Origin of the sequence: Shinella sp. M31 (genome assembly GCF_049199205.1) — a bacterium.
Taxonomy (GTDB): Bacteria; Pseudomonadota; Alphaproteobacteria; order Rhizobiales; family Rhizobiaceae; genus Shinella.
Window position 1 is genome coordinate 33,285 of record NZ_JBLZPH010000075.1, and the last position, 56,348, is coordinate 89,632.

Consider the following 56,348-nt stretch of genomic DNA (forward strand, 5'->3'; position numbering starts at 1 on the left):
GAAGACTTCGACTCCAACGGCATTCTCGATTGTTTCGCCATTGAAGGAGAGCCCGACGCTGTCGAAACGATTGCCAATGCCTATGTCAAGCTGCAGCGTCATCGGGAAGGCCCGGTCGGTGACGCACAATGCTATTTATTCGATGCGAACGATATCGTTTGGTTCGGTGTCGACTATCTTGAACGACACTTTGGCTCGGCCTGATCCGGCCATGTGTGTCCCCGACATTCTACAGAAGCCTATACCAATCAAAGGACGGAATCCATGTCTGCTACCGCAACCATGTTTGCCCAGTCGTTCTTCCATGGAACCAAAGCTGATCTCGCGCCCGGCGATCTGATCACCGTCGGCTACCAGTCGAATTTCACGGACGCGAAGTCCCTGTCGTGGGTGTATTTCACAGGCACACTCGATGCCGCGATCTGGGGCGCGGAGTTGGCGGGTGGCACCGAGAAGGAACGTATCTACGTCGTGGAACCGACCGGTCCCGTCGAAGACGACCCCAACCTGACAGACAAGAAATTTCCCGGCAATCCGACATTGTCCTACCGCTCACGCAATCCATTGCGCGTAATTGCCGAAGTGACGAAATGGCAAGCCCACACGCCCGAGCGGCTGCGGGAAATGAAGGAGGGCCTCGCTCGTCTGAACGCGGGAGGTGCCGAGATCATAGACTAACGTCGTGGATTCGAACGATCGTCGGCAGCGCATCTCCCGTATAGCACCGGCATACATGCGCGCTGTCAGCGGCGCGGGCTAAATTGTTCTCGGCAACAGATTTCTTATAGGCGAAGTCATAATGGAGCGGGCAAAAAGAACCGGGTGCATGTCTCTAGATTGCGGTAATTCCGTTTGACGACTGGGGTTCCGTGCAAGCGGGTTGAGTGTTTTGAAGCCCATTGACTCGATGGGCGCGCGGAACATGATGGGATTGATGAGCGCGACGGAATCTGAATGGCTCAGCTGAAGGCCTGCTCGGCGGCAATGCCGCAACGCTCGAACGTTGCTTGGCGACCTTCAGGTTGGTGTGTTTTGACGGACGTGTCCCCGGATCCTTGTTGTGAAGAGCTTGCCGCAAGCCCGGCGACCGGCAGAACATCAAGGCGCTGAAGGCGGAAGCGCCCTGCGCTCTCCGTGGGCCTGTTGTGGTTCATGTCCGACCGCGAAACTTGCGGCAATGAACTTCGCCGGATGAAAATAGTTCACCGCGCATGCCACGCTTTTTTCTTCACATTCGTGGCGTCGAGCGTTGCGAGATCGACGCGGAAGGACACGAGTTTGCCTCGCTTGGACACGCGATTCGTGATGCACGAAAAGCAGCATGTGAAATTGTCGCTGAAGACCTAGTTACAAACGAAGGAATTGAACCCTTCTGAAAGAACGGCAAGGCGATCGTGGTTTTGCCGGTGCCTGGCGATCCATCGAGCAGGAAAACATCCCCGCGAGACAATCCACCGGAAAGGATATCGACCAGCCCCTCGATGCCACCTTTGCCCGCTCGGAAACGCTGCTGTTCATTAGACCCTCCAGACCCTCAGTTTGTCCGCCTGGAACTAGCACTAGGCGATGCGATTGCAACGGTGACACCTAAAGCGGCGCAAAAATGCCTGCCGCGCAGCAGAGTTCCGATGCCGCCAGACCGGGTGCCGCCGCCGTCGGTGCGCAGAAGAACCTCCTGGACCAGTGCTGGCGCCGTCCCTTCAGACCGGTGCAATGCACGCGCGTTCGATGGCCGCACGTAGCTGCTCCTGCGTAAAAGGTTTTGACAAACGCGGCATGTTCGGGAACTCGCTGTCCCCCGAGAGTTCGGCGTAGCCCGACGCGAGAATGACAGGCAATGTCGGAAACTTCGCTTTGAGATGCTTCGCGAGTTCGGCGCCCGTCATACCCGGCATGGCGTGGTCTGTGATGACCAGATCGCATGTCAGCGATCCCGACAAGACGTCCAGCGCCTGTGTGGCGGAGGCCGCTTCGATGGTGCCGTGCCCCAAATCCTCAACCATCGCCGCCGTGCCCATCCTAACCAGCGTGTCGTCGTCGACGACTAAGATTGTGAGCGGGTCCAGCCGCGCTGGCACGCGAGACAATTCGATCTCCGCGCCGCCGCGTATCGTTGCGTTGATGCGCTCGGCGACCGGCAGCCAAAGTGATACCTGCGTTCCAGCACCGGGGCGGCTGGCGATCTCCAACGCGCCGCCAGACTGCGCGGCCAAGCCATGTACCATCGAGAGGCCGAGCCCGGTCCCCTTGCCGACCCCTTTGGTCGTGAAGAACGGTTCCGTGGCGCGGGCAAGTGTGACGTCGTCCATGCCGTGACCGGTGTCTGCCACGGTTATACGGACATAGCGATCGCTGCTCAACGAGGCTGGGCGGCGATCGAGCGTTTCCGACGCCTGCACCGTGACCGTCCCGCCCCTGTCCATAGCGTCCCGGGCGTTGACGAACAGGTTCAGCAAGGCAAGCTCCAGTTGATTGCCATCTACCAGGACAAGCGGCAGATCATCGGGAAGCGTCGGCTGGACCAACGTACGCGGGCCGACTGCCTTGCTGAGAAGATCCTTGATACTCTCGAAGAGTCGAGGGAAATCGACAGCTTGTGGCTTCAGGTCCTGTCGGCGCGCGAACGAAAGCAAGCGCTGCGTCAATGCTGTGCCGCGCTCCGTGGCTTGAAGAGCGTTCAGAAGGAGACGCTCGCTCCTTTCGTCGGGTGGAAGACGTTTCTTGAGCAGGTTGAGGCCGCCTTGAATGACCATCAACAGATTGTTGAAATCATGTGCGACACCCCCGGTCAGTTGTCCGATCGTGTCCAGTTTCTGCGCCTCGAAAAGCTGTGCGAGCGCCTCTTCCCGCTCACGCGTGCGCTGGTTGATGCGGTGTTCCAAGTCCTCGTTGAGCTGGACCAGTTGGGCCGATGAGGCCTCAAGCGCAGCAGTCCTTTCTCGCACCCGCGCCTCAAGATCGGCATTCAGACGTTCCAGCTCGCGCGTCTTGCGGAACAGATCGGCGAAGACCCGGACCTTAGCGCGCAAGACTTCCGGCACGATCGGGACCGACACGTAATCGACGGCGCCGGCCTCGTAGCCGCGAAGACGATCAGGCTCGGCCATCATGACGGCCGAGACGAAGATGATTGCCGTATTCTGATAGCGCGGATGTTCGCGTATCATGCTGACAAGCTCGAAGCCATCCTGCTCGGGCATGCAGACATCCACCAGGATGACGGCGATATCGGTGCGCAATAGATGTTCCAGCGCTTCCCGGCCGGACTGGGCTTTGATCAACGTCTCACCCAATCCTTGGAGGATGACCTCATAGCTGAGGAGTTTTGCGGGCTGATCGTCGACGAGGAGAATATTGACGGGGTCCATGGCCAGGTCCTCAGCGGTGCAGCCACATTCGCAGCGCCGACAGCAGTTGCTCGGTATTGACGGGCTTGGCGAGGTAATCAGAAGCCCCGGCCTCCAGGCATTTCTCACGGTCACCCTTCATCGCCTTAGCGGTCAGCGCCAGGATCGGCAGACGGCGGAAGTTTGGATCGGCGCGGATGACCTGCATGGTCTCGTAGCCGTCCATTCCTGGCATCATGATGTCCATCAACACGATCGCCACGGCTGGCTCGCGGTTGATCACCTCTATTGCCTCGCTCCCGGTGGTCGCTGTCAGCACCTTCATGCCGCGTCTTTCCAGCACGCTGCTCAGTGCGAAGATGTTGCGGGCATCGTCATCCACCAGCAAAACGGTCTCTCCGACGAGATCCTCGTCCGAACTGTGAAGCTCCTCCAGCATTGCCTGCTTGGCAGGTGGCATGTCGGCGACGACACGGTGCAGGAAGAGCGCCGTCTCATCCAGCAGTCGCTCGGGTGATTCGACGCCTTTCACGACTACACTTCGGGCCATGCTGTGGAGCTGCGCATCCTCCTCGGGTGAAAGCTCGCGGCCGGTGAAGACGACGACCGGCACTTCACCGATCTCGGGGTCGTCGCGGAGTTTCTCCAGAACCTCGAAGCCCGACATGTCAGGCAAGGACAGGTCGAGTACGACACAGTCGGTCGAATGCGCCTTGAGCGAAGCCAATGCTTCGGAGCCGGATCCAACGCTTTCAATATCGATATCGTCGTGGCCGAGCAGCGCTCGGACGCTCAGCCGCTCGGCCTCGTTGTCCTCCACCAGCAGCAACCGCTTGCGGCGCGGCTGGGCATAGGACTTGAGGCGCGTCAACGCCTTGCCGAGGCCTTCGGGCGTGGTGGGTTTGCTCATGAAGGCGAAGGCGCCGCGAGTCAGGCCGTGCTGGCGGTCCTCATCGAGGGTGATAATCTGCACGGGAATATGGCGGGTCAGCGGGTTCTGCTTGAGCTGGCTCAGAACCGTCCAGCCCAGCATGTCTGGCAGGAAGATATCGAGCGAGATCGCCGCCGGCCTGTATTCCTGCGCCAGTGCCAGCGCATCGGCGCCGCGCATCGCTACCAGAACCTTGAAACCGCTGTCGCGGGCAAGGTCCACCAGGACCCGCGCATAGTGGGCGTCGTCCTCCACCACCAGCAGCACGGTATCGCCGCCGGCAATCCGCTCTCGGTCGTCTTCGACCTGTTCGGTGGGTTTTTCCATGCGCCTGTTCGCGGCCGCCTGCGAAAGTTGCACGACGTTGCTCGGGGCCGACAACGCCTTGGGCGCGCCGGCACCGGCACCGATATAAGTGAGCGGCAGGTAGAGCACAAAGGTGCTCCCCGTTCCGGGCGTACTGCGAAGCTGGATTTCGCCGCCAAGCAGGTTTGCCAGTTCGCGGCTGATCGCAAGCCCGAGGCCCGTGCCGCCATACTTGCGACTGGTCGAGGCGTCGGCCTGCTGAAAGGCCTCGAAGATGAGACGCTGTTTTTCCGGAGGAATGCCGATGCCGGTATCGGTCACCTCGAAGGCGATAACGGACGGCGCGTGTTTCAGCGAGGGGTGATCTTGGGACCAGCCGCCTTCCGCCGCCGAAACCCGAAGGGTCACGCCACCCTCCGCGGTGAATTTAAAGGCGTTCGACAGCAGGTTCTTCAGGATTTGCTGCAGACGCTTGGAATCGGTGATGATGCTGCGGGCAACATCGGTGCCGATATCCACGTCGAAGACAAGGCCGCGATTGTCCGCCTCATGGCGAAACGGCCGCGCCATCATTTCCAGGAGATTGTGAATGAAGATCTCCTCCGCATCGACCGAAACCGTGCCTGACTCGATCTTGGAGAGATCGAGAATGTCGCTGATGAGGTTCAGCAGATCCGTGCCTGCGCCGTGGATGGTCTTGGCGAATTCAACCTGCTTGTCGGAGAGGTTCCGCTCCGGGTTTTCCCCCAACTGCTGGCCGAGGATGAGGATGGAGTTCAGCGGCGTGCGCAGCTCGTGCGACATGTTTGCAAGGAATTCCGACTTGTATTTCGATGTCAGCGCGAGTTCCGTGGCCTTTTCCTCCAGCGCCCGGCGCGCTTGTTCGATTTCCTGGTTCTTGGCTTCCACCTCGACATTGCGCTCTTCGAGCTGCTGCGCCTTCTGTTCGAGCTGCTCGTTGGTCTGTTGCAGTTCGCGTTGCTGGGTCTGAAGCTCTGCTGCAAGCTGCTGGGATTGCTTAAGCAGACCCTCGGTCTGCATGGTCGCCTCGATCGAATTGAGGACAATCCCGATAGAGGTTGTGAGCTGGTCAAGGAAGGACAATTGCAACTCGGTAAAGTGGCCAGCGGAGGCAAGCTCGATCACCGCCTTCACCTGCCCCTCGAAATGGACCGGCAGGACGATGGCGCTTCTCGGCAGCGTCGAAAACACGCCGGAGCTGATGGGTACGACGTTTTCGGGAAGGTTGGTGACGAGGATCCGCCGCGCATCGCTCGCGCATTGGCCGACAAGGCCCTGTCCAAACGCCAGTTGTTTGGGATGGCTCGCTTCCACCCCCTCGGCATAGGTCGACAACAGTGACAGCATTGGCTGCGGCCCTTCGGCATCGTCCACCTGGTAGATGACCCCCTGATGGGCGCCGACCAGCGGCGCAAGCTCCGAGAGCAGCATCTTGCCAACCAGCGTCAGGTCGCGCTGGCCCTGCAGCATGTTGGTGAAACGCGCCAGGTTGGTCTTCAGCCAGTCCTGCTCCGTGTTTCTCTCCGTGGTGAGACGGAGATTGTCGATCATGGTGTTGATATTGTCCTTGAGCTCCGCGACCTCGCCGCGGGCCTCGACTTGGATCGACCGCGTCAGGTCGCCCTTGGTGACGGCGGTCGCGACTTCGGCGATGGCGCGCACCTGCGTGGTCAGATTGGCAGCCAGCAGGTTCACGTTGCCGGTAAGATCCTTCCAGGTGCCGGCCGTGCCGGGAACATTGGCCTGCCCGCCAAGGCGCCCCTCGACGCCGACTTCACGCGCCACCGTAGTCACCTGATCGGCAAAGGTTGCCAGCGTGTTGGTCATGTTGTTGATGGTTTCGGCAAGTGCGGCCACCTCGCCCTTGGAGGCGACGGTGAGGTTCTGCTTCAGGTCGCCGTTGGCAACCGCCGTCACCACCTTGACGATACCGCGCACCTGCTCCGTCAGGTTGGCGGCCATGACGTTGACCGTATCGGTGAGGTCCTTCCAGGTGCCGGCGACACCCGGGACCTGTGCCTGTCCGCCGAGCTTGCCTTCGGTGCCAACCTCGCGCGCCACGCGCGTCACTTCGCCAGCGAAGGCGTTGAGCTGATCCACCATCGTGTTGATGGTGTTCTTGAGTTCGAGGATTTCGCCCTTCACGTCGACGGTGATCTTGCGCGACAGGTCGCCGCGCGCCACGGCGGTGGTGACCTCGGCGATGTTGCGCACCTGCGTCGTCAGGTTGGCGGCAAGCAGGTTGACGTTGTCGGTCAGGTCCTTCCACGTCCCGGCGACGCCGGGAACGACGGCTTGGCCGCCGAGGCGCCCGTCGGTGCCCACTTCGCGGGCGACGCGCGTCACCTCGCCGGCAAAGGAGCGCAGCTGGTCCACCATCGTGTTGAGCGTATCCTTGAGCAGCAGGATTTCGCCGCGCACGTCGACAGTGATCTTGCGCGACAGGTCGCCATTGGCGATGGCGGTGGCGACCTCGGCGATGTTGCGCACCTGCGCCGTCAGGTTGCCGGCCATGGAATTGACGCTGTCTGTCAGGTCCTTCCACGTTCCTGCAACACCGGAAACCTGCGCCTGGCCGCCGAGCTTGCCTTCCGTGCCGACCTCGCGCGCCACTCGTGTCACTTCGCCTGCAAAGGCATTGAGCTGATCCACCATGGTGTTGATGGTGTTTTTCAGCTCAAGGATTTCGCCCTTCACGTCGACGGTGATCTTGCGCGACAGGTCGCCCCGGGCCACCGCGGTCGTTACTTCGGCGATATTGCGGACCTGGCCGGTCAGGTTCGATGCCATGGAATTGACGTTTTCGGTGAGGTCCTTCCAGGTGCCGGCGACCCCAGGTACTTGCGCCTGCCCGCCGAGCTTGCCTTCCGTTCCCACTTCGCGCGCCACACGCGTCACCTCGGAGGCGAACCGGTTCAACTGGTCCACCATGGTGTTGAGCGTTTCCTTCAGCTCAAGGATTTCGCCCGAGACTGACACAGTAATTTTCTTCGATAGGTCGCCATTCGCGATGGCGGTCGAAACCTCCGCGATATTGCGGACCTGCGCCGTCAGGTTGCCCGCCATCGAATTGACGCTGTCGGTGAGGTCCTTCCAGGTGCCGGCGACGCCGAGCACGTTCGCCTGACCGCCGAGCCGCCCTTCCGTGCCGACCTCGCGGGCGACACGCGTTACTTCGCCGGCAAAGCCGTTTAACTGGTCGACCATCGTATTGATGGTCTCCTTGAGTTCGAGGATTTCGCCCGATACGGTCACGGTGATCTTCTTCGACAGGTCACCCTGCGCGACGGCCGTCGCCACCTCCGCGATATTGCGCACCTGCGCCGTCAGGTTCGAGGCCATCGAGTTGACGCTGTCGGTCAGGTCCTTCCAGGTGCCGGCAACGCCGCGGACATTGGCCTGGCCGCCGAGCTGGCCTTCGGTGCCCACTTCGCGCGCCACGCGCGTCACTTCCGAGGCAAAGGCATTGAGCTGGTCGACCATCGTGTTGATGGTTTCCTTCAGCTCCAGAATTTCACCGGAGACGGTCACCGTGATCTTCTTCGAAAGGTCGCCATTGGCGATGGCGGTCGAGACCTCGGCAATGTTGCGCATCTGTGCCGTGAGATTCCCCGCCATCGAGTTGACGTTCTCGGTCAGGTCCTTCCACGTGCCGGCAACACCGCGAACATCGGCCTGTCCGCCCAGCCGCCCCTCCGTGCCGACTTCGCGCGCCACGCGTGTCACCTCCGAGGCGAAGGCGTTGAGCTGGTCGACCATCGTATTGATGGTCTCCTTCAGTTCCAGGATTTCGCCGGAGACGGTCACCGTGATCTTCTTCGACAGGTCGCCGTTTGCGATGGCGGTCGAGACCTCCGCGATGTTGCGCACCTGCGCCGTCAGGTTGGAGGCCATGGAGTTCACGTTGTCGGTCAAATCCTTCCAGGTGCCGGCGACACCCGGAACCTGTGCCTGGCCGCCGAGCCGGCCTTCCGTGCCCACCTCGCGCGCCACGCGCGTCACCTCGCCGGCAAAGCCGTTCAACTGGTCGACCATCGTGTTGATGGTCTCTTTCAGCTCCAAGATTTCCCCCGAGACGTCCACCGTGATCTTGCGCGACAGGTCGCCGCGCGCCACGGCGGTCGTGACCTGGGCGATGTTGCGCACCTGTGCGGTCAGGTTGCCGCACATGGCATTGACGCTGTCGGTCAGGTCCTTCCACGTTCCCGCCACCCCCGGCACCAGAGCCTGGCCGCCAAGCTTGCCTTCCGTACCGACCTCGCGCGCGACACGCGTCACTTCCGATGCGAAGGAGCGCAGCTGGTCCACCATCGTATTGATGGCTTCCTTCAACTGCAGAATCTCGCCGCGCACATCGACGGTGATCTTCTTGGACAGGTCCCCGTTCGCGACCGCGATCGTCACGTCGGCGATGTTACGCACCTGTGCCGTCAGATTGGAGGCCATCGAGTTGACGCTCTCGGTCAGATCCTTCCAGACCCCCGTCACTTCCGGAACCTGCGCCTGGCCACCAAGCTTGCCATCCGTACCGACTTCGCGAGCAACGCGGGTGACTTCGGAGGTGAAGACGCCGAGTTGCTTGATCATCGTATTGACGATCCCGGCCGAGCGCAGGAATTCGCCTTTGAGCGGCCGGCCATCGACATCGAGCGGAACCGTGTGCAGCAGGTCACCCTTGGCGACGGCGGCAATCGTCCGCGTCACAGCCGTCGTCGGCCACAGAAGATCGTCGATCAGCTGATTGATCGATCCCTCCATTTCCGACCAACGTCCATCCGAGAGGCCAAACCGGACGCGCGTGCTCGTTCGTCCATCCCGACCCACGACCTGGCCGACGTGCTCAAGCTGCTGGGCCATACGCTCATTGGCGGCGATGATGTCGTTGAGCGCGTCGGCTACCTTGCCAGCAAGCCCGGTCAAATCCGGTCGCATTCGGCTCGAGAACTCGCCTCGTCTTACGGCCGTGAGTACTTCGAGGAGGGCGGTTGCGTCCTCCGCCGCAATGACTTTCATCTCGTCCCATGCCTTGGCCGAATTCCGCACATCGACTTGCTGGACATCTGTCGCCGTTTCACTCATGAAATCCCCCTGGTTCTCGAGAAATTTAGAGCGCGGAAGGCGATTTTCTATGGGGCGCGGAAACCATCGTACGGTTACGAACAGAGTTTAATGCCACCATAGACATGATGCCGCTCTAGGAAGCCTGCCGGCGTTGACTTTTACATGGTGAACTTGTTGAACCCAATAGAAGATTTCGATCTTGTCTTCGTCAAACGACGGGATGCCCATCTTCAGGCGCATGCGCTCGATGACGGATACACCCTCCAGGCGCCAGCCGTAGCCGATCCAGCCCTGCTAGGTGCCGGCGACCTTCGTCTTGCGGCTGGAATTGTCGTTGAGGCTGAGCTTCGGATCCAGGCCGCGGAAGGTCGGTAGATCGATCTGGTATTCGTAGCTCAGGCCGCCCGCGCTCGACAAACGCCGATTGCGACGCCTCCACACACAGGCGCGGCAACGGCGCACAGCGAGATCGAGTGGGTTTTCGCCTAGGTGGCGTGGACAAATTTAAGCTCAGCTGAGCGTTGCAATCGCGGCTTCCATCTCATCATGCGTTAGTGGCCTGCTATCGTCCGCAAGGAGCGCAATCGCATCGGCAACCGCTTCGTCGGCAAAATCAAAGTCGTCGCTCATCATGAGACAATCGGCGGTGTAGTTCGCCGCGAGAAAAGCCAGTTGGTCCGACAGCATCGCTTCAAGGAGCCTGCGGGCGTGATAGCGGGTAATCACTTGGGGCGGTCCGTCAGTCACTATGATGTAGGCCAAGCCCTCCGTCTTGACACAATGCTCGCAGGCATTCACCTCGTTCGCGATTTCGCGACCGAATGCGTCCGGCGACAAATCTCCATTCAAAAAAGCTACGAGGGATGAATGCTCCATACGTGAAGAATAGCCGCCTCGCACACGGCGGCAACCGTTCTGAAGGGTTTGTTGCCCATTGATCCGAAAACCGTGGTCGTGGGTTACGCTGGCCGAGATTATGGTAGACAGCGGTCACTACAGCATCGACAACACCACAGTCCGCGCCATGTCCGGCAGCGGGCGGAAATGGGGAGCCATCAACGCGCTCTTGGCCGCTCGCGGGGCAGGTTCCACCTGATTTACTCATTCCGACACCCACCATCGTCGGCAGACATTCCTCATATAAAACTGGTGGGTTGGAATAAAGATGGCCTTCCTGCGGTGATCTCGTCGATAAAACGACTTTTGAGCGAGTAGAGGCCATTGTGAGGAGGAGGCGGCTCCTCACAATGTAGGTTCAGAACTGTTTTCCTGCGCGGACGGATGCACCGACGGATTTCTGGCCGTCACCCTCGATGTTGAGTAGCAGGCTTGCCTCCAGCATCCAGAAGTCCGAGGTCTGCATGGCGATACCGGCGGTGACCGATCCATAGAAGCCGGAGCCGTCGAGGCCGGCGTAACCCGCCGTCACGCCCAGCTTAGGCGTTACCGTCGCGCCGCTCTCCAGCGTGAAGGACCGCGCGATCTCCGCTCCGAGGCTTACCCGGAACTGTTCGGCGTCGAAGCCTTCGATATCCAGTTCGTCGCCATCGCCGTTTTGCACCGTGTAGTCGTCGACCTTCTCGTTGAAGTAGATTGCCCGGAGCTTCGGCGTCAGCACCGTCGCCTCGCCGATCTGCCACTCGCCCTTGATGGCCGTGTCGATCATCCAGCGCTGCGTGTCGAATGCACCATCCCAGAAGGCGGTATCGATGTCGTTGGCCGAGCCGCCGTAGAGCAGGCTCGTATCCCAGAACACGCCCTTGCCGATCTCCAGCGAGGCATAGGGGCCGGCGAGCCAGCCGTTGCCGGTCAGTTCCGCATCCGCATCGCTCGGATCGGTCATGCGGTCAAGATGGAAGGACAGGCCGACCAGCGCCTTGTCCGAGATCAGGTAGTCAGCGCCGAGATTGAGCATGGCGAAGCTACCCCACTTGCCGCCGTTCTGGTCGCGCTTATGGGCCAGGAAGGCACCATCGATCCAGACATTGAAGGCGGAGGATGATGTCTCCTCGACACCATCGGCACGATCGCGAGCCGCGTCCATCTGCACTAGGCTGGTGGAGAAGCTTGTCGTCATGCCGTCTTCCGAAGGCGTCATGCGGGCGGTCACCGTATCCATCACCTGTTCCATTTGCCGCCGCTCCTGAAGACCCGGCACGTATATGCCGTTAGCGATCAGGCCCTGGCGCGTCTCCACGAAACCCCGCACGAGCGCGTCGATGTCCTCGGTGACCTCCTGGGCGTCGTGATGCAGATTGTAGGTGACCGTCCCGACATTGGAGGCGCCGAGCGCGCTTTCCAGGCGGTATCCGACCTTTGCCGCACCGGAGAAGGTGGGGTTCGGGCTGAACTGCAGATACCAACCGGCAGGTTCGCTCACCGGGCCGGCCTGCGCCACCTGCCCGCGGATAATCTTCGCCGTGCCGGAATTGGCGGGCTCCACGAAAGTCGTCTCGGCCCCGGTGAACGGTCCACCGGTCGCACCATCGTTGAGGTAGACATCGGCGGGCGATCCGCCCGCAGGCACGTCCACCACGTGGTTCGATGCCGTGACCTGGCGCGCGGCGACGCTGAGCGAGTAGGTTGCCGAACCGTTCGCGCCGTTGTTGTCGCGGACCGCAATCCTGAACGTATAGTCGCCTTTGCTTCCCGCATCGAGCGGACCGGTCAGTTCGCCCGTCGAGACATTCAGCACCATGCCCTTCGGCAACTTGCCGGAGGCAAGGCTGTAGAGCAACGGCGCCATGCCGCCGGTCGCCTTGATCTGCTGGCTATAGGCCTCACCCGCCATCGTTTTGCCAAGGCTGCCCGCGGGCGGCGTGAAAGCGAAGAGCACGACGGGTATCTTGACGACGATCTCGTACGTGGCAGATCCCGCCGCGCCATAGGCATCGGTTGCGGTGACGGTGAAGCCGGAGCTTCCCACCGCCGTCGGCGTCCCGCCGATCGTGCCGGCCGCACTGTCCAGCGTGAGGCCTGCCGGCAGGGTTCCCGCCGTGACCGCATAGCTGTAAGGCGCCGTGCCCTTCGAAGCGGTCAGCGCACGGCGATAGGCCTTGCCGACCGTACCGCGCGCCAGCGCACCGGCTGCCGGCGACAGGACGATCTTCGGCGGCGTCACGGTCACGGTTACGGTTGCCGGCGACGACGTGCCGGCCGCATTGGTGGCCGTGTAGGTGAAGGTGTCCATGCCGGAATAGCCGGCGACGGGCTTGTAGGTGATCGCCTTCCTGGAGGCCGTCGCCGTGCCATGCGAGGCGGCCGTCGCGACGGCAACGGATGTCGCCGCACCGCCGGTAATATCCAGCGTCACCGCCTTGGCCGATGCATTGGCCGCAACCGTCAGCGCAACCGCATTGGCGATCGGAACCTGCCCACCGATGACGAGGCTGTAGCGTGCCGTCCCTGTGGCGCCATAGGCATCCGTGGCCGTGATGGTAAAGTCGATGCTGCCCGCAGCAGCCGGCTTGCCGCTAATCATGCCCGTCGCACTATCCAATGCCAGACCACTCGGCAGCGCGCCCGTCGTCACCGCATAGCTATAGGGCGCCGTGCCCTTGCTGGCCGTGAAGGTCCGTTCATAGGCCGTACCGACCGTCCCGGACGGCAGCGTACCGGCCGCGGGAGAAAGGGCCAGCGGCGGCGCCGTCACCGTCACCGTCACGGTTGCTGGCGACGACGTGCCGGCGGCATTGGTCGCCGTATAGGTGAAGCTGTCCGTGCCGGAATAGCCGGCGGCCGGCTTATAGGTGATCTTCTTGCCGGAGGCCGTTGCCGTGCCGTGCGTGGCGGCAGAGGCCACCGCAACGGACGTCGCCTTACCACCGGTGATGTTCAGCGTCACCGCCTTGGCCGATGCATTGGCTGCTACTGTCAGCGTCACCGAATTAGCAATCGGCGCCTGTCCGCCGATGGCGAGGCTGTAGTTTGCCACCCCGATCGCGCCATAAGCGTCAGTCGCCTTCACATCGAAGCTATAGGCCCCATCGGCATCGGGTGTTCCCGAAACCACGCCGGCGGTGCTCAGCGTCAGTCCATCAGGCAGCGTACCGCTGGCAATGGCATAGCTGTAGGGCGCCGCACCGTTCGAGGCGGTGAAGGTCTGGCTGTAGGCCGTGCCGACCGTACCGGCCGGTAGCGCACCGGCCGCGGGCGAGAGCGCAAGCGTCGGCGCGGCCACGGTCACGGTCACGGTTGCCGGCGACGATGTCCCCATCGCGTTAGTGGCCGTGTAGGTAAAGCTGTCCGTGCCGGAATAGCCCGCAGCCGGTTTGTAGCGGATCGTCGTTCCGGACGCCGTCGCCGTACCGTGCGAAGCCGCCGTCGCCACCGCCACCGTACTGGCCGCACCGCCGGTTATGTTGAGCGTCACCACCTTGGCCGATGCATTGGCTGCCACCGTCAGCGTCACCGCGTTGGCGATGGGCGCCTGCACGCCGACGGCAAGGCTGTAGCTTGCCGTGACCGTGGCACCATGCGCATCGGTCGCCGTGATGTCGAAGCTATAGGCACCATCGGCATCAGGCGTTCCCGAAATCTCCCCGGCTGCGCTGAGTGCCAGACCATTCGGCAGCGCGCCGCCGGTGATGGCATAGTTGTAGGGCGCCGTGCCGTTCGAAGTGGTGAAGGCCTGGCTGTAGACCGTACCGGCCGTACCGGCATGCAGTGCCCCTGCAGCAGGCGAGAGCGCGAGCGTCGGCGTACCGATCGTCAGGGTATAGGCATTTGCGTTCGTATAAGGACCGGCTCCAACCGAACGGTCAGTCGCGGTGATCGTGAAGCTGAATGTGCCGCTGGCCGTTGGCGTGCCCGACAGGATGCCGTTCGAGGTGAGCGTGAGGCCGTCGGGAAGCGCGCCGGCAGTCACGGAATAGCTATAGGGTTCCGTGCCGTTGGCAGCTGTGATGATCTGGCTATAGGCGATGCCCGTCGTTCCGGCAGGCAGAGCGCCCGCGGCCGGCGAAAGTACGATCGTCGCTGCATTGACGGTCAATGCATAGGTTCTGGCCCCCGTATAGGGACCCGATGCCGTCGCGCTGTCGGTTGCGGTAACGGTGAAATTGTACGTTCCTCCCCCCGTTGGCGTGCCCGAGATCGAGCCGCCCGGATCCAGCACCAGGCCGGGCGGCAGCGAGCCGGCCGTCACAGCGAAGTTTACCGGAGCCAAGCCGCCGGTATTGGTCAATGTCGCGCTGTAAGCCGTGCCGATACCGGCATGCGACAGCGTCGAGGGGTTGATGGTGATCGTCGGCGCACCAACCGTTATGCTGACCGAGGCGGTGCCGGTAAAGGCGCCAAGCCCCGAGGAACTATCGATGGCAGTGATCGTCACCGTGGCATTGCCCGATGTCGTCGGCGTGCCGGAGATCACGCCCGCGCTGCTGATCGACAGGCCGGCAGGTAGGCCGCTGGCCGAGAAATTGGAATAGGGACCGGCGCCACCGATGACGCTGACACTTACCCCACCGCTATTATAGACATCGCCAACCGTACCGGTGGAGGCGGGCAGCGTAAACGAGAAGGCAGGGTCGTTCACCGGCACCGTGACCGTGACGGGGCTCGAGGTGCCGCCCTGGTTGGTCGCTGTGAACGTGAAGCTGTCATCGCCACGGAAGCCAACCGGTGGCGTGTAGGTCACCAGGCCCGCGCTGTCGATGCTCACCGAACCGCCATTCGCGGACGTCGCGGAACCGACCGCATAGTCCGTGGGATTGTTGGTGGCCTGTCCCGCAAGGCTGAATGTCGTGGGGGAGGCAGAGCCGGCATTGTAGGCCGACGGCATGGCGGTGAACGCGGTCACGACAGGTACCGGCGGCAGCGACACTGTCAGCGTTGCCGAGGCGTTCGTGGTATAGGGCCCCGCTCCCGATGAATTATCGGTGATGCTGAAGGTCACCGTGAATACGCCGTCGGCTGCCGGCGTGCCAGTCAGCACCCCACCGCTGTAGCCCATGCCTGAGGGGAGACCGCTTAAGCTGTTAACCGTATAGGAGGGTCTCCCACCCGAGATCGTCGCGGAGGCCGCACCTGTGTTGTAGGCCGTGCCGACGATTGCCGTGGTAGACGGCAACGAGACCGAAAACGTCGGATTGCCAATCGTCAAAGTAACGGTGGCCGCGCTTGACGTGCCGCCGAGATTGGTCGCCGTATAGGTGAAGCTATCATTTGCATTGCGATAGCCGACCGGCGGCGTGTAGGCGACATCACCACTGCTGTTGACGCTGACCGAGCCCCCCTGGGCCGTCGTTGCGGAGCCGACAGCATAGCTGGTCGGATTGTTGCTGGCCATGCTGGACAGGCTGAACGACGAACTCGTGTTGGCGCCGTCATTATAGGGGACGATCGCACCATAGGTGAAGCTCGTGGCCACCGGTGCGGCGACATAGGTGAACTGATCGGCCGCACTTGTCGCGCTCATGCCGCCCACCGTCGTAACGCGAACGTCTACCGTGCCTGCCGTGGCCGCTGGTGAGGTCGCCGTGATCTGCGTGGCGCTATTGACCGTATAGCCCGTCGCAGCCGTTCCCCCGAACGTCACCTCCGTCGCTCCCGAGAGGTTCGTTCCCGTAATCACGACCGCTCTTCCACCGGCCATCGCACCCGACGTCGGAGAAACGGACGTTACCGTTGGCGCAGCGATATACGTAAATTGGTCGGCCGCACTCGTCGCGCTCGTGCCCCCCGCCGTTGTGACGCGGATGTCCACCGTACCGGAGCCGGTGGGCGCTGTCGCCGTGATCGTCGTACCATTGACAACCGTAAAGCCCGTCGCAGCCGTTCCCCCGAACGTCACCGCCGCCACACCGCTGAAATTGGTGCCCGTGATCACAACTGTCGTGCCACCGCTCATCGGACCCGATGTCGGCGAAACCGACGTCACCGTCGGCGTGGGGATATAGGTAAACTGGTCGGCCGCACTCGTCGCGCTCGTGCCCCCCACAGCCGTGACGCGGATGTCCACCGTACCGGAGCCGGCCGGAGCCGTCGCCGTGATCGTTGTGCCACTGACAACCGTAAAGCTCGTCGCAGCCGTTCCTCCGAACGTGACCGCCATCGTACCGCTGAATTTGGTTCCTGTGATCACAACTGTCGTGCCACCGCTCGACGGGCCCGATGTCGGCGAAACCGACGTCACCGTAGGCGCGGAAATATAGGTGAACTGGTCGCCGGCACTCGTCGCGCTCGTGCCCCCCACCGTCGTCACGGTTATATCGTATGTGCCCGCCGAATTTGCCGGTGATGTCGCCGTGATCTGCGTGTTGCTGTTGATCGTATAGCTCGCGTTCGTCGCACCGAACTTCACCGCTCCGGTGGGATTGGCAGCCGAAAACCCGCTGCCCGTAATGATCACGGTCGTACCACCACTCGTTGGACCAGCCGTCGGAGAAACAGACGTCACCGTCGGTGCAGAAACATAGGTGTATTGGTCCGACGCGCTTGTGGCGCTCGTACCGCCCGGCGTCGTTACGGTGATGTCATACGTGCCAGCTGAGTTCGCCGGCGCCGTCGCTGTGATTTGCGTGTTGCTATTGATCGTATAGGTCGCGTTCGTCGCACCGAACTTCACCGCCCCGGTCGGATTGGCAGCAGAAAACCCGCTGCCCGTAATGGTCACCGTTGTACCACCGCTCGTCGGACCAGCCGTTGGAGAAACAGACGTCACCGTCGGCGCGGACACAAACGAGAATCGGTCAGCAGAGCTGGTCGCACTCGTTCCGCTTGACGTCATGACGGTAACGTCCACCGTCCCGGCTGCGTGAGCTGGCGCCGTCGCGGTGATCTGCGTTGAACTGTTGATGGTAAAACCCGTCGCGGCAGTTGCGCCAAACGATACGGCCGTAGCACCAGTGAAGTTGGTGCCCGTAATCACGACACTCGTGCCACCCGCCGTCGGACCTGAACTCGGCGAAAGTGCCGTAACGGTTGGCGCGGGTACAAAGTTAAAATTGATCGTTGCCAAGGTATCCGCGAGAAAGCTCGCATTGCCGGTATACATGTAACCGGAAAAGGTGTCTGGACCAGACGGGGCAGTCAGCAGCTTTATCTGGAGGGCCGCGGTATTGACGTCGAACGTAAACTCATAGTTTCCGCCATTGCTGCCAGTTCTCTGCTCAGCCACGGGAATTCCGGCATCATTCGCGCCAAGTCCGTATCCGAACTGGATATCCGTCGTCGGCGAATCGTAGAAGCTGCCGTAGGTGTTATCCGGTCCTATCAGCTCGCAAGAACTCGTACTGATCGTTTTTGTCTGGCCGACGGTGGTAAAGTTAACGTTCCACGTGCATGCCGCGTGCGCGGCCAGAGTGCTTGCCAACCAAAGCGATATTGCGATCACACTGGTGCGAACCACCTGGAAAAGCGCGGGCGATATGCGCTGAAGCGCCAATGCACCACGAACAAGGCTTACATAGCCGCGCGTGAAGATCGCGCCGAGGCCTCCCCAGGCCCCAGTACCCCATGCCCGCATCGAAACAATCCCCCGCGACGGCATCCCGCCATCGACAATCAATACATCACGTCAATAGACACGCACATTTCCCGGATTCCGGGGAAATATCCAGCCATAGTTGCATTTCTCATGCTCGACACGTACTTGCGCCCCACACTGTGTCCGAAAAGCATCACAATCCGAACAACGACTGTTTTGGGTGGCGCATTTCAGCACAGTCCAAATGGCCTGCCACTGAACTTCAACCCCAGAGTTTCACGCACCGTCTCGATCAAGCCCTTGTCCTTGCCAAGCACGATTCCCCCCTTCCCGTCTGGGCGATAGGAGAAGCACTCGATCCCGTTAACGATATCGGGATAGGTCAGCACGCAGTCGCGGTCAGCGAAGATGAATACTAGACGAGCCGATGTCGTTCTGGCTGCTTCGGACTATCGGCTTCAACCCGGCCCATTGGTTTGAGTGCCAAGCAAGTGAACCATTCTCAAGAAATGGGCAGCCAAATCTCTGAAACTTTTGGCTGCGCGAACTGCCAAGCTGAGACGGCGAAGCGACTCAGCAGAAAGCAGGGCCATATCGGGATGGAAATTAAGCGTCTCTGTTGTCTGACACTGATCCTGCGACAAGGCGGGAATATCCGGGAAAATCCGGGAACTGGTGAAAAAGGCCGGAAGCTCAGGGGTTTCAGAGAGCGCGAGGCGAAAAAGCGCGCAGACCTTTTTGACAGCGGGTCGGCGGGAAAACGCCGAGGCCGCGCCCAGTATCGGCAAAAACGGCTGAGGCTTCAAGACGGCGCCCAAAAAACCGTTAAAGGCCTTTAAGGCTCCTTCAAAGCATTGAAAAATATAGACGGTACCGGCCCAAGCCGGTGCGCCTGGTATCGGCGAGCGCCGCTCCGAAATCACCGGAAATCCAATTTAAGGTTCCTCCATCGCGGGAACCTTGCCCGCCAGAGCATAGCAACTTGCTGAAAACATTGGGGGAACCTCGAAAATTGCGCCCCGATCAGTGGCGTTTAAGGTTCCTCCTCGCCATCCGGCTTAAAGGCGATTTCCAATCAGGTGTTCGAAACGCATTTGAGCGCGAATTATCCGTTTGCGTGCAACTGGGCCGGCTTTATAACCGTAGCGGGCTTGAACACCCTGACTTCACATAGGCGCGCCGCCGCAGCGGTGGCCGAACACATGCGCAGCTTGGCGGCTGGCGCATTCGCCGTGGCCTTTCGGCCGGGGGCGATGTGCCATGTCCAAGCTCCGGCTAAAAGCGCATCGGCGTGTCTGTGAAGCGCGTGTTCAACCCCCGGCTCCGGCGCCGATCGCCGGTAACGCGACGGCCGGCATTTACCATCATTGCACTTGCAGCAGGGATTGTTTGTGCGGCCGCCGCTCAACCAGTAGCTTTGCGGCTGTGTTGGTGTGCGCGTATTGGGGTTGTGCTTTGATTTAATGCAGATGGGGCGTCTATCTCGGGGCTGAGGAATTGAGAGTTTCTCTACCGGGTTCGAACAACATCTTGGTGAGGAGTACCTGGAATGCGTTTCCGGGCGCCTTCGACCCTACATCCATTTTTCGCTGTTCGTCGTTTATCTCGACGATCATGAGCCCACGACTTTGCTCGACCCCGGCTCCGATTTCGAGATCCGCTCCTTGAAGCGATCGCGCAGAACTGGCAGCAGCGCCGTGACAACCGCCTTGTCGCGGATATCGGCCACCATCCCCAGCAGCTCGTTGTAGAGTTCACCCGCATCCGCAGTCACGGCGCGTGGTGGCGGCGTCCGCTTGCACTCGATGTAGACGGCCTGGACCGTGTCGTGAAGCTGCTGCAACAGGACGATATCGACGCCAGTGTGTGGCGCCGGAGCCTTTGCTGGATCGTCGAACATGTCGCCTCGCCCGGTAACGAGCCAACTGATGTTCACCCCGAACACTTCGCGGTAAGCCGCAAGAACTGACGCGTCCGGCGTGCGCTCCCCGCGCTCGTAATAGGCCAATGCCGCCTTACTGATCCCCAGACGGCCGGCAAAAGCCTCCCTATCGTCGATCCCGAAGTGCGCCCGCACATCACGTATGCGCCGGCCAAGCGGCGTCTTTGCCTCATTCTCAGGTCTAGCCAAAACTCTAATTAAACTATGATTGGTGTTTACAAAGAACCAATTGTAGCTTAATCCTTTCTGTGTTCGCAGATTTCAACACCCCAAAAAAGGAGGCCTGCCAGGGCCTCCCTTCCGGAAGGATCATTTTATGCACCGTGCCGCAGAGACCGGCAAGCTCGACCGAGCAGAGCAGCGCAGGCGGAAAGAGGTTGGCCGTATTCGCGACCTCATGACGCAAAAGGGTCTGACCCTCACCAAGATCGACGAGGACTACAAGCTGCCACGCGGGACCGCAGGCAATGCGGTCCACGAACCTCATCTGGCCGGCGAGCGCGCCATCGCCGCCGCCCTCGGCACCCGCCCTCATCTCCTCTGGTTCTCCCGCTATCACGCGGACGGCCAGCGCAAGTGCCCGCAGCCGGCCGAGAACTACCGGTATGCGCGCCGCTCGACGACGGAGGCCGCGTGATGCGTGGCGCCGACAAGAACGCTGCTCTGGCCTTGTGCGGAATGCGCCGCTGGATCCCTGTTGATCCCGGCCGTCAGACCCGCTCTGCCGACGCCACATCCGAACAATCGCGGATGGCGGCTCCCGCCGATAGGGCGAAACGTACAGCCAAAATCGACATCATTCCTTTTGTGCCATCGCATTCGGCTTTCTGCCGGAAAGCGCAAGCGCTGCTGTTTTGCGGCGTGCCCTTCGCCTCTCTGGCTGCGGTGCTTGCGATCGTCTTCGGGAGGCTGTTTTGAAAACAGCACTCTTGGCAGCGCCCGCACACGGCGATGCCGCCCTTCGGAAACTCATCGAAGCTGCAGGCGATGACGCAAGCCCCACGGCTCTGCTCAATATTGCGCTTGAGAGCCTTTCCCACAAAAGCGACGAGAAGATTGCAACGCAGTTGCTCTTCTCAATCCTACTTCACGAGGAACTTGCGGAGGCGCTCAATGGCGGCCTCTAATTGCGCACCGCGAAGCATGACGTCGTCTGCATGCCGCCCTTCCTGCAGGCGCGCGATCAGACTTTCGGGCGTCACGCCTTTCCCTTCGGCAAAAAGCTCCATCACCGCCTCGGCAACTGGATGCCGCCAAAAGGTCGGGTCGCCTTTCATCAATTCTGCGGTGTCTCGCAGGAACTCTTCTGCAGATTTTCTCGCCATTTCAATCGTCTCCAAGTGCTCAGTTCGCGTGGGGATGACAGGCGCGAGGCCGGGTTGCCGCCCCGCCTCGCGCCGCCAGCTTGTCATGAGTCGTGCGACACAACCAATGGGAGTTTTTGTTTTGCGTAATCCCTACTCACAGGACGAGCGGCTGGCCGTGATGGTCAGCGCGGCTTTTCGCGCCAGCCGTTCGCACTTTAACCACCTGCCGATCCGCTTCCTGATCGACCCGCCCCGCGAGTTGTTCGATGCCAAGCTCGCCCGGCAGATCACCATCCACATCCTGAATGTCGAATTCGGCATTCCGCGCAGGCGGCTGACCAAGCTGCTGTGCGTTGGCCGCGCCATGGTTCTGCAGTCGATCCGCACCGTCGAGCAGCGCCGTTACGAGCCGGTTTTTGAGCGTGCTTACGAGCGGATTTCCGCTCGGGCCAAGGACAATTTCATGACGGCACTCGCCGAAGATGCAGAGGCGGCATAAACATGGCCGAATTCCTTCGCCTGAACCTCTCCGAAATCGACGCTGGCGACCGCCTGCGCTCGACCGACGCCACCAAGGTCGAGGCTCGCGCCGCGTCCATGGCCGAACACGGACAGATAACGCCAATTTCCGTCCGGCGCGCGCCTGCCAAGAACAAGGGCGCAACCCCCTTCATTCTCGTTGCCGGTGGCTACCGTTTCGCGGCGGCAACGATGCTCGGATGGGACGAAATTGACGCGGTTGTCGTCAAGGCCGATGCCGCCGACGCGCAGATGATCGAGATCGTCGAAAACTTGCACGGCATTGACCTGACACCGATAGAGCGCGCGGTGTTTGTGCTGAAGTATCGCGAGCTTTGGGAAGCGAAGCACGGCAAGATCGAGCGCGGCGGGAACCAGAAATCAAAGGGGCACGATGCACCTTTGAAACTGGCGAATGGGCGCGAGCTGTCGAGCGATATTCAGGAACGGCTTGGCCTCGGCCCTGACACGTATAAGCGCGCCGTCCGTATCGGCCAGAACCTGCACCCTACGCTTCGCGCCGCCGTGCGGGGCACCGAAGCAGAGACCGACCAATCCAAGCTTCTGAAGCTCGCGAAGCTCTCCGCCGACGACCAGCTGCGCGTCGCCGCATCGCTGAAAGAAAAGCCCGACCTGAAGCTGGCCCTGTCCTGGTTGAAACCGGAGAAGCCGAAGGCCGACCCGCAGGCCGTTTTGTTGAAGAAGCTGCTCGCCGCCTGGGAAAATGCCAGCGAGGAAACCCGCCAGGAATTCCTTGTCCAGATCGGCGCCGAGCCGGATGGCACGCTCGGCGAGATGATGGCCGACATCAAGCGCGAGGCGAAAGCGGCATGAGCAAGCCCGACCCCGCCCAGCCAGATTTCTTCGCCGCGCCGGTCTACCCGACGCGCTCGCCCGTCGAGCGCATCGACCTCGACGCCTTCCGCCGCTTTCTGAAGCGCGAGATGGGTCGCGCGATCCGCGAATGCCCCTATGACCGCCAGACGATCGCGGCACGGATGGCAGGCTATCTCGGCCTTCCCTCCATCTCCAAGGCCTCGCTCGATGCCTATACGGCCGAGAGCAAGGAAGGGCACGATGTCAGCCTCGTCCGCTTCAAGGCTTTCGTGCGCGCCACCGGCGCCCTCTGGCTTTGGGACACCGTCGTATCAGAGGACGGCCTACTCCTCCTGCAGGGAGATGAGGCGCGGCTCGCCGAGATCGCGCGCCTTCGGCAGGAACAGCGAGCCGTTGCTCTGCAAATCCGCAAACTGACGGCCACGCCCGTCCGCATCCGTCGGGGGGAAGGCTGATGGCCGGCAAGATCTCGATCATCGGCCAGATCGCCGAAATCGACCGTGAAATCGCCGAGCGCGAAAAGCTCTACCCGCGCCTCGTCCGTGAAGGACGGATGCCGGAAGAAAAGCGCGTGATGCTGATGGACCGGATTTTTGCGATCCGCGCCACGCTGAATTTCTGCCGCGAAAACGAAACCGACATTCGCGCCTGGATGGCCGAGAAGAAGGCCGGCCGAGCATGAAGGAATGGTACACCCTCACGGACCTCGCTGCAGCACAGCTGCCCGGCTATCCCTCGACGGCCAAGGGCTTCGACAAGGTGGTGCTGCGCGAAGGCTGGCGCATGAACCCGGCCCGGTTCCGGAAGCAATCCGGCCGCGAGGGCGGCGGCGGTTTCGAATATCACTATGGCCTGCTGTCCGACACTGCGCGCGCCAAGCTCGCCTTTGTGGAAGCCGCCCCCGCGATCCCCGAAAAGGCGGCTTCAAACCTCCTTTGGAGGCGGTTCGAAGCCCTGACCGACGATCAGCGCAAGGTCTGCCAGCAGCGGTTCGACGTTGTCACGACGTGGCACGAGATGCGCTCGGCCGGCGTGAGCGCGGCGCAGGCGACCCGCTACGTCGAGACGAAATTCGAGATCGATCGCGCCACGTTGTATCGCTGGGCGGGCAAGGTCGAGGGCAAGGCCCGGCATGACTGGCTTGCCGCGCTGGCTCCGGATGTCCCGACCGCGAACGGCGAGATCAGCGAACTGGCCGACTGCCACCCCGACGCGTGGGACGTGCTCGCCTCCGATTACCTGCGCCCCGAAGGCCCGAAATTCTCGTCCTGCTATCGCCGCATGAAGGAAGTCGCCAAGCGAAAGGGATGGGCACCGATCCCGGCCGAGCGCACCCTGCGCCGCCACATGGGCATCAAGGTGCCGCGCGCCGTGCAGATCCTCGCACGCAAGGGCAAGGAAGAGGCCATGAAGCTGCTGCCGGCGCAGCAGCGTTCCGTCGCGCACCTGGTCGCGATGCAATATGCCAACACGGACGGGCACAAGCTCGACCTGCACGTCCAGTTGCCGGGCCGTGACAAGCCGACCCGCGTCTACCTGATGGCCATTCAAGATCTCTATTCGCGGAAGATCCTCTCCTGGGTACTTGCCGAGGCGGAGACATGGGAGGCCGTGCGCACCATCATCGGCCGCATGGTCGAGGAGCACGGCATTCCCGAGCGCCTTTACATGGACAACGGCAAGGCCTTCGCCTCGAAGAAGATCTCCGGCGGCGCGAAACGGCGCAACCGCTTCAAGATTACCGAAGACGAAGTCGCCGGCCTCCTGAAAACCCTCGGGATCGACGGGCGCTTCGTGAAGCCGTATTCCGGCCAGTCCAAGCCGATCGAGCGCGGATGGGGCGACCTCGCCGAAGAGATATCCAAGCACCCCGACATGGCGGGCGCCTATACCGGCCGCAGCACCGAGCACAAGCCGGAGAACTATGGCAAATGGGCCGTGCCGATCGAGCAGCTGGAAAAGCATGTTGCTGCCCGCGTCATCGAGCACAACGCCCGCGAGGGCCGCAAGACCGAGACGGCCAAGGGCCGCAGCTTCGACGCCACCTTCGCCGCCAGCATGGCGGATCCCATCAACCTGCCGCGTTTCGCAAGCCCGATGCAGCGATCGCTCTGGATGCTGACCGCCGAAACCGTCACGGCTCGCAAGCCCGATGGCGCCATCCACCTTTTCGGCAACCGCTACTGGTCGCGTGAACTCAACCAGTGGATCGGCAAGAAGCTGACCGCCCGCTTTGACCCTTCCAACCTCCACGGCGACGTGAAGGTCTATGACCCGCAGGGCCGGCTGATCTGCGACGCGACGTGCATCGACAACAGCGGTTTCGACTGCCAGTCGGCCGCCCGCGATACCGCCCGCGCCAAGAGCGATTTCGCCAAGTCCCTCAAGGTTCAGAAGGAAGCCGCCCGCCGCCTCAACGACGTGCAGCTCAAGGAGCTGATGGGGCGCGGCGAGACCACACCGCCGAGGACGGTTCGCCCGAAAGTCACGCGCCTTATCACCCGTCAGCAGGCCGCACCGGCGCCGACCGTCGAAGAGATCGACGCCCACCAATATGCAGACAATTTCAGCCGGGGCCTTGCGCTTCTGGCGGGCGGCGATGCCGCCATCCTCCCATTCCCGAAAGGGGATCGACCGGGAAAGTAATCCGTCCGGTCACCGCATGAGCCGAGAAGTATTGAGTTCGGTTCCCCAAAAAAATGCGGGCCACAAGACCCGCACCAATGAAACCAAAGGAACCCTAGATGAAAAAGCCGATCAACACAATTCCGGAATGGAATTTCCCGACGCCCACTCCGGCGTTCGTCGAAAAGCACGGCCCGGCCGAAGTCGAGCGCTGGCGCAAGCTGCTTGCCCGCGCAATCGACGTTGCACGCGAGCATGCCTGGACAAAGGCCGAGGTCGCCCGCCGCACGGGCGTTCCGGAGGGCACCTTCAACCCCTGGACAAACGGGAACTATCCCGGCCTCCTGGCCAACGTGAACGACAGCGTCAGCAACTGGCTCGACGCCCTGGAGGAAAGCGTCAGCATCGCGACGCGGCTCCCCGCATCGCCGAAGTTCATCCGCACGGCGACCGGCTCGGAGATTTTTAACGTCCTACTCTATTCGCAGATTACGGCGGGCTTCACGATGGTGGTTTTGCCCTCCGGATCCGGGAAGACGACGGCAGCACGCCACTTCATTCGCACCCGTCCGCATTGCTGGATGGCGACGGTAAGCCCGCACACGAAGACAGTTCACGGCGTGCTGGTTGAACTGGCGACCGAACTCGACGTTCATGAGCACAACCCCGCCAGGCTGGTGCGCGCGATCGGCAAGCGCCTGCAGCGTATCGGCGAGGGCACCCTCCTCATCATAGATGAAGCGCAGAACCTTGTGCCCGAAGCCATCAACCAGCTCCGCCATTTCGTCGACAATTATGACTGCGGCGTCACGCTGATCGGTAATGAGGACACCGGTGTCGCCTACTTAAAAGATCGGGGCTCCATCGCGAGCCGCGCCCAGGTGCTGACGCGTTTCGATCAGCGCCTGGATACGGAACGCGATCCGGTCGCCGATGCGAAGATGCTGATCGAAGCATGGAACATCGACGCACCCGACTGTGTGAAGTTCCTCCTTGGCATTGCCAGCAAGCCCGGCGCGCTTCGAAACATCGACCGCACTGTCCGCGCCGCCGCCATGCAGGCGCTTGGGGCTGGCGAGGACATTTCCCTGAAATACCTGACCGCCGCGTGGCGCAACCGCGACATGGGGGTGCTTGCATGAAGCCCCTCCTCCGCGACACGACATTGAGCAACACCATCCTTGACGTGGTGAAGCTCGTGCTTCCTTTCACGGCGTCCGGCACGACCATGCCCGCGTCCGACGCCCAGGACGTCGTCATCAAGCTGTCCGCAGCGCTGAAGCTTGCCACGCTGATCGAGCAGGAGCTTTCCATTCACCGCTTCAACGAGCCCGGCCTGTCCTATCGTACCGCCGCGCTCGTCGAGGAGACCGTGACCGCCACCGTGATTGAGGTGGATTTCGGCGGAGGTGGACAGAAATGAACGGTGACTTCGCCCTGACCGATCATATGGCGGAGCTGAAGAGGGCCGTTTCGAAGGCCCTCAACCAAAGCTCCATATCCGGCCGCGCCGTGCCCTTCGGCGAGGCCGAAATCATCACCGGCAAGATCAACACCGCCGTCGCCCTCGCCCGCGAGCTGGAAGAGGAAAACCGCATTCTTGAACATCGCATTCGAGCCCTGCGCGACGCCGAGCAGAACCGCACGGCCGACGCGCCGCGCAATGCGGCTTTCCTCAAGCGCCCTTCAATCAAACAGAAATAAGGACAATAGAGATGGACACAGTCATCACCGCAGAAAACTCCACCACACCGCGCCAGGTCGAAATCGACGGCGCTGTCTACATCGAGGACGTACGCGGCCGCTTCGTTCCGGAAGCAATGTACCGAACGGTAGAAATGGCACCGGCCGTCATCGAGTTTCAGGGGCGCCCCGGCATGATGGATGCCACCGGCAAATGGGTGCCGCTCGCCCTGGTCAAGCCGGCGAACGTTCTTGAAGATGAGATCGTCCGCAAGTGCATCGCCTTCGCCCTCGACGCTAGCGCCTCGCTTTCCCGCCTGCTCGGCCATACCAAGTTTGATCTTGGTTCCTACGACGCGCTCCTGGAGCAGGAGTACGGCGTCACCAAGCGCGGCGAGAAAGGCAACGCGACCTATTACACCTATGATGGCCTGTACAAGGTTCAGGTGCAGGTCGCGACCTTGATCGCGTTCGGGAATGAACTGCACGCTGCCAAGAGCCTCGTGGACGAATGCATCAACGACTGGTCGGCTGACAGCCGCGTAGAGCTTCAGGCGCTGGTCACCAAAGCCTTCAACGTCGACCAGGAAGGCACGCTCAACCGGTCGGAAATCTACCGCCTGCTCCGGTTCGAAGTCGCCGACCCGCGCTGGAAGCGAGCGATGGACGCGATCCGCGATGCCATGCGCCCGATCGGTTCGAAAGAGTACATCCGCTTTTCCCGGCGACCGGACGTCAAGGCGAAGTGGGAGCCGATCTCCCTTGATTTCGCTCGGGCGTGAGGGCGGGCCGATGACGAAACACTCCTTCACCTTCGACGTGACCCGCCGCATCACAGTCGCCCTCGACGACACGAAGTTCACCACGGAAATCATGGAGGACTTCAATAGCTGCATCACCGATTTCGGCACCGACGAAGATGCGTATCGCACCCATGCGGAATACATCGCCGGCCGCGCCATCGACGGAGAGGACTTTGATCCGCGCGAGTTTCGCGAAGGCTACGGCGTCGTCCGTGAGGCCGGCATTACGGTTGTCATTCAGGACGGCATAGAGTTCAGCGAGATCGCGGAGGAAACGACGTGACCCGCGCCCTCGCTATCGTCCGCGCTGATAAGCTGCGCGCGCAGATCCGGTGCCCGGTCTGCGGCGCCGCCCGCACCGACGCGATCGGCAAGTCGGGTACGCCCGCCATGTACTGCGTTTACGTATGTTCGGCGGAGTTTCAGGTGGCCAATGCGGAGATTATCCCGTCCGTGGTCTGCCCGAACTCATCCTATGTCGCAGCCCGAACCCTCAACGAAGAAGCCCTCGCCGAGGTGCGGAAAGTTGCAGGTGCGGCATGAGGCATTTCCACGATGTCAGCGACATGACTGACGCACTTGCCGCCGAGGCCGAAAAGCTCGGCGGTGAGATCCAGCACCGCGACGACGGCGTCTTCCTCGTCGTCAAGACCGATTGCGAATGCGGCGCACTCCGTCTCCGACGTCAACCTGACCAATCTCGCCGGTACCATCTGGGAGAGCCTGTCATGACCCGGAAGCGGAAAAGCGTGACCGTTACCATGCGCATCAATCGAGACGGTTCCCACACCTACCAGTCGACCGGCGGTTTCGACCTCCGAAAACTCTTTCCCGAGTTGCGTAAGCCTGCAGGTGAACCATCGCAGAGCGCAGCCGACGCCACCCTGTCGCTTCTGGACTACCCGGCAGACAAGGAGGGCAACGCCGATGGCTGAAAACTCCGCAATCTCATGGTGCCGGCATACATGGAACCCGTGGATGGGCTGCACTAAAATCTCCCCTGCTTGCGACGGCTGCTATGCCGAGGCGCTGATCGACAAACGGCTTGGCAAAGCGCAGTGGGGCAACAACCCTCGCGTCCGCACCGGCAAGCACACATGGAACGATCCGTACCGCTGGCAGCGCCAGGCGGAGAAGGATGGCGATCGGCCATTCGTCTTCTGCGCCAGTCTCGCCGACATCTTCGACAACCAGGTGGACCCGCAGTGGCGCGCGGATGCCTTCGACGTGATGCGAAAGACGCCGAACCTTGTCTATCTTCTGCTGACCAAGCGCCCACAGAACATCGCCAAGCTTTCGGCCAGCGCTGGTGGCCTGCCGGCGAATGCAGCGATCGGCGCCACGGTCGAGGATCAGAAGCGAGCAGACATCAACGTCCCTGCGCTCATCGATGCCAGCCTTGACCTTTGGCAGGCCAAGACGCGCCCCTTGTTCAATTTCCTGTCTTGCGAACCCCTGCTCGGCCCGATCGACCTTACCGATTTTCCTTTTGATCCCTTCAGCAAGGGGAATGCCGGGTATCGGATTGATACATTGCGCGGCAAGGTATTCCTTCCTCTGGGGAGCAACGACCTCACGCCTGGGCACGTCGTAGGGGAGCGAGAGTATGTCGGGCTCTGCCACGGTATCCAGTGGGTTATTACTGGTGGCGAGACTGACCAGGGCGGGCACGCCGCCCGCCCCACGCATCCCGATTGGCTGAAGGGCCTACGCGACCAGTGCGCTGCTTCTCGCGTGCCCTTCCATCACAAGCAGAACGGCGAATATTTGCCGGAAGACTGGTTCGACAAGGACGGCTTCCAGTGGCAGGCCGGCACCGATTGCCCGAAGGTTCACCGCTTCAAGGACGGAACCGCCTGCATCCGCGTCGGCAAGAAGCAATCCGGCCGCAAGCTCGACGGCGTGGTCTATGACGCATTCCCAAAGATTTACCCCATCAGTGCTAAGGGGTGCGCCGAATGAAGCTCCCCATCACCAAAGACTGGCTCGAAAAGCGCGCTGCCGCCGAAGGCGACCTTGAGATCGGCGCCGGCCGTCGCCTCACGAAGACGCTGAACCTGACGCCCGACGAACTCGCAGACCTGGAGCGCCTGGTTAACCCTGATCGGGAAGCTATCCGCGCGCAGGCATTTGAAGAGGCTGCTCTAGTTGCCGAGGCTGAGCCAGAATTTGAGGAAGAACCCGGCCCGGAAGTCGTGAAGGCAATGCTGGCCATAGGGCCAATTAAGAACGCCCGTACGGCTTGCTCCGTCACGAAGGCGAGCATCGCCAAGGCTATCCGTGCGCTAGCGACCACCACACCAGCAAACGGGGGCACGGTATGACCTCCTCCATCGCCGCCATTCACGTTGCCCGCAAGCAGCTCGACCTGGACGATGACGTCTATCGCGCCAAGCTGGTCGCCATCACGGGCAAGGCCTCGACCAAGGATATGACCGAGGGCGAACGCCTGCGGGTACTCGACGCTTTCCGCAAGGCTGGCTTTCAGCCGGCACCGGGCCGTAAGGTCGCCGGCCGGCGCAAGCTTGATGGCAAGTATGCCAAGAAGCTTCAGGCGCTCTGGATCGCTGCCTACAATCTCGGCGTCACGGACGATCGCGACGACAAGGCTATGCTGGCCTTCGTAAAGCGCCAGACCAGCCTCGACGACACGCGCTTCCTGCATCATGCCGATGACGCCCGCGCGGCGATCGACGGGCTGAAGGGCTGGCTGAAGCGCGCGGCCGGCGTGGGTTTCGGGAACACCAACGGCCAGGACTGGCTTGCCGCCGATGGCGCCAAGATCGCCTGGGCGCAATGGCGGCTCCTCAACACCGGTGCCGACCTGATCGTCCGCAAGGGTTTTGACGCTGCGGTCTACGAAATGATCGGCTCCCGCCGCGTCCACCTGGGCGAGGTCAAGGGTGCCGAGTGGCAGACCGTCATGAATGCCCTCGGCGAGCGTGTCCGCGCCCGAAAGGCAGGTGCGTGATGGTGGCCTATTCGTTCAAGTCGCTGTTCGTGCCGCAGATCGTTTCAGGCATGAAACGCCAGACCGTACGCGCCCAGCGCCCGCGCCATGCCCGCCCCGGCGAGGCCGTCCAGCTCTATCAGTCAATGCGGACGAAGAATTGCTCGAAGATCATCCTTGATCCCGTTTGCACCGCCGTCCTGCCGATCGAGATTTGCGTGTCGGAGACGCGCGGCATCCTCTGGATCTCGATCGACGGCGCGGATGTGGAGGACCCGGAAGCCTTCGCTGCAGCCGATGGTTTCCACCCGTCTCATTTCCTTGCGGCGCGGCCGGGCGCGACAGCTCTGGAGAACATGTCGCGCTTCTGGCTGGACAACCACAGCGCCGAGACGTTTGAGGGCGTCGTCATCAAATGGGAACCCGCCCCATGATCGAGCGCGCCGCCCCACTTCTGTTTGAAACAGAGACGTTGAAGGTTATTCGAGAGCAGCGTGAAGAGCTTTTGAACCGCCTTCGACGGGGCGGCGTCGATGCGCACACACGCGTCATGCGTGAGGAGCGACTGAAGATGCTCACGGCGCAGCAAATCGAGATAGAGGCCCGCCTGGGGCTTGGGGGGCGCAAATGACGGCGCCGAGGATCCCCGCACATATCGAACCTTACATGACCGTCCTGGGCGTCGAGGGCGGCATCGACTTCCTCCTCCAGTTTGGCGGCGGGTACGTCTACCTTTCCGAGCGCCCGCAGGACCGGTCCCCTGTCGTCGAACTGGTCGGAGCCGAGAAGGCAGCGGCGCTCGCAAAGCGCATCGGGACCGGTGGCCTGCGCGTTCCATTAGGAAAGCCCTTTATCGCGGCGTATCTTCGCGCTAACAATTGGTCGATCAATGCCATTGCGCGTCGTCTGCATGTCACCGACGTCACCGTCCGCAAATGGCTCAATGATGCCGAAGACCGGCAGCTCAAGCTCTCCCTTTAGTGACCACAAACCCTTGTGGCTGTTTTGACCAGCCGCGAGCCAGCAATGTCCCCAGGCAAGCCGCAAGTGATTGCGGCCATTTTTTCATCCGGGGATATGCATGGCCACGCTCGCATCGCGCATCGACGCATCCGTTCTTCAATCTCTCGCACCCAAGGTCTCCGGCAAGAAAGCAGCCTCGCAGGCAGTCGTCATCGCCGGTTTTGGGGCGATGCTTCCCAAGATGCTGCGCTACATCGACGTTACCACGCCGCTGCGGATCTCGCATTTTCTCGCCCAAACGGCACATGAGAGCGACGGTTTCTCGACCAGCGAGGAATATGCGTCGGGCGCGGCCTATGAGGGGCGTGCCGATCTCGGCAATACCGAGGCCGGCGACGGCAAGCGGTTCAAGGGGCGCGGCCCGATCCAGCTCACCGGCCGGAGCAACTATCGCCAGTTCACCGCCTGGATGCGTTCGATCCAGCCGGACTGCCCGGATTTTGAGCGCCGGCCCGAGCTGGTTGCGCAGTGGCCCTGGGCGGGCTGGGCGGCGGCGTTCTACTGGACGACGCGCAACATCAACAAGCTCGCCGACAATGACAACCTGGTCGCCGTGACGAAGGTGATCAACGGCGGGCGCAACGGGCTCGACGATCGGTCGCGCTACCTGTCGAAAGCCAAGGGCATCATCATGCCGCTGGCCGCCCTCGATGTCCCGGTCGATGACGAGTACCCGACGCTTCGGCGCGGATCGCAGGGCGAGTGGGTGGACCGTCTTCAGATCGCCCTCACGGCGACCGGCTTCTACATGCTGTCCATCGACGGCGATTTCGCAGGCGGCACGGAGGGCGCCGTCAAGCTCTTCCAGCGCTCGCGCGGGCTCCGCGTTGATGGCATCGCCGGTCCAAAGACCTTTGCCGCCCTGTCGGCCTATCTCCCCGAAACTGAAAACTAGGAGCCCGGCCATGTGGTCTCAGCTTATCGCGCAGGTTCTTCCTGCTCTTGTCGATGCCCTCACGCCCCTGCTGGTCGCCGTCCTGGTCGGCCTCATCTATCGATGGACCGGCATCCAGATCGAGCAGAAGCACATGCTTGCCCTGCAATCCGCGCTTCAGAACGGTGCGCGGCTGATGCTGAAGCCGAATGCTTCGATCGAGGAGGCGATCGCCTATGTGCAGGCATCCGTCCCCGATGCACTGGCCAAGTTCCGGGCGGGCGACCCGTCCCGTATCGCCGAGTTGCTTGCACCGCACATCGCCGTGTTGCCGAAACCGCGTCTGCCGATCGGCGATGGCGCCATGACACAGGTCGTGATCGACGGGGTGAAAAACCGCGCACGCGGCGCAACGCCAGGAGCCGTTGAATGACCTTTGATCTCGCCACCGCCGCGCCGATCGTCGCCTTCGTTCTGTCCGTCATCGCGCTCGGAACGCAGATCAAGTCTATCCTCTCGTCCGGCGAAAAGAAGCTGGAGGAGCGCGTCACCAAGCTGGAAACGAAACTCGTCGAGCACGACCGCCGCATCCAGACGCTCGAAAGTGACCTGAAGCATCTCCCCGACAGGGACACCACCCACCGCATCGAAATCACCATGGCGCAGATCATGGGGCGTCTCGACGCGCAGGATGCAACGCTCGCCGGCCGGTTCGAAGCCATGGACGAGCGCTTGAAACCCATCCAGGCGATCGGCGAGCGTCTCCAGGATGTGCTTGTTGACCAGGCTAGGAAGGTAGCATGACACTCGGCATCGACTACGCGAACATGCAGCGGGAGGAAGCCCGCCTCATCATCTTGAAGGAGCTTTCCATCCAGGCGAACGAAAGCCTGTCGTCGAGCATGATGGAACCCGCTCTCTTCAAGTTCGCCATTTATGAAGAGCGCCCGTGGATCCACCAGCAGCTCGACTACATGGCGAAGATGGGCGCCATCACCATCCTGGAAGCCGGGACGGTCAAGATCGCCAGCCTGACTCCAGCCGGCTGGAAGCACCTGCGCCGGCAGGAATTTATTGAGGGCATCAAACGCCCTTCCGTCTCCAAGGCGGGCGTCTGACATGGCGCGCGGGCGTGGCCGGCTGAACTCCATCCAGCTGCTTCCGAAGGAATGCAGCGATATCGTCATATGGGCGGCCGGCGAGCTTCAGGCGGCAAACCGTCCTCAGACGGACATCTACAAGGAGTTCGTCATCAAGCTTGAAGAGCGCCAGCGCGAAAGCCGAGGCGAGCTTGATATTCGCATTCCTTCCTTCTCATCCTTCAACCGGTATTCCATCGACCTTGACGCGACGACGCGCGAGATGAACGAAGCGCGCGAGATGGCGACGGCCGTGCTCGCGGGCCTCGACCACAACGACGGCGACGATATCACCAAGTTCGTCGGCGAGGCGATCAAGGCCGCTGTCATGGCGACCCTTCGCGCCCACAAGGGCAAGCTTGGACCTAAGCACCTCTTTGAACTGGCCAGCACCATGCGCATGATCGCGATGGCGCAGGCCACGTCCTCGACGCACCGGCAGAAGATCGAGGCGGAGCTGGCGGCGAAGACGAAGGAGGCCGTGCAGACCGTCGCCAAGGCCAAGGGCCTGTCGGGAGCCGCTGCCAACGAGATCCTCGATAAGATCCTCGGGGTTTCCAATTGAGCGGCCCTATCAGCCAGGAGCAGTGGGCCGAGGCACGGCGTCTATCGACAGACGCCGTGCTCGACCGCATCGAGCGGCGCAAGGCGCTGCTCGGCTACCAGCAGCGCACCGTCGCGCTTCTTGAGAGCGTTGCCGACTGCCCGGTGCTGTTCGTCGAGAAGTCGCGTCGTATTGGCCTGACCTGGGCGTGCGCGGCCTATGCCGTGCTGCGCGCTGCGCGCTCCAGAGAAGCGGGCGGCATGGACTTCATGTACATCTCCTATTCCCAGGAGATGACCCGCGAATTCATCGACGCCTGCGCCATGTGGGCGCGGCACTTCGCATCGGCGGCCGGCTTTGTCGACGAGTTCGTCTGGGACGACAGCGACAAGAACGGCGAGCGCTCCATCCAGGCGTTCCGCATCAAGTTCGCCTCCGGCTTCGAGATTGTCGGGCTTTCCTCCGCGCCGCGCACCCTGCGCGGCAAGCAGGGCGTCGTCATGATCGACGAGGCCGCGTTCGTCGATAGCCTTGAAGAGCTTTTGAAGGCGGCGCTCGCCTTCCTCATGTGGGGCGGCCAGGTCATCGTCTGCTCGACGCATGACGGCTTCGAAAACCACTTCAATGAACAGGTGCAGGACATCCTTGCCGGCAAGCAGGATTACAAGCATCTGCACATCGACTTCGACGAGGCGCTTCAGGACGGGCTCTATGAGCGCATCTGCCTTGTCACCGGCCAGCAATGGTCGCCCGAGGCGGAAGCCAAGTGGCGCGCGTCGATCATCAAGTTCTATGGGTCCGGCGCCGACGAGGAGCTGTTCTGCATCCCGTCCTCGTCGTCGGGCACCTACCTCTCGCGCGCGCTGATCGTCTCGCGCATGCACGAACATATCCCGCTCATCCCGTGGGTGGCGCCGGAAGGTTTCGTCGATTGGGACGCGCCGCTGCGCAAGGGGGAAATCGCCGACTTCTGCAACGAGAAGCTCCTGCCGCTCATCAAGACGATGGATCCGGCCTTACGCTCGGGCTTCGGTCAGGACTTCGGCCGCAGCGGCGACAGCTCCTTCATCCATCCGTTCCAGGTGCGGCCGAACCTGACCCTGTCGACGCCCTTCATGCTCGACCTGCGCAACATGCCATTCGAGAGCCAGAAGCAATTGATCTTCTGGCTTCGCAAGCATCTTCCGCGGTTCTTTCATGCCGCGTTCGACGCCACCGGCAACGGCGCGTCCCATGCCGAAGCCGCGCGCCAGGAGTGGGGGCCGAACTATGTGTCGGAGATCAAGCTCTCGCAGTCCTGGTACATCCTCAACATGCCGAAGCTGAAGGCGGCATTCGAGGACGGCGGCATCGAGCTTGCGAAACACGACAACGTCCTGGTCGACTATCGCCTGCTGAAAATGACGCGTGGCGTGGCCAAGATCCCGGACGACGCCCGCGCCATGGGCACCGACGGTTTCGAGCGGCACGGCGAAGCGGCCGTCACCGGCGCCCTGGTCATCTACGCCAGCGAACAGACGGGCGGCGAGATCGGCGGCGGCACCACCGGCAACGATCGGCCCAGCTCGACGGTCAACGAACAATTCCAGGGCGGCTTTGGCACGATCGACGGCCGGGCCGACCTCTCCGACTTCATGAGGATGTGACATGGCGAACCCTAGCACCATCGAAGTCGCGTCCGTCGCCTCCGATCCCTACGTCCCGCAGTATACCGGCGTCATGTCGCCGACCGACGAGGTGTTGGCGAGCCGTGGCGGCGTTGCCGGCCTGAAAGTCTATGACGAGATCCGCCGCGATCCCCACGCCTTCGCGATCCTCCAAAAGCTGAAGCTGGAAGTCATTTCGCGGGAATGGAAGGTCCTTCCGGCGTCCGATCGGCGCATCGACAAACGCGCGGCCGAGGATGTCGAGCGCCAGCTGAAGGCGATCGACTTCGACAAGCTGACGCGAGGGCTGCTCGGGGCAGTGTTGAAGGGCTTTTCGGTCGCCGAGATCCTCTGGTCCTCGACGTCGCTCGGCTGGCAGGCGTCCCAGGTGAAGGTGAAGAAGCAGCGACGGTTCCGCTTTGCCCTGGACGGATCGCTGCGCGTCCTCACGCGCAACAACACCATGGACGGCGAGCCGGTCCCGGATCGCAAGTTCATCGTGCACCGGCACTCGATCGACGATGACGACGACGATCCCTATGGCGTCGGCCTCGGTTCCGTCCTGTTCTGGCCCGCCTGGTTTAAGCGCCAGGTGCTCGCCAACTGGCTACGCGCCACCGAGAAGCATGCCTCGCCGACCACCGTTGCCAAATATCCGGGAGACTTCGACAAGGAGAAGGAGGCCAAGCTTGTCAGCGTGCTCCGGCAGATGGCCAACGACACCGGCGTGGCCGCACCCGATACCGTCACCTTCGAGCTTCTGGAGAGCAAGAACGGCGGCGGCGGTGACTTCATTGAGAAGCTCGCCCGATACCTCGACGAGCTGATGAGCGAAGCCGTGCTCGGCGAGACGTTGACCACGAACAGCGGCCAGCGCGGCGCCCGGTCCCTTGGCGAGATCCACAACGAGGTTCGCATCGCCATCGCCAAGGCGGCGTCCGACCTCGTCTGCGCAACGCTCAAGAACACGCTCGTCCGGTGGATTGTCGAGCTGAACCATCCCGGCGCCGGCATCCCCGAGGTCTATCGGGATTTCAGCGAGGCAGAAGACCTCAACGACAAGGTAGAGCGCGACAGCAAGATTGCCGCCATGGGCTACAAGCCTTCATCCGTCGACTACATCAACGAAACCTATGGCGGCGAGTGGGTGGAGAAGGCCGAGGTCAAACCCGAGGCCAAGCAGGAAGGACAGCCAGGCGCATTGCCGGCCGGCCTTGAATTCGCCGAGCCGGCGCCGGTGCGCAACGGCGAACGCGTTGTTAAGGAATTGTCCGGCCAGCTCGACGCGCTCGGTCAGCCGATCATCGACCGCATGGTGGATCAGATCCGGGCCGAGTTTCAGGAAGCGCGCGACTATGACGATCTTATCCGCCGGCTCGGCATGCTTTCCTCGTCGGTCGGCGTCGAGGATCTCGCCACGCTGATCGGCCAGGGCTCGCTGCTGGCGGCGCTGGAAGGCGTCGATAGCGATCATGGCTGACGGCATTCCCTTCCAGGAGGCGATCGACTTTCTCGCCGGCAAGGTCAACCTGCCGACAAAGCGCTGGGATGACCTCCAGCACGCCGGCCATGTGCGCGGCTTCGCGGTTGCCGGCGTCGTGCGCGACGACATGCTTGCCGACTTCCGGGCGGCGATCGAGAAGGCCCGGCGCGACGGAACCGGCTTCAACGAATTCCAGAAGGATTTTGACGCGATCGTCGAGCGCACCGGCTGGCAGTATTTCTCGCATGGCAAGACCGAGGAGGAACGCCGCGCCTGGCGCGCCCAGATCATCTACAACACGAACATGCGCACCAACTACATGGCCGGCCGCTGGTCGCAACTCACCGATCCCGACATCCTGCGGTACCGGCCGTATCTGCAATACATCCATTCGGGCTCGCAGCATCCGCGCAAGCTGCACCTGTCGTTCAACATGCAGGTCTGGGAAACCACCAATCCCATCTGGCGGGTGATCTATCCGCCGAACGGCTGGGGCTGCTTCTGCGACGTCGAGGCACTGTCGGAACGCGAGCTGCGTGCGCTCGGCAAGACCGGCCCGGACCCGACACCTGACCTTCAGCCGTATCAGGCGACGGACCCGAGGACGGGCCAGCCTGAAACCCGCTATCCCGGCATCGATCGCGGCTGGGCCTACAATGTCGGCGAGGAATGGCTTCACGGCATCGTGCCGCAGGAGCTGCGGAAGCCGCTGCCGGCCTTCGATCCCGAGCGCCGGCCGGCAGAAGACCTGCCGGCGCTGCCGTCGCCGACCGTGGTGTCTGAGGAGATGCTGGCGCCGGAAGGACTGACCGATGATGACTATGTCGGGCGCTTCCTGGACGAGTTCGGGTTTCGCGAAAAGGGCTATGGTTATTTCCGCGACCGCTCGGGCGGCATCGTCTCGATGTCGAAGGCGATGTTTGAGACGCGCGACGATGCCGGCAATGTCACAGGCTCGAAGAGCAACAAATATGAGCGCGGCCCCTACATGCCGTTGCTTGCCGCCACAATCCGCGATCCGGACGAAATCTGGGTGGACTGGGCGGCTGTCACCTCGGGCATCGTCCTGAAGCGGTCCTACATCCGCCGTTTCGTGCTGCCCGACAAGAAGGCGTTGTTCGTGCGCTTTGAATGGACTTCGAAGGGCTGGATCGCCATTACCGGTTTCCAGTCTGCCGACCGCTACGTCAGGAAATTCCGCACGGGCGCGATGCTATATCGGAGACAGGAAGAGGAATGAGAAGAGCGGCCCGTCCGGTCTGGGCCGCTCTGCTGTGCAGCTTAAGGATCGGGACCGGCCCGCACACCGCACTTAGCGCCCGCATGATAACCCGGAGACCGTTGGGATACAAGAATGACCGGAACCGCCATCACGCTCGACGACCAGGACGCGAATGACGCTCTGAGCCGGCTCTATGCCGCGACCGGTAACATCGAGCCTGCCCTGAAGAACATCGGCGAATACGAGGCCAAGGTGACGCGGGCGCGGTTCATCAGCCAGACTGATCCCGAGGGCAAGGCCTGGAAGACGCTCAATGAGCTATACGCCAAGACGAAGAAGGGACCCGGCATTCTGCGCGGCACCACGCGCGATCTGTCGTCGATCGTCTACCAGCTCGGCGCCGATAGCGTCGATATCGGCTCCGGCGCCATCCATGCGCGGATCCACAATCAGGGCGGCAAGATCGTGCCGAAGAATGCGGCGGCGCTCATCTTCTCCATGGGCGGCCAAACGTTCAAGGTGAAATCCGTGACCATTCCCAGGCGGCAGTTCGTCGGCTGGAACGAAACCAGCATCCAGGAGGTTAAGGCGATTATAGAGGATCATCTGGAGATGGCCGTTACGATGAAAACCGCTTCCGACTAGAAAAGGCCCACAAGCGCCTCTGGCGGCTTCGGTGCGTCGATGATAGCCTCCAGGCCACGAAACGCGCCCACGGGCTTTAAACCGGCTTCAATTTTGGAGCCAGCGCGCAGACCTCCCCCGCGATAGACACTCCATCCTCGATCGGCATTGACCACAAACCCTTGTGGCTGTTTTGCCCCTTTGCGCTCCGGCATGGTCCGGAGCATGAAACCGTTCGAAATCTTCCGCTCCGGCAACCACACCACCAGCAAGGGTGCAGCGCTCTCGTTCAGCGAAAGCGACCTCGCGGCCATTGCCTCCAGCTATGATCCGGCCAACTACGAGGCCCCGATCGTCGTCGGCCATCCGAAGACGAACGCGCCGGCCTTCGGCTGGGTGAAAAGCCTTGAAGTGAAAGGCGACCGCCTCGTTGCGGTCCCTGGCGAAGTCAACGACGAATTCTCCGAGATGGTCCGCGCCGGCTCCTTCAAGACCCGCAGCGTGGCGCTATATCGTCCCGACCAGCCCGGCAACCCGACGCCCGGCCAGTATCATCTTCGCCATGTCGGTTTCCTCGGCGCCGAGCCTCCGGCCGTGAAGGGCCTGAAGGCCGTCGAGTTTTCCGACGCCGAAGACGACACGATCGAGTTTTCCGGCCCGGATATCTGGAACTATGCCTGGGCGCTGGACGGCGCCGTGCGCATCTTCCGCAGGGTCCGTGAGTACTTCATCGCCAAGGATGGCCTGGAAGCGGCCGACGAGATCATACCGGAATACGAGATCAGCCAGATTTCGCAGCACGTCGCGGACACCCGCGCCGAGGCGCGCGCTTCCGACCGCGTCAACTTCTCCGAAACAGCCAAGGAAACCGAAACCATGAAGACCGCCGAACAGCGGCAGGCGGAGCTTGACGCCCGCGAAGCCGAGATCGTCGCACGCGAAACGAAGGTGAAGGCCGACGAAACGACCTTCGCCGAAACCGCGAGAAAGACCAGGGCCGAGGCCGATGCCGCCTTTGTCGCCGAGATCGTGACGCAGGGCCGTCTTCCGGTCGGTCTGCAGGCGAGCGCCACCGCGCTCTTCTCCGAACTCGACGACGCGGCCGAGCTGACCTTCTCCGAAGGCGACCAGGAGGTGAAGACGACGCCACGCGCCGCTCTGCGCGACCTCCTCGGCAAGCTTCCGGTTCCGGTCGCGACCGGCGAAGTGGCGACCGGCGATGGTCCGGATTTCTCCGACGCGAAGCACGTCCAGACCGCGATCGAAACCGAAATCCGCAAGGCGGCCGATAAGGGCGAGACGATCTCGCCCGCCGTTGCCGCCATGCGCCTGAAGGCCAACGGCTAAGGAGCCCCCATGAACCCGCATACCAAGACCTTCATCGCGTCGGGTGCCATCGGGCACCGCCGCCTCGTCAAGTTCACCGCCACGGACGGCGTCGTCGCCCTCGCGACCGCTGCCACCGATCTGATCGCAGGCGTGACCGACTTCCCGTCCGGCGCGACCGATGGTGGCCGGATCGACGTCATCCAGCTCGGCCCGGCCGAAGTGGTGGCTGGCGGCAACATCGGTGCCGGCGCGAGCTTCACGGCCGGCGCTGCCGGCGCTGCCGTCGCGGCGGCGCCCGCTGCCGGCGTCAACAACGTCCTGGGCGGGTTTACGGAGACGGCGGCTGCGGCCGGCGATTTCGTCCGCGTCTTCGTCCAGCGCGGCCACATCCAGGGCGCGGCATAAGCCGGCCTTCAAAACCCCTTTCAGGAGCCCTCAATGTCAGGTCAGCCCTTTCCCGTCGATCCGGTGCTTGTCGGTATCGTCGCGGCCTATTCCAACGCCACCTTGATTGCCGACCAGGTGCTGCCGCGCCTCAATCCGCTGCTTCCGCGTGAGGAGTTCAAGTGGTGGCGCTTCGACTTCGGTCAGTTCATCACGGTTCATGACACGAAGGTCGGCCGCAAGTCCGAGCCGAACACGGTCGAGTTCAACGCGACCGAGGTGCAGGACCGGACGGATGACTATGGTCTCGACGATGTCGTGCCCGTCGCTGACAGCCGGAACGCGCCGGCCGGCTACGATCCGCGCGCCTTCGCGGCGCAAAAGCTGATCGACCTTGTCCTGTTGGACCGCGAAGTCCGCGTTGCCAACAAGGTGTTCGCGTCGGGCACGTATGGCGCCGACAACAAGGAGACGCTCGCGGGCACCTCTCAGTGGTCCCACGCCGACAGCAAGCCAATCGTCGCAATCGCCGAGGCGGCAGACAGCATGATCATGCGGCCCCGCCACATGACGCTGGGTGCGGCCTCCTGGTTGGCACTGCGCACCAATGCCAGCGTCCTGCGCGCACTCACGCCCTCCGGTGCGGGCGACGGCTACGCCAACAAGCGCGCCGTGGCCGACCTCCTGGAACTGGAAGACATCTATGTCGGCGAAGGCTGGGTGAACATCGCCAAGCCGGGTCAGGCTGTCCAGCGCCAGCGTGCCTGGGGTGACAAGGCCCTGCTGCACGTCAAGGCACCGCTCGCCGACAGCATTTCCGCCACGCCCACCTTCGGCTGGACGGCACAGTTCGGCACCCGCGTTTCCGGCTCTATCCCGGAACCGAAGGTCGGCCTTCGTGGCTCCGACCGTGTCCGTTCCGGCGAGAGCGTCAAGGAAGTCATTTCCGCAGCCGAGCTTGGCTACCTCTTCGAAGACGTCGTCGCCTAGGCGGCTTCGTCTCTCCGCCATCCACCCGGTTCGCCGGGTGGGTTTTCCCAGCAACCGAAGGGACCTGAAATGCGTGTCTACGACTGCTTCTTCTACGTCTACCACCGCCTCGCCAACTGCATCGGCTACTGCCTCGCCCTGGTCGCGCCGCTCATTGTCGAGCCGGTGATGTCCTTCATCCGCGATGCCCCGGCCATCGCCGCCTATCTGTTTCGCCTGCCGGCCCAGCTGGTCGCCTTCCTGGTGATTTCGATCCTGAAGCCCGTCTACCGCGAAAGCTACGAGACCCACGGTCTCAGCCTCTCCAGCGCCCGCACCTGAGCGGCGCTGAGACATGAAGTCCGACCCGGCAACTTTAGCCGGGCGGATTTTCCGAAGGGAGCCGATGGCCGGCCTCCTTCGCAAGATCCGAAAGGAAGGTCCCATGGCAAAGCAGACCAAGAATTCCAGCGCGGCAGCTCCGGAAACGGGCGGGAAGCCGCAGGACGATGCGCCCGTGTCCGTCATCACGGACGCATCCGACCCCTCCGGTACGAACGGGCCGGAGGGGACCAATACCACCGCGAGCGAAAGCGGCGATGCTGCTGGCGAGGCTTCGGCCGAGCCGGTGAAACCGTTGGGCGACGCCCCGACCGAGGCCATCGCGGCCGAGGCGGCAACCCGGTCAAGTCCCAGCATGAACCCGGAAGTGGAAGCATCGGCTTCCGGGGACACAATTGAAGTTGCCTCCCAGGGCGATGCGCCCGTCGTCACCGGCGCGGCGGCCGGCGACGACGGCGCGCTTTCAAAGGCCCAGGCCAACGCGCTCATCAATCAGGTGCTTGGCCTGCCCGCGCCGACCGAGCGGCGGCACTTCGTCGCCTTCGGCCCTGTTCGGCTGAACAATGTGCGCGTTCGCCAGGGCGGCGACCTTTACCTGACGGAAAAGGAGCACGGCCCGCTGTGGGCCAAGAACCTCGTCGCGCGTTGGGAGCTTGGCCATGAATGATGAGGCATTCACCCCGCTGCCGGTGAACGGCTATCGCACGCAGAGCGCCTCCAACATCCAGCTCGTCAACATCAACAAGGACTTTGAGGAACGCGTGCTGCGGTTCTTCGACGCCCTTGCCGAAGACCCATCCGTCGACAAGCGCTGGCTGGCGATCGGCCGCACCGGCATCGAGCAGGGTTTCATGGCCGCGAACCGGGCGATCTTCAAGCCCGTACGCGTCAAGCTGCCTGACGTCGACGGGGAGTAAGTCCATGCGGTACGCCAGCCTCACCGACTTGATCGAGCGTGCCGGCGAGGATGAAATCCTCCAGGTAGCCGACCGTGACAATGATGGCACGCCCGATCCTGACGTCGTCGAGGCGGCGCTTGGCCATGCTGACAACGTCGCCAACGGTTACCTCAAGACCCGCTACCAGCTCCCGCTCGCAGCGGTGCCCGACCTGGTGCGCACCTGGTGCGTGGCGATCGCGCGCTACTACCTGCACCGCCACGCTCCGCCCGACTATGTGGTTCGTGATTGGAAGGCCGCCGAACAGGCGCTGAAGGACATGGCGCGCGGCCTGATCGACCTGCCGGTTGGCGAGGGCGAGCAGCCGCCAGCTTCGGGCGACACCGGCAACGTTCATGTCGTCGGCCCCGATCCAGTGTTCACCCGCGAAAATCTGGAGGAGTGGCTTTGATCCAGGCGATCATCGACCGCCTGAAGGCTGGCGCTCCAACGCTGGTCGCGGTGCTTCCCGCCGAGGATATCGACGCCTTGTCGAAGGGCACAGCGCCGAGGTCGGCGACGGCGTTCGTGCTGCCGTACCGCGAGCAGGCCGAGCCGAATGAGCAGATGTCCGGCGCATTTCGGCAGATCATCGCCGTCCAGTTCCTCGTCGCCTTCATCATTCGCCGCCACGACGACGCCCAGGGCGGCGCGAAGGTGGCGATCTTCGACACGGTCAAGGCCGAAATCGAACAGGCGCTCGCCGGCTGGTCATTCGTTCCGGAAGCCGAACCTTGCGAACTCGTCGCGGCGCAGGCCGCACCCCTTGGCAATGGCGTCACGGCCTATGTGCAGACGTGGCAGACCAGCCGCTACCTGGAGACCTGAAGATGATCAGCGAAGGCGGATCGTACATCAAGAAGAACGGCAAGCTCGACCGCGTCGAGCAGACCAAGTGGCCGGAGGAGAAAGACGCCCTGGTCAAAACGCCACCGGCCGCTGAAGCCGACCCGAGCGCCGCGAAGGGTGCCGGCAAAGGCAATCCCGGCAACAAGGAGGCCTGACCATGCCGCGTTTCTTCCGCAATCGCGCGATCACCGCGAAAACCGAAACCGTCTATGGCGACGATGCCGCGCCCACCGGCGCCCTCAACGCCATGCAGATGACCAACGTCGTCTTCAACCCCTCAGTCGGCCAGGAAGAAAACCGCGATCTGGTTCTGCCCGGGATGGGCCACCAGGGCGTCATTCTGACTGGCAGCTATGCCACGCTTTCTGGTGAGGTCGAGATTGCCGGCTCCGGCACGGCCGGAACGGCGCCAGCCTATGGTCCGCTGCTTCGCGCGTGCGGCATGGCCGAGGTGGTCGATGCTGGCGTTGACGTCCAGTACACGCCGGTCTCCTCGCTGCATGAAAGCGCGTCGATCCATTTCAACGCCGACAAGGTGCGTCACGTCCTCCTTGGCGCGCGCGGCACCTTTACCTTCCAGCTGACCCCGCTACGGATCCCGCGCTTTGTCTTCACGATGACCGGCCTACTCGGCACGATCACCGACACCCCGTTGCCGACGCCGCTCACCCTTACTGGCTTCAAGCGGCCGGTACCGGTCAACAAGGCCAACACGACGTTTGCGCTCCACGGCCTTGCGGGCGCATGCGAGGGTTTGAACATCGACCTCGGCAACCAAGTCGAGCCGCGTTTCCTCATCGGCCATGAGAGCATCCAACAGGTCGACCGCCAGATAACCGGCAGCGCCGTCATGGAGGCGGTCACGCTGGCAACGAAGAATTGGTACGAGATTGCCGAACTCGGCACCCTCGGCACGCTTGCCGGTGCGCATGGCACCCAACCCGGCAACATCGTCCAGTTCGACGCGGAAGCGGTACAGATCGGGCGCGTCTCCTACGGCGAGACCCAAAAAATCATCAACAACACCCTGCCGCTGATGCTGACCAACCCCGGAACGGGCGAATTCACCATCACCGTCAAGTGACCGGCAGCGGGCGCACCGCGACCGTTTGAAGTGCCTTTGAAGCGAGGAAAAAGAATGTTCGTACTGGTTGAAACGCTGACGACCTGGTGGCCGGTGAAGGTCTATGAGCCCGACCCGGAGCGCCCCGGCAAGTTCGTCGCGCAGGAGTTCGAGGTCGAGTTCGAGATCCTCGACGATGACGCGGTGAAAGCGCAGCGTGAGGCGCGCGCCGCCGTTCTGGAAGCGGCGAGCGCTGACACCAGTGAAAACGGGCTCGCCCAGACCCAGCAGAAGCTCGACGAGCTGGACCGGCACTATTTCCTGCGCATCGTCCGCAACTGGCGCCAGGTGGTCGACGAAGGCAAGAAGCCGGTTGTCTTCACCGAGCAGATTTTCCTCCAGGCCCTCAAGCGCGCACACATCCGCGAAGCGATCGTCCACGCCTACAACGAGGCGATCGACACCGGGAAAGCCCGCCTAAAAAACTGACCGACGCGGCCGTCGCCTGGGCTCATGCCCGCAACGGCCGCTCCGATCGAAGCCGGCCGGCCGCGATCGACGCGGACGTCCAGCAGCAGTTTCTGGAACTCGGCGTGTCCGTCGAGATCGATCCGCAGAATGAGGGGACTATCGCCGTCATGGCAGCCAACTGGCCATCGCTCGAAGCCTTTATGGAGTGCTCCACGCAATGGCGCACCGAGGCCGTGACCATGGGCGGCGCTGGCGGCATCATGACCCAGATCGTGTTCCTCGGGCTCGACTACAAATCCTGCGAGACCGTGTTCCAGGATCTCGACGCAAAACCTCATGTGTTCCGTGATGTCCGGGCGATGGAACATGCGGCGCTTCCTGTCCTCAACGAGGTTGAGTGATGGTTTCACCTCTGAAGATATCGGCGCGCGTCGAGATCGACGCCTCGCAGGCAAAGCAGGGTGCCGCCTCCAGCGTATCGGCCGTTGACACCATTGGTGCAGCGGCCGAACGGAACACGACGAAAGTCCAGGCGCTCGTCAACGCCTCGGTCGGGCTGAATAGCGGCGCCGCCAACCAGAACGCCCGCGAATGGACTGGCGCGCTGGCGATGCAGGGCAAGTCTCTCGACGAGCTGCGCGCCAAGTACAATCCGCTCTTCGCCACCATCAGCCAGTACAAGGCAGCGCAGACTGAGATCCGCACGCTTCATGCCCAGGGCGTTCTCTCGACCGATGAAATGGTCGCGGCGCTCCAGCGACATCGGCAAGCGGCCCTAGTCTCTATTGACGCGATCAAGGGCCGATCGGCCGCGATGGCCGAGGAGGCCGCAGCGGCGGCGGCTCTTGCTGAACGAACCGACCAATTGCGGTCGCGCTTCGATCCCCTTTTCGCTGCGGGCGAGCGTTATCGAAAAGCCCTCGCCGATATTGCCGACGCCGAGCGCCTCGGCGCGGTCAGTGCTTCTGAGGCGATCGACGTGCGCCAGAGGGCAACGGTTGCGTACAATGCCGAGATCAACTCGCTTGAACGGCTCGCAACCGCCCGCAAGACAGCTGCGCAAGCCATCGTTGACCGCAATACGATCACGCCCGACCGAGGGCGTGACATCGCCGCCTATGGGACTGCCCTGGACGGGCTGAGGGCAAAGTACAACCCGCTCTATGCCGTCATCACACACTACAAGGCCGCCCAGGCTGAAATACGCCAGGCGCACGCGGTTGGCGCGATCTCCGCTGACGAAATGACAGCGGCACTGCAGAGGCAGCGGCAGGCGACGATGGGGACGATCGACGCCATCAAGGGCCGCTCGCGCCTTGGCGAAGGGTATGACCGTGAGGGCGGGTTCAGACGTCAGAACCTCGGCTACCAGCTATTCGACATCGGCCAGGGCGGGCTTTCCGGCATGCCTCTGGGCTTGATCGCAGCACAGCAGCTGCCCCAGGTAGCCCAACTTTATGCGGGCGAAGGTGGCGGCATCAAAGCCTTGCTAGCAGATGTCGGTAATTTGGCGACCGGCGCCGTGACGGCGATCGGTGCCATGCCGCTTGCGCTTGCTGCTGCCGGCACGGCCGCGATCTTGTACGACCGCAACGTCAACTCTGCCGCTGCCAGGGCGGAAGCAGCGCTTGAAAAGCACGAAGAGGCTCTTCAACGTATCAAGGCATTGTTCGATCAGAGCGGATCGGGTGCAGAGAGGTACGGCCAACGCGCCCAGAATGCGATTAGTTTCGCGGCTAGAACGGATCGCCGTAACCTCGAAGAAGCGCTTGCTGCGCAGACAAAGGCGGCAGGCACTCAGCTTTTGAACGCAGCTCCGCGCGGCTCCGGCGCCGCCATGACAAATCTGTATGGTCCGTACCTGCCGGCAGTGAACAAATTCATCGCAGAGGCTCGCCAAGGGAAGGGCGATATCCAAGCTCTCAACGATGAAATCGACCGCATCGCCAACGCGAATGAGGCCGACGACAGAATTCAGAAAATCGCCGAGCGGCTTCACGAAACAACCGGCGAAGCGATGAAAACGCTGTCGGCGATCAAAGAGCTGAATGGGGAAGTTGCCCGTACGACTTTGGATACGACGCGCACCGCCGCTGTCACTTCGATGGCGGGATGGCGGATTGAGAACGCCGACGCTCTGGCAGCCGTTCGCAAAATGAGCGCCGCAGAACTGGCCGGTATCGGTGCCCGGTCCCCAACGGAGTTGGCTGAGGCAGCCCGTACGCGTGTCGCTGCCGAGCCATTTGACCCGCGCGTTAGTGATGAGGTCAGGTACGCCCGCGAGAATGCCGCCGCAACTCTTGCTCGCGCCCAGGCGGAGAAGTCTCTTTCCGACGCCGCCGAGCAGCGCAATCGCCAGCTCGACAACAGCATCGAGAGCCAAAAACTGGAACTGTCCCTGATCGGCCAGACGGTCGGCGAGCAGGAACGCCTGCGCATGGCTTTCCGGCTGACATCCGAACTCCAGGCCGAGGCGGCACGCAACAACACCAATGTCAGCGCGGGCGAGTTGGCGCGCGTGCAAGCGTTGTCGGCGGAGTATGGCCGTCTTGCAGAACAGATGGTCGCCCGCAGGGCTCTCGATGAACAGGATCAGGAGATTGCCGCGCTTCGCGTGCGCCTGGCGCTAACCGGGCAGTCTGAAGACGTTCGCGCCCGCGCCATCCGGCATCTCGAAACGGAGCGCCAGCGCCGCGAGATGGGTCTTTCGCTGGGGAGCCGCGAGGCGGAACAATACCGCCAGAAGGAGGAGTTGATCGGGCGGCAAAACGAGCAGCTGCGCAAGCAGGAAGCCGCCTGGGACAAGGTGCGCGGCACGGCGGAAAACTCGATCGACACTGTCGTCGACAAGTTTTCCGAAGGCGACTGGAGCGGCGGCCTGGAGGACATTGCGAAAGACTGGAAGAAAAACCTTCTCCAACTCGGCGTGGCCAACCCGATCAAGAACATGTCCCTCGGCACCAACCACGAAACGCTTGACGATATCGGCGGCATCGGCGGTATGTTCTCCAAGCTGTTCGGCGGCGGGATGTCGACCGGGACCATGTCCGTCACGGCTGCGACGGTTTCGGTCAACGGCGGCGTGGCCGGTCTTCCCGGCCTGACCGACCTGAAGGCCGCTGCTGCCAACGACAATTCCAACGCGATCCCGCTTACGGGCGGCGCCGGAAATCCGCTCGGCTTCGTCGGCAACTACAAATCGGGTGTCGATCCGCGGTTGACGGACATCCTGCAGAAGGCCTCGCAGTCCTTCCCAGGCTACAAGGTGGACGCCATGTCCGGCTTCCGGCCGGGCGATCCGCGTTTCCATGGCAAAGGCCTTGCTACCGACGTCCAGTTGACCGACCTCGCGTCCGGCAAGCTGCTCGGCAATTACCAGGACGCGGCCACCTTCGGCACCTACGAGCGCTTTGCCCAGACAGCGCGCGCCGTGCAGATGCGCGACTACCCGGAACTTGCGGACAAGTTTCGCTGGGGCGGATACTTCGGCGGCGGCAAGGGCAAGTACGGCGCCGTTGACAATATGCATTTCGACCTCGGCGGCGCCGGCATGGCGGGCGGCTCCTGGGAGGGCGGTCTTACGTCCGCACAGCGCGCCCTCTGGCCCGGCATCGAGAGCAAGGGCAATGCGGCCGTGGCCGCTCTGGACAAGGTCGCCAAAACCTCATCGCTCGCCTCTGAAGGGCTAGGCGTGATGGGCACCGGAATGGGTGAGTTCGGCAAAGATCTTACGAACTTCTTTCCGGCTGCCCCTGGCGGCGGTAGCACTCCGGGCGGTGGCGGCGGGTTTCTCGGTTCTCTCTTCGGCATGCTCTTTTCGCCGCAGTATCGCATCGCAGCCGGTGGCGGCATCGGTCTCTATGCAAAAGGCGGTATTGCGGATCGGGCCTCCATCTTCGGCGAAGCCGGACCCGAGGCGGCTGTACCACTGCCCGATGGCCGCTCCATTCCGGTTACGCTCAACGTTCGGCAGGCCTATCAGAGACCGCAGCAATCCATGGGCAGCGGTGGCGCCGGCATGAAATTCGTCATAGAGAACCGGGGCTCGACGCCGGTCAAAGGCGAAGTTCAGGAGGAGACCGACAGTCACGGCCGCCGCCAGTACCGGGCCATTCTGGACGATGCCGTGTCGGCCGAATTGGCACGGCCGGGCAGCAGTAGCGGTCGGACGCTGCGTGCCATGGGCATGCCGTCCTTTGGAGCGCGGCGCTGATGTTGGTATGGCCGCCCGAACTCCCACGTCCCAACCGTGAAGGCTGGAACCCGTCGCTTCAGGATCCGCGCACCGATCGCGCGGCCGAGGCCGGCCCGGCCTTGCCGCGCCTCAATTACTCGGTCGTGCCGCGCCATGTCCGGCAGGTGATGACGCTAAGCCGCGACCAGAAGGCCGTGTTCGATAAGTTCCTGGAGCACCATACGCGTTTCGGCAGCCTGCCGTTTTTGATGATCGACCCGACGACGGACGGCTGGCCGGCGCTGATGTCCAACGGGCAACCGATGTTGCATAGCGATGGCCGGCCGGTGCTGTTGGCCCGCGTCAAGCGCTGTTTCTTCGGCAAGCCCATGCCCAGCGAAACGATTGTCGGAAACCGCTTCAATCTCGCTTTTACGATCGTGGTGCTGCGATGAGGCGCTATTCGTTTCCGGCACGCCAGGCACATCGCGGCGAGTTCTCCGACGAGGAGTTCGCGGTGCTCTTCATCATCGAGCATCCGGACATGGACAAGACGATCCGACTGTCATCGCACCCGACGCATGACCTCTCTTTCGACCCGCCGATGTGGGCGACCTATTCGACCTGGCGGACGGCAAACCCGACGGTCGACCCGTTCGTGTACCTGCCGATGGAGACGAACCTGCCCTCCGACCAGGAAGACGCGCCGGCATCGGGCAACATCATCGTCGTCAACTCGACGCCGCAGATCGCCAAGCTTCTGCGCAGCGTCATCGACCAGGCCACCCTGCATTTCGCGATGGTGCGGGCGGCGTCTCCCGACCTTATCGAAATGCAGATGTCGGACCTGCTCGTCATCGACCACGACATCACGGCCGGTGAGGTCACGATCGAGTTTTCGCGCGAACCCACCGAATTTGAGATGGACCCGGAAGGGGTGATGACGAAGGAACGCTTTCCGGGGATGCACCGATGAGCACGCACTGGAGCACCCGCTACATCGGCACGCCCTATCTCGACCTCGGCCGCAGCCTTGCCGGCGTCGATTGCTGGGGCCTACCCTTTGTCGCCTATCCGGCCGAGCTGGGCATCACCGTGCCGGCCTATACCGGCTATGCCAGCACCGAGGAGCTGGCCGAGGTCGACGCGGTGATTGCCGGGGCAACCGGAAGCGAGACCTGGCTGGCAGTCGACGGGCGGCCGCGCGAATTCGACATCGCCATTTTCCGCCTTGGCCACTATCGCCGGCACCTCGGCATCGTCCTGTCGCCGGGCCTGATGCTGCACGCTCACGTCGACTGCACCAAGATCGAGCGCTATGCGGTCCCGAAATGGCAGGACCGCCTGGTCGGCACATTCCGCCACGCTGAGATGGCCGCGAGGTTCGCGCGATGACCTTGGCCACCATCCCCGTTATCGCCGCACCGATCGCCGATCCCGGTCTTGGCCGCATCCGCATCGTTGTGCCGGTCGGTACCACGATCGCCGAGATGGTCGAGAAGACGCTGCCGGGCTTGCCGGTCGAGGCTATGCAGTTTGTCCGCGTGACGATGACCAGCCGGCGCCGAACCGTCGAGGTGGAACATCATCGCTGGCATAAGATCAAGCCGAAGGCGCATGTGACCGTGGTTATCCGGCCTATGCCGGGCAAGGACAGTCTGCGGTCCATCCTGCAGATCGTCATTTCGATCGCCGCGATCGCGCTCGGGCAATATTGGGGTGCGTCGCTCGCCGCCAGTTGGAACCTGGGCACCACCGGCACGGCGCTGCTCAAGGCGGGCCTCTCCATGGGGCTCAACGCCATCGGCATGCTGGCGCTCAATGCGCTGGTACCGATCGCCAGCCCTGACGGCGGCGAGCGCAAGACGAACTATACGATCAGCGGCTGGAAGAACCGCCTGGAGCCCAACGGCGTCATCCCCGACCCGATCGGCAAGCATCGTTATGCGCCGCCCTTCGCCGTCCCGCCCTTCGCTACGATGCGCGGCGACGACATGTGGATCACAGGTGCCTTTCTTGTCGGCTATGGCAGCAATGATCCCGCCGGCGGCGTGGCGATGAGCGACTTCAAGATTGGCGATACATCGCTGTCAGAGTTCGACCCCGACACCTACATTCTGGAAGTCCGCGAAGGCTTGCCCGACGACGATCCGCTTAGCCTCGTGGCCTTCACAACGTACCAGGAGCCGGTCGGGGCCGAGCTGACGCGTCCTTTCCCGCGCGACGAGAAGGGAGAGCCGCAAAAGAACGACCCGACAATAGAGACGCCCGTGGTGCGGTCCACAGGATCGAACGCGACCGGCGCCTCCTTTATCCTGACCTGGCAGGGCGGCCTGGGGCGCGTCGACAAGAAGGGCCGGTATCGTGCCGTCGATTGTGTCATCCGCATCCGTCAAAAGCTGACGGGAACGGTCGAGTGGCAGGAAGTCGAAACCCTGAACATCCGGGCGAAGAAGCTCGGTGAAGGCTTCTCACGCCAGCACAGCTGGCAATTTCCGTCGCGCGGCATCTGGGATATCGAGCTGACGCGGATGACAGACGAGCATCTCGACGCCCAGACACAGTCGCGCTGCACCTGGGAAGCGCTCCAGACGATCCGCCCCGAATATCCGATCAACTCGAAGAAGCCGCTCGCTCTTGTCGCCCTGCATATGAAGGCGACGCACCAGCTCAATGGCACGCTCGACAATTTCAATCTGATCGTATCGCGGCGCTGCAAGGATTTCGACACAGCGACCGGCAATTGGGTCTGGCGTGAGAGCAGCAACCCGTCCGCTTGTTTCCGCTACAAGATGCAAAGTTTAGCCGTCGTTCGGCCGGCGCCGGATAGTGGCATCGACATCGAGACCCTTGAGGATTGGCACGATTTCTGCCGCCTGAAGGGCCTGAAATACGACCGCGTCCAGGACGACAGCGCCAACCACCTGGAGCGCCTGGTCGAGATCGCCCGCGCCGGCCGTGCCGCCCAGCGGCACGACGGCCTCCGTCGCACCGTCATCATCGACCGGCCGTCCAACATACCGATCGACGAGGTGAGCCCGCGCAATGCCGGCCAGATCAGCGTCAAGCGCGTCTATCTGCGCCCGCCGCATGCCTTCCGGGTCACCTTCAACGACGCGACCAACAATTACGAGCCGTCCGAGCGCTGGATACGCTGGCCAGGCTACGAAGGCGAGATGACGATTACCGAGCAGCTCGCGCTGCCCGGCAAGACCGATCCCGTCGAGATCTTCGTCGAGGCGACGCGCCGCATGTACGAAGCCATCTATCGGCAGGACGTCATTACCTATCTCCAGTCGGGCGCCTCCCGCGTCGCGACGCGCGGCGATCATGTGATGATGTCTCTCGACACCTTTGACGAGGGCCAGCGATCGGCGCGCGTGCTGTCGATCGAGGGTCGGCTCATCGAGCTGGACGACGCGGTTACCATGGTCGCGGGCAAGAGCTACGGCATTCTGTTCCGCGCCTTCGCCGACGAAGACGATGACGCCGGCATGACCGTCATGCGTACAGTCGCGACCGACGCTGGCGACGGGCGGGTCCTGCGTGTCAGCGGCGCGGGAGCCATGCCGAAGGTCGGAGAGGCGGTCTACTTCGGTGAGGCCGGCAAGGAGACCTCGCAGATCCTGATCACGTCCGTCGAAAGCGGCGTGGCCTTTTCCGGCTACTATCGCGCCGTGCCGGCAGCGCCCATCATCGACGAGCTGACCGACGCTCGTGAAATCGAGCCCTGGGACAGCCGCGTCGGCATCGAGATCGGCGAGAATTTCCAGCAGCCGGCCGCGCCGCGTTTCGTCGGTATCGATACCGGGTTTGTAGGCACTGGCGACGCCTCCGGCCTCTCCATTCTCGTCGCACCTGGCACCGGGCCGATCTACACGGCGCGCTATGTCCTGGAGCACCGTTTGCTTGGTGCGCCGGGATGGGTGCCGATCAATTTCCCATCGGTCGCGGGCGGTTGCGAAATCCTCAGCGTCTACAGCGCCGGCCAACACGTCCAGCTGCGCGTCAAAGGCCTGTCGCTGACCGGCGTGGAGGGGCCTTATGGCCCGGTGGTCGAGGTGGTGGTGGGCGGCGCTGACCTCGACGTCCCCGGCGCGCTGGACACCAGCACGATTTCCGTGAGCGCGCTGCTCGGCGGCGCCCTCATCGCCGGCACCACGACGGACGACGCCGCCCTCACGCATTTGCAGCTGTATCATTCGACGACGGGCTCGGTGAACACCAGCACCGACGCCGTGGGCGAGCCGGTCGTGGCTTCGCCGTCGCGACCCTTCTCCATTTCGCATGGCGACACTACGCGGACGAACCTCGCGCCTAACAGCACCTTTGACAACGCGACTGGCGTAACGCTGGGCCCTGGCTGGTCGATCGTTGCCGGCGCGGCCAAGCACGTCGGCCCGACTGCGGGCGGGCTCAGTGAGGCAATCCCGTTGAAGCCGGGCAAGTTCTACCGCATCGCGGTCGGCTTGTCGGCCGTCACGGCCGGCACCCTCCAGCTCCAGTTGATCGGTGGTTCGCCGCGTCCCGGGGCAACGCTCGGCGCCAACGGCGACCATTCCGATCGCATCCAGGCCGTCACCGGCAACAATGCGATCAACCTTGCCGCAAGCGCCACCTTCGCGGGCTCCGCTGACAATCTCGCCGTCTTCGAGGAAACCGCAACCAGCCTCGCCGCTGGCACACACTACTACTGGCTTGAGCCGCTCAACGACGATGGCGTTGCGGGTCCGCTGGCAGGTCCATTCATCGTCATTATTCGTTGAGGTAGAACATGGCCGACGCAGGCGTAAGAACAACCAACTTCGATCCGATCCAGCTCGCAGACGAGCTGCTTGCAAACCGTGACGGCTCGACCGGCGCCATACCCGTCGCGTCCCTTGCGATACAGATGGCCGGGACTGGCGCGATCGCCGACGCCCTCGACGACCTGTCCGTCCGCGTGGATGCCGCTGCCGTCAACAGCCGGCCGGTCTACTCGATGCAGCTCGCAACGACGGGCAACGTCGTGCTCTCAGGCGAGCAGGTGATAGACGGTCAATTGACGGCAGCCAGTGATGTGGTGGTCAAGGATCAGGCCGATCAGAGGCAGAATGGTGCCTGGCGCACAGGAGCGGGCGCCTGGGCACGCCTTGCGGCTTTCGATACCGGCGCAGAATTGCACACGCAGCGCTTCTTCGTTCGTTCGGGCACGTCCAATGCATCCATTACCTTCGGCGTGCAGAACCCGACGATCCCGGTCATTGGCACGGACAATATTGTCATTAAGGAGGTCGAGCGCCAGAACACCTCAAAGCCTTCGGCGCTTGACGCTTTGCGCGGCGCGGCGAACGCGATCGCGACGGCTGCGGCGATCAATCTGGATACGGCGACCGGCGACCTGGTGCCGCTCACGGGCAGCGTGACCGTCTCAACAGTCACGCTTGGAACCGCGCGCGAACGCTGGGCGGTGGTGACAGATGCCCCCTTGTTTGTCGTCGGGCCAAGCCTGAAGGGCAGTAACGGCGATGACAACGTCCAGGCTGGTCCGGGCGACCGCATTTTCTTCAAAGGCGAAACCGGCGGCGTCGTCAAATTCGTGCTTCATCCGGCCAATCCGGTTTTCCGCCAAGGCTCAAGCCTCACCAGCCACGATTTGACCGACGACGACGATAATCTGCTTGCGCAGTTCATGGAGCGGCGCGCCGAGTTCGCGGGCTTCGTCTTCCTGGATGATGCCAATCCGAGCATCGACCTGGTTGATGAGGACGACAACATCATCCCTGCGGATTTTGAGACGCCTGCCACCACGCCGAGCAACAATGTCCGCCTCCTGCCACGGCTCCTGGTCGATGGCGATAGCATGGGCGCGCAGGTTTCGTCGCCCGGCCGGACTGCGGCGCGCGGATGGATGTTCTGGCTCCAGCTCGCGACGGGCGCCCGTTTCGATTTCCAGCCCGGCTACAACTTCGCCAAGGCAGGCGACACCAGCGAAGACATGCTGGCGAGGATTTCCGGCATTCTCTCGGCGCCTGCCGCAAGGGTCATCAACATCATCCAGACGAATGACCGTACGCCGGGATCGGCGACGGCTCCAGTGTCCCCGGTCTGGCCTGCCACACGCACGCAGGCCGCACTGAAGAGCTACCGCAATCAGCTTCTTAGCTCCGGCAAGGAAATAGCCTGGATTGCCACTGTCCCGCGTGGGGACGGCCTTGGCAGGCCCTACAGCGCCGGATTGGCGGGCGACAATCTCGCACACCAGTTCGCCATGCGGCGTTGGTTCCTTGATGATGCGGCTTTGGCTGGCGTTGAGGCGATCGACGTCTGGCCGGTGCTGGCAGACCCGGCCTTGACGACCGGCAAGGCGCTGGACACCGATCTGCACGACGGCTTGCACGGAGGGCCGCGTTGGGCTCGCAAGATCGGCTTTCGGGCGGCGCCGTATGTCATGAGCTGGTTCCCGCCGCGCCCGCGCCTTGTCGCCTCCAACGGTGACCTCTACGCGGCCGGCAATCCGCGCGGTGCTCTCAAT

At 62.8% G+C, this 56,348-nt stretch carries 57 protein-coding genes and 4 pseudogenes (1 of these 61 only partly in view); 51 read left to right on the top strand and 10 right to left on the bottom strand.

The features are described from left to right. The 3 genes and pseudogenes from ACOZKU_RS12070 to ACOZKU_RS12080 all read left to right on the top strand — a co-directional run. A pseudogene (locus ACOZKU_RS12070) lies at positions 1-204 on the top strand (AAC(3) family aminoglycoside 3-N-acetyltransferase); the annotation flags it as partial. 60 nt (positions 205-264) lie between these two features. After that, positions 265-678, top strand: a complete 414-nt coding sequence (gene arr / locus ACOZKU_RS12075; RefSeq protein ID WP_421579071.1) for an NAD(+)--rifampin ADP-ribosyltransferase — start codon at positions 265-267, stop codon at positions 676-678. Positions 679-1,211: 533 nt separating this feature from the next. Beyond that, positions 1,212-1,376, top strand: a complete 165-nt coding sequence (locus ACOZKU_RS12080) for a DUF6894 family protein (protein WP_421579072.1) — start codon at positions 1,212-1,214, stop codon at positions 1,374-1,376. On the opposite strand, the pseudogene ACOZKU_RS12085 reads toward ACOZKU_RS12080, so the two are convergent. From ACOZKU_RS12085 to ACOZKU_RS12105, 5 genes and pseudogenes are all read right to left on the bottom strand, one after another. Next, positions 1,364-1,483, bottom strand: a pseudogene (locus ACOZKU_RS12085) (ATPase domain-containing protein); the annotation flags it as partial. The gene ACOZKU_RS12080 and the pseudogene ACOZKU_RS12085 sit on opposite strands and share 13 nt — an antisense overlap. A gap of 217 nt (positions 1,484-1,700) precedes the next feature. After that, positions 1,701-3,368 (bottom strand): response regulator, encoded by a 1,668-nt coding sequence (locus ACOZKU_RS12090; protein WP_421579073.1) that lies wholly within the window; start codon positions 3,366-3,368, stop codon positions 1,701-1,703. Positions 3,369-3,378: 10 nt separating this feature from the next. After that, positions 3,379-9,684: a HAMP domain-containing protein gene (locus tag ACOZKU_RS12095; RefSeq protein ID WP_421579074.1), complete on the bottom strand. Its 6,306-nt coding sequence runs from the start codon at positions 9,682-9,684 to the stop codon at positions 3,379-3,381. 276 nt (positions 9,685-9,960) lie between these two features. Next, complete coding sequence (locus tag ACOZKU_RS12100) at positions 9,961-10,083, bottom strand: hypothetical protein (protein ID WP_421579075.1); 123 nt, start codon at positions 10,081-10,083, stop codon at positions 9,961-9,963. A 93-nt stretch (positions 10,084-10,176) separates the two neighbouring features. Then, on the bottom strand, positions 10,177-10,503 hold the full coding sequence (locus tag ACOZKU_RS12105; RefSeq protein ID WP_421579076.1) for a hypothetical protein: 327 nt from the start codon (positions 10,501-10,503) through the stop codon (positions 10,177-10,179). 121 nt (positions 10,504-10,624) lie between these two features. Between ACOZKU_RS12105 and ACOZKU_RS12110 the strand changes: the two are divergent. Further along, positions 10,625-10,755: pseudogene (locus ACOZKU_RS12110) on the top strand (IS5/IS1182 family transposase); the annotation flags it as partial. A gap of 166 nt (positions 10,756-10,921) precedes the next feature. Here the strand turns inward: ACOZKU_RS12110 and ACOZKU_RS12115 are convergent. The 4 genes and pseudogenes from ACOZKU_RS12115 to ACOZKU_RS12130 form a co-directional block, all read right to left on the bottom strand. After that, positions 10,922-18,157, bottom strand: a complete 7,236-nt coding sequence (locus ACOZKU_RS12115) for an IPT/TIG domain-containing protein (protein WP_421579077.1) — start codon at positions 18,155-18,157, stop codon at positions 10,922-10,924. Positions 18,158-18,354: 197 nt separating this feature from the next. Further along, positions 18,355-18,510, bottom strand: a pseudogene (locus tag ACOZKU_RS12120) (arginine deiminase); the annotation flags it as partial. 42 nt (positions 18,511-18,552) lie between these two features. Next, a complete protein-coding gene (locus ACOZKU_RS12125) occupies positions 18,553-19,017 on the bottom strand; it encodes a hypothetical protein (protein WP_421579078.1) in 465 nt (154 codons plus the stop codon). 689 nt (positions 19,018-19,706) lie between these two features. Continuing rightward, the gene (locus tag ACOZKU_RS12130; RefSeq protein WP_421579079.1) at positions 19,707-20,171 is read right to left on the bottom strand and encodes a helix-turn-helix domain-containing protein; all 465 of its coding nucleotides are present in this window, start codon (positions 20,169-20,171) and stop codon (positions 19,707-19,709) included. A gap of 181 nt (positions 20,172-20,352) precedes the next feature. On the opposite strand from ACOZKU_RS12130, the gene ACOZKU_RS12135 reads away from it, so the two are divergent. Both ACOZKU_RS12135 and ACOZKU_RS12140 read left to right on the top strand, forming a co-directional pair. Continuing rightward, positions 20,353-20,673 carry a helix-turn-helix domain-containing protein gene (locus ACOZKU_RS12135; RefSeq protein ID WP_421579080.1) on the top strand — a complete coding sequence of 107 codons (321 nt, stop codon included), beginning with the start codon at positions 20,353-20,355 and terminating at the stop codon, positions 20,671-20,673. Beyond that, the gene (locus tag ACOZKU_RS12140; RefSeq protein ID WP_421579081.1) at positions 20,673-20,954 is read left to right on the top strand and encodes a hypothetical protein; all 282 of its coding nucleotides are present in this window, start codon (positions 20,673-20,675) and stop codon (positions 20,952-20,954) included. The genes ACOZKU_RS12135 and ACOZKU_RS12140 overlap by 1 nt, the downstream gene beginning before the upstream one ends. Before the next feature lie 164 nt (positions 20,955-21,118). Here the strand turns inward: ACOZKU_RS12140 and ACOZKU_RS12145 are convergent, their stop codons facing one another. Then, positions 21,119-21,376: a hypothetical protein gene (locus ACOZKU_RS12145; RefSeq protein WP_421579082.1), complete on the bottom strand. Its 258-nt coding sequence runs from the start codon at positions 21,374-21,376 to the stop codon at positions 21,119-21,121. A 70-nt stretch (positions 21,377-21,446) separates the two neighbouring features. On the opposite strand from ACOZKU_RS12145, the gene ACOZKU_RS12150 reads away from it, so the two are divergent. From ACOZKU_RS12150 to ACOZKU_RS12370, 45 genes are all read left to right on the top strand, one after another. After that, the gene (locus ACOZKU_RS12150; RefSeq protein ID WP_421579083.1) at positions 21,447-21,842 is read left to right on the top strand and encodes a hypothetical protein; all 396 of its coding nucleotides are present in this window, start codon (positions 21,447-21,449) and stop codon (positions 21,840-21,842) included. A 2-nt stretch (positions 21,843-21,844) separates the two neighbouring features. Beyond that, the gene (locus tag ACOZKU_RS12155; protein WP_421579084.1) at positions 21,845-22,696 is read left to right on the top strand and encodes a ParB N-terminal domain-containing protein; all 852 of its coding nucleotides are present in this window, start codon (positions 21,845-21,847) and stop codon (positions 22,694-22,696) included. After that, entirely contained in the window at positions 22,693-23,154 is a 462-nt protein-coding gene (locus ACOZKU_RS12160) for a hypothetical protein (protein ID WP_421579085.1), read from the top strand. The genes ACOZKU_RS12155 and ACOZKU_RS12160 overlap by 4 nt, the downstream gene beginning before the upstream one ends. Continuing rightward, positions 23,154-23,381: a hypothetical protein gene (locus tag ACOZKU_RS12165; RefSeq protein WP_421579086.1), complete on the top strand. Its 228-nt coding sequence runs from the start codon at positions 23,154-23,156 to the stop codon at positions 23,379-23,381. The genes ACOZKU_RS12160 and ACOZKU_RS12165 overlap by 1 nt, the downstream gene beginning before the upstream one ends. After that, complete coding sequence (locus tag ACOZKU_RS12170) at positions 23,378-25,345, top strand: transposase domain-containing protein (protein ID WP_421579087.1); 1,968 nt, start codon at positions 23,378-23,380, stop codon at positions 25,343-25,345. The genes ACOZKU_RS12165 and ACOZKU_RS12170 overlap by 4 nt, the downstream gene beginning before the upstream one ends. Positions 25,346-25,443: 98 nt before the next feature. After that, a complete protein-coding gene (locus ACOZKU_RS12175; protein WP_421579088.1) occupies positions 25,444-26,466 on the top strand; it encodes an AAA family ATPase in 1,023 nt (340 codons plus the stop codon). Next, the gene (locus tag ACOZKU_RS12180; protein ID WP_421579089.1) at positions 26,463-26,747 is read left to right on the top strand and encodes a hypothetical protein; all 285 of its coding nucleotides are present in this window, start codon (positions 26,463-26,465) and stop codon (positions 26,745-26,747) included. Before ACOZKU_RS12175 ends, ACOZKU_RS12180 begins: the two co-directional genes overlap by 4 nt. Further along, positions 26,744-27,028, top strand: coding sequence for a hypothetical protein (locus ACOZKU_RS12185; protein ID WP_421579090.1), 285 nt, complete (start codon positions 26,744-26,746; stop codon positions 27,026-27,028). Before ACOZKU_RS12180 ends, ACOZKU_RS12185 begins: the two co-directional genes overlap by 4 nt. Before the next feature lie 11 nt (positions 27,029-27,039). Further along, positions 27,040-27,789 carry a DUF3164 family protein gene (locus ACOZKU_RS12190; RefSeq protein WP_421579091.1) on the top strand — a complete coding sequence of 250 codons (750 nt, stop codon included), beginning with the start codon at positions 27,040-27,042 and terminating at the stop codon, positions 27,787-27,789. A gap of 10 nt (positions 27,790-27,799) precedes the next feature. After that, positions 27,800-28,093: a hypothetical protein gene (locus tag ACOZKU_RS12195; protein ID WP_421579092.1), complete on the top strand. Its 294-nt coding sequence runs from the start codon at positions 27,800-27,802 to the stop codon at positions 28,091-28,093. Further along, positions 28,090-28,353: a hypothetical protein gene (locus ACOZKU_RS12200; protein WP_421579093.1), complete on the top strand. Its 264-nt coding sequence runs from the start codon at positions 28,090-28,092 to the stop codon at positions 28,351-28,353. The genes ACOZKU_RS12195 and ACOZKU_RS12200 overlap by 4 nt, the downstream gene beginning before the upstream one ends. Before the next feature lie 23 nt (positions 28,354-28,376). After that, positions 28,377-28,745, top strand: a complete 369-nt coding sequence (locus ACOZKU_RS12205) for a hypothetical protein (protein ID WP_421579095.1) — start codon at positions 28,377-28,379, stop codon at positions 28,743-28,745. Continuing rightward, complete coding sequence (locus ACOZKU_RS12210; RefSeq protein WP_421579097.1) at positions 28,738-29,772, top strand: phage Gp37/Gp68 family protein; 1,035 nt, start codon at positions 28,738-28,740, stop codon at positions 29,770-29,772. Before ACOZKU_RS12205 ends, ACOZKU_RS12210 begins: the two co-directional genes overlap by 8 nt. After that, entirely contained in the window at positions 29,769-30,134 is a 366-nt protein-coding gene (locus tag ACOZKU_RS12215; protein ID WP_421579098.1) for a hypothetical protein, read from the top strand. The genes ACOZKU_RS12210 and ACOZKU_RS12215 overlap by 4 nt, the downstream gene beginning before the upstream one ends. Beyond that, positions 30,131-30,781 carry a phage protein GemA/Gp16 family protein gene (locus ACOZKU_RS12220; RefSeq protein ID WP_421579099.1) on the top strand — a complete coding sequence of 217 codons (651 nt, stop codon included), beginning with the start codon at positions 30,131-30,133 and terminating at the stop codon, positions 30,779-30,781. Before ACOZKU_RS12215 ends, ACOZKU_RS12220 begins: the two co-directional genes overlap by 4 nt. Continuing rightward, a complete protein-coding gene (locus ACOZKU_RS12225; RefSeq protein ID WP_421579101.1) occupies positions 30,781-31,194 on the top strand; it encodes an ASCH domain-containing protein in 414 nt (137 codons plus the stop codon). Before ACOZKU_RS12220 ends, ACOZKU_RS12225 begins: the two co-directional genes overlap by 1 nt. Next, positions 31,191-31,391, top strand: a complete 201-nt coding sequence (locus ACOZKU_RS12230) for a hypothetical protein (protein ID WP_421579102.1) — start codon at positions 31,191-31,193, stop codon at positions 31,389-31,391. Before ACOZKU_RS12225 ends, ACOZKU_RS12230 begins: the two co-directional genes overlap by 4 nt. A 35-nt stretch (positions 31,392-31,426) precedes the next feature. After that, positions 31,427-31,741, top strand: coding sequence for a hypothetical protein (locus ACOZKU_RS12235; protein ID WP_421579104.1), 315 nt, complete (start codon positions 31,427-31,429; stop codon positions 31,739-31,741). Between the two features lie 100 nt (positions 31,742-31,841). Continuing rightward, a complete protein-coding gene (locus ACOZKU_RS12240; protein ID WP_421579106.1) occupies positions 31,842-32,678 on the top strand; it encodes a peptidoglycan-binding protein in 837 nt (278 codons plus the stop codon). Between the two features lie 10 nt (positions 32,679-32,688). Beyond that, a complete protein-coding gene (locus tag ACOZKU_RS12245; RefSeq protein WP_421579107.1) occupies positions 32,689-33,090 on the top strand; it encodes a hypothetical protein in 402 nt (133 codons plus the stop codon). Next, entirely contained in the window at positions 33,087-33,461 is a 375-nt protein-coding gene (locus tag ACOZKU_RS12250; protein WP_421579108.1) for a DUF2730 family protein, read from the top strand. Before ACOZKU_RS12245 ends, ACOZKU_RS12250 begins: the two co-directional genes overlap by 4 nt. After that, complete coding sequence (locus tag ACOZKU_RS12255) at positions 33,458-33,775, top strand: hypothetical protein (RefSeq protein WP_421579109.1); 318 nt, start codon at positions 33,458-33,460, stop codon at positions 33,773-33,775. The genes ACOZKU_RS12250 and ACOZKU_RS12255 overlap by 4 nt, the downstream gene beginning before the upstream one ends. A gap of 1 nt (position 33,776) precedes the next feature. Continuing rightward, entirely contained in the window at positions 33,777-34,361 is a 585-nt protein-coding gene (locus ACOZKU_RS12260) for a phage protein Gp27 family protein (RefSeq protein ID WP_421579110.1), read from the top strand. Continuing rightward, positions 34,358-35,986, top strand: coding sequence for a hypothetical protein (locus ACOZKU_RS12265; protein WP_421579111.1), 1,629 nt, complete (start codon positions 34,358-34,360; stop codon positions 35,984-35,986). The genes ACOZKU_RS12260 and ACOZKU_RS12265 overlap by 4 nt, the downstream gene beginning before the upstream one ends. Before the next feature lies 1 nt (position 35,987). After that, positions 35,988-37,466, top strand: coding sequence for a DUF935 domain-containing protein (locus ACOZKU_RS12270; RefSeq protein ID WP_421579113.1), 1,479 nt, complete (start codon positions 35,988-35,990; stop codon positions 37,464-37,466). After that, on the top strand, positions 37,459-38,709 hold the full coding sequence (locus ACOZKU_RS12275; RefSeq protein ID WP_421579114.1) for a PBECR2 nuclease fold domain-containing protein: 1,251 nt from the start codon (positions 37,459-37,461) through the stop codon (positions 38,707-38,709). The genes ACOZKU_RS12270 and ACOZKU_RS12275 overlap by 8 nt, the downstream gene beginning before the upstream one ends. A gap of 114 nt (positions 38,710-38,823) precedes the next feature. Continuing rightward, positions 38,824-39,336 (top strand): phage virion morphogenesis protein, encoded by a 513-nt coding sequence (locus ACOZKU_RS12280; protein ID WP_421579115.1) that lies wholly within the window; start codon positions 38,824-38,826, stop codon positions 39,334-39,336. Between the two features lie 204 nt (positions 39,337-39,540). After that, positions 39,541-40,662 carry a peptidase gene (locus tag ACOZKU_RS12285; RefSeq protein ID WP_421579117.1) on the top strand — a complete coding sequence of 374 codons (1,122 nt, stop codon included), beginning with the start codon at positions 39,541-39,543 and terminating at the stop codon, positions 40,660-40,662. 9 nt (positions 40,663-40,671) lie between these two features. Continuing rightward, positions 40,672-41,049, top strand: coding sequence for a hypothetical protein (locus tag ACOZKU_RS12290; protein ID WP_421579118.1), 378 nt, complete (start codon positions 40,672-40,674; stop codon positions 41,047-41,049). Between the two features lie 33 nt (positions 41,050-41,082). Next, entirely contained in the window at positions 41,083-42,018 is a 936-nt protein-coding gene (locus tag ACOZKU_RS12295; RefSeq protein WP_421579120.1) for a capsid protein, read from the top strand. A 69-nt stretch (positions 42,019-42,087) separates the two neighbouring features. Continuing rightward, a complete protein-coding gene (locus tag ACOZKU_RS12300) occupies positions 42,088-42,339 on the top strand; it encodes a hypothetical protein (RefSeq protein WP_421579122.1) in 252 nt (83 codons plus the stop codon). Between the two features lie 13 nt (positions 42,340-42,352). Next, the gene (locus tag ACOZKU_RS12305; protein ID WP_421579123.1) at positions 42,353-43,006 is read left to right on the top strand and encodes a hypothetical protein; all 654 of its coding nucleotides are present in this window, start codon (positions 42,353-42,355) and stop codon (positions 43,004-43,006) included. Next, positions 42,999-43,256, top strand: coding sequence for a DUF7681 family protein (locus ACOZKU_RS12310; RefSeq protein ID WP_421579124.1), 258 nt, complete (start codon positions 42,999-43,001; stop codon positions 43,254-43,256). Before ACOZKU_RS12305 ends, ACOZKU_RS12310 begins: the two co-directional genes overlap by 8 nt. A gap of 4 nt (positions 43,257-43,260) precedes the next feature. Then, positions 43,261-43,689 (top strand): gp436 family protein, encoded by a 429-nt coding sequence (locus tag ACOZKU_RS12315; protein WP_421579125.1) that lies wholly within the window; start codon positions 43,261-43,263, stop codon positions 43,687-43,689. Then, positions 43,686-44,105, top strand: coding sequence for a phage tail terminator protein (locus ACOZKU_RS12320; RefSeq protein WP_421579126.1), 420 nt, complete (start codon positions 43,686-43,688; stop codon positions 44,103-44,105). Before ACOZKU_RS12315 ends, ACOZKU_RS12320 begins: the two co-directional genes overlap by 4 nt. 2 nt (positions 44,106-44,107) lie before the next feature. Beyond that, positions 44,108-44,281: a hypothetical protein gene (locus ACOZKU_RS12325; RefSeq protein WP_421579127.1), complete on the top strand. Its 174-nt coding sequence runs from the start codon at positions 44,108-44,110 to the stop codon at positions 44,279-44,281. Between the two features lie 2 nt (positions 44,282-44,283). After that, positions 44,284-45,210, top strand: coding sequence for a phage tail tube protein (locus ACOZKU_RS12330; protein ID WP_421579128.1), 927 nt, complete (start codon positions 44,284-44,286; stop codon positions 45,208-45,210). Between the two features lie 54 nt (positions 45,211-45,264). Next, a complete protein-coding gene (locus tag ACOZKU_RS12335) occupies positions 45,265-45,678 on the top strand; it encodes a hypothetical protein (RefSeq protein ID WP_421579129.1) in 414 nt (137 codons plus the stop codon). A 104-nt stretch (positions 45,679-45,782) separates the two neighbouring features. Further along, a complete protein-coding gene (locus ACOZKU_RS12340; RefSeq protein ID WP_421579130.1) occupies positions 45,783-46,061 on the top strand; it encodes a DUF1799 domain-containing protein in 279 nt (92 codons plus the stop codon). Next, positions 46,061-49,873 (top strand): hypothetical protein, encoded by a 3,813-nt coding sequence (locus ACOZKU_RS12345; RefSeq protein WP_421579131.1) that lies wholly within the window; start codon positions 46,061-46,063, stop codon positions 49,871-49,873. Before ACOZKU_RS12340 ends, ACOZKU_RS12345 begins: the two co-directional genes overlap by 1 nt. Continuing rightward, positions 49,873-50,289 (top strand): hypothetical protein, encoded by a 417-nt coding sequence (locus ACOZKU_RS12350; protein WP_421579132.1) that lies wholly within the window; start codon positions 49,873-49,875, stop codon positions 50,287-50,289. Before ACOZKU_RS12345 ends, ACOZKU_RS12350 begins: the two co-directional genes overlap by 1 nt. Next, positions 50,286-50,810, top strand: a complete 525-nt coding sequence (locus tag ACOZKU_RS12355; RefSeq protein ID WP_421579133.1) for a hypothetical protein — start codon at positions 50,286-50,288, stop codon at positions 50,808-50,810. Before ACOZKU_RS12350 ends, ACOZKU_RS12355 begins: the two co-directional genes overlap by 4 nt. Continuing rightward, positions 50,807-51,229, top strand: a complete 423-nt coding sequence (locus tag ACOZKU_RS12360) for an NlpC/P60 family protein (protein WP_421579134.1) — start codon at positions 50,807-50,809, stop codon at positions 51,227-51,229. The genes ACOZKU_RS12355 and ACOZKU_RS12360 overlap by 4 nt, the downstream gene beginning before the upstream one ends. After that, complete coding sequence (gene gpJ / locus ACOZKU_RS12365; protein WP_421579135.1) at positions 51,226-54,600, top strand: TipJ family phage tail tip protein; 3,375 nt, start codon at positions 51,226-51,228, stop codon at positions 54,598-54,600. Before ACOZKU_RS12360 ends, gpJ begins: the two co-directional genes overlap by 4 nt. A gap of 8 nt (positions 54,601-54,608) precedes the next feature. Then, positions 54,609-56,348 carry the 5' portion of an SGNH/GDSL hydrolase family protein gene (locus tag ACOZKU_RS12370; RefSeq protein ID WP_421579136.1) on the top strand. It continues 591 nt past the right edge of the window, so the window shows 1,740 of its 2,331 coding nt (coding positions 1-1,740); its start codon is at positions 54,609-54,611; its stop codon lies off the right edge, out of view.

Excerpts from the sequence above, each read along its gene's own strand:
- ACOZKU_RS12300 (WP_421579122.1), top strand. The coding sequence starts at position 42,088 with ATGCGTGTCTACGACTGCTTCTTCTACGTCTACCACCGCCTCGCCAAC.
- ACOZKU_RS12360 (WP_421579134.1), top strand. The coding sequence starts at position 50,807 with ATGAGCACGCACTGGAGCACCCGCTACATCGGCACGCCCTATCTCGAC.
- ACOZKU_RS12330 (WP_421579128.1), top strand. The coding sequence starts at position 44,284 with ATGCCGCGTTTCTTCCGCAATCGCGCGATCACCGCGAAAACCGAAACC.
- ACOZKU_RS12165 (WP_421579086.1), top strand. The coding sequence starts at position 23,154 with ATGGCCGGCAAGATCTCGATCATCGGCCAGATCGCCGAAATCGACCGT.
- ACOZKU_RS12345 (WP_421579131.1), top strand. The coding sequence starts at position 46,061 with ATGGTTTCACCTCTGAAGATATCGGCGCGCGTCGAGATCGACGCCTCG.
- ACOZKU_RS12080 (WP_421579072.1), top strand. The coding sequence starts at position 1,212 with ATGCCACGCTTTTTTCTTCACATTCGTGGCGTCGAGCGTTGCGAGATC.
- ACOZKU_RS12315 (WP_421579125.1), top strand. The coding sequence starts at position 43,261 with ATGCGGTACGCCAGCCTCACCGACTTGATCGAGCGTGCCGGCGAGGAT.
- ACOZKU_RS12190 (WP_421579091.1), top strand. The coding sequence starts at position 27,040 with ATGGACACAGTCATCACCGCAGAAAACTCCACCACACCGCGCCAGGTC.
- ACOZKU_RS12250 (WP_421579108.1), top strand. The coding sequence starts at position 33,087 with ATGACCTTTGATCTCGCCACCGCCGCGCCGATCGTCGCCTTCGTTCTG.
- ACOZKU_RS12275 (WP_421579114.1), top strand. The coding sequence starts at position 37,459 with ATGGCTGACGGCATTCCCTTCCAGGAGGCGATCGACTTTCTCGCCGGC.
- gpJ (WP_421579135.1), top strand. The coding sequence starts at position 51,226 with ATGACCTTGGCCACCATCCCCGTTATCGCCGCACCGATCGCCGATCCC.
- ACOZKU_RS12255 (WP_421579109.1), top strand. The coding sequence starts at position 33,458 with ATGACACTCGGCATCGACTACGCGAACATGCAGCGGGAGGAAGCCCGC.
- ACOZKU_RS12225 (WP_421579101.1), top strand. The coding sequence starts at position 30,781 with ATGGTGGCCTATTCGTTCAAGTCGCTGTTCGTGCCGCAGATCGTTTCA.
- ACOZKU_RS12270 (WP_421579113.1), top strand. The coding sequence starts at position 35,988 with ATGGCGAACCCTAGCACCATCGAAGTCGCGTCCGTCGCCTCCGATCCC.
- ACOZKU_RS12150 (WP_421579083.1), top strand. The coding sequence starts at position 21,447 with ATGAGTCGTGCGACACAACCAATGGGAGTTTTTGTTTTGCGTAATCCC.
- ACOZKU_RS12215 (WP_421579098.1), top strand. The coding sequence starts at position 29,769 with ATGAAGCTCCCCATCACCAAAGACTGGCTCGAAAAGCGCGCTGCCGCC.
- ACOZKU_RS12090 (WP_421579073.1), bottom strand. The coding sequence starts at position 3,368 with ATGGACCCCGTCAATATTCTCCTCGTCGACGATCAGCCCGCAAAACTC.
- ACOZKU_RS12185 (WP_421579090.1), top strand. The coding sequence starts at position 26,744 with ATGAACGGTGACTTCGCCCTGACCGATCATATGGCGGAGCTGAAGAGG.
- ACOZKU_RS12230 (WP_421579102.1), top strand. The coding sequence starts at position 31,191 with ATGATCGAGCGCGCCGCCCCACTTCTGTTTGAAACAGAGACGTTGAAG.
- ACOZKU_RS12290 (WP_421579118.1), top strand. The coding sequence starts at position 40,672 with ATGAACCCGCATACCAAGACCTTCATCGCGTCGGGTGCCATCGGGCAC.
- ACOZKU_RS12220 (WP_421579099.1), top strand. The coding sequence starts at position 30,131 with ATGACCTCCTCCATCGCCGCCATTCACGTTGCCCGCAAGCAGCTCGAC.
- ACOZKU_RS12170 (WP_421579087.1), top strand. The coding sequence starts at position 23,378 with ATGAAGGAATGGTACACCCTCACGGACCTCGCTGCAGCACAGCTGCCC.
- ACOZKU_RS12180 (WP_421579089.1), top strand. The coding sequence starts at position 26,463 with ATGAAGCCCCTCCTCCGCGACACGACATTGAGCAACACCATCCTTGAC.
- ACOZKU_RS12210 (WP_421579097.1), top strand. The coding sequence starts at position 28,738 with ATGGCTGAAAACTCCGCAATCTCATGGTGCCGGCATACATGGAACCCG.
- ACOZKU_RS12235 (WP_421579104.1), top strand. The coding sequence starts at position 31,427 with ATGACCGTCCTGGGCGTCGAGGGCGGCATCGACTTCCTCCTCCAGTTT.
- ACOZKU_RS12355 (WP_421579133.1), top strand. The coding sequence starts at position 50,286 with ATGAGGCGCTATTCGTTTCCGGCACGCCAGGCACATCGCGGCGAGTTC.
- ACOZKU_RS12175 (WP_421579088.1), top strand. The coding sequence starts at position 25,444 with ATGAAAAAGCCGATCAACACAATTCCGGAATGGAATTTCCCGACGCCC.
- arr (WP_421579071.1), top strand. The coding sequence starts at position 265 with ATGTCTGCTACCGCAACCATGTTTGCCCAGTCGTTCTTCCATGGAACC.
- ACOZKU_RS12280 (WP_421579115.1), top strand. The coding sequence starts at position 38,824 with ATGACCGGAACCGCCATCACGCTCGACGACCAGGACGCGAATGACGCT.
- ACOZKU_RS12135 (WP_421579080.1), top strand. The coding sequence starts at position 20,353 with ATGCACCGTGCCGCAGAGACCGGCAAGCTCGACCGAGCAGAGCAGCGC.
- ACOZKU_RS12115 (WP_421579077.1), bottom strand. The coding sequence starts at position 18,157 with ATGCCGTCGCGGGGGATTGTTTCGATGCGGGCATGGGGTACTGGGGCC.
- ACOZKU_RS12160 (WP_421579085.1), top strand. The coding sequence starts at position 22,693 with ATGAGCAAGCCCGACCCCGCCCAGCCAGATTTCTTCGCCGCGCCGGTC.
- ACOZKU_RS12240 (WP_421579106.1), top strand. The coding sequence starts at position 31,842 with ATGGCCACGCTCGCATCGCGCATCGACGCATCCGTTCTTCAATCTCTC.
- ACOZKU_RS12140 (WP_421579081.1), top strand. The coding sequence starts at position 20,673 with ATGCGTGGCGCCGACAAGAACGCTGCTCTGGCCTTGTGCGGAATGCGC.
- ACOZKU_RS12205 (WP_421579095.1), top strand. The coding sequence starts at position 28,377 with ATGACTGACGCACTTGCCGCCGAGGCCGAAAAGCTCGGCGGTGAGATC.
- ACOZKU_RS12260 (WP_421579110.1), top strand. The coding sequence starts at position 33,777 with ATGGCGCGCGGGCGTGGCCGGCTGAACTCCATCCAGCTGCTTCCGAAG.
- ACOZKU_RS12195 (WP_421579092.1), top strand. The coding sequence starts at position 27,800 with ATGACGAAACACTCCTTCACCTTCGACGTGACCCGCCGCATCACAGTC.
- ACOZKU_RS12245 (WP_421579107.1), top strand. The coding sequence starts at position 32,689 with ATGTGGTCTCAGCTTATCGCGCAGGTTCTTCCTGCTCTTGTCGATGCC.
- ACOZKU_RS12155 (WP_421579084.1), top strand. The coding sequence starts at position 21,845 with ATGGCCGAATTCCTTCGCCTGAACCTCTCCGAAATCGACGCTGGCGAC.
- ACOZKU_RS12325 (WP_421579127.1), top strand. The coding sequence starts at position 44,108 with ATGATCAGCGAAGGCGGATCGTACATCAAGAAGAACGGCAAGCTCGAC.
- ACOZKU_RS12295 (WP_421579120.1), top strand. The coding sequence starts at position 41,083 with ATGTCAGGTCAGCCCTTTCCCGTCGATCCGGTGCTTGTCGGTATCGTC.
- ACOZKU_RS12095 (WP_421579074.1), bottom strand. The coding sequence starts at position 9,684 with ATGAGTGAAACGGCGACAGATGTCCAGCAAGTCGATGTGCGGAATTCG.
- ACOZKU_RS12350 (WP_421579132.1), top strand. The coding sequence starts at position 49,873 with ATGTTGGTATGGCCGCCCGAACTCCCACGTCCCAACCGTGAAGGCTGG.
- ACOZKU_RS12285 (WP_421579117.1), top strand. The coding sequence starts at position 39,541 with ATGAAACCGTTCGAAATCTTCCGCTCCGGCAACCACACCACCAGCAAG.
- ACOZKU_RS12310 (WP_421579124.1), top strand. The coding sequence starts at position 42,999 with ATGAATGATGAGGCATTCACCCCGCTGCCGGTGAACGGCTATCGCACG.
- ACOZKU_RS12305 (WP_421579123.1), top strand. The coding sequence starts at position 42,353 with ATGAAGTCCGACCCGGCAACTTTAGCCGGGCGGATTTTCCGAAGGGAG.
- ACOZKU_RS12335 (WP_421579129.1), top strand. The coding sequence starts at position 45,265 with ATGTTCGTACTGGTTGAAACGCTGACGACCTGGTGGCCGGTGAAGGTC.